Source organism: Rhizobium sp. CECT 9324 (assembly GCF_918741265.1).
GTDB lineage: Bacteria > Pseudomonadota > Alphaproteobacteria > Rhizobiales > Rhizobiaceae > Allorhizobium.
Genome location: NZ_CAKKMZ010000001.1, coordinates 2,916,853 through 2,974,301, shown reverse-complemented (window position 1 = coordinate 2,974,301; position 57,449 = coordinate 2,916,853). Strand labels below are relative to the sequence as shown.

Annotated in this window: 50 protein-coding genes, 1 tRNA gene and 1 other RNA gene (1 of these 52 running past the window's edge); 34 read left to right on the top strand and 18 right to left on the bottom strand. The window is 59.4% G+C overall.

Annotation, left to right across the window (positions count from 1 at the left end):
• The 4 genes from LQ231_RS14525 to LQ231_RS14510 form a co-directional block, all read left to right on the top strand.
• Positions 1-870, top strand: the 3' portion of a protein-coding gene (locus tag LQ231_RS14525; protein WP_230171848.1) for an efflux RND transporter periplasmic adaptor subunit. Its footprint begins 330 nt before the window's first position; the window shows 870 of its 1,200 coding nt (coding positions 331-1,200); its start codon lies off the left edge, out of view; the stop codon is at positions 868-870.
• The gene (locus LQ231_RS14520; protein WP_230171847.1) at positions 867-4,016 is read left to right on the top strand and encodes an efflux RND transporter permease subunit; all 3,150 of its coding nucleotides are present in this window, start codon (positions 867-869) and stop codon (positions 4,014-4,016) included. The genes LQ231_RS14525 and LQ231_RS14520 overlap by 4 nt, the downstream gene beginning before the upstream one ends.
• A gap of 141 nt (positions 4,017-4,157) precedes the next feature.
• Entirely contained in the window at positions 4,158-5,567 is a 1,410-nt protein-coding gene (locus tag LQ231_RS14515; RefSeq protein ID WP_230171846.1) for an FAD-linked oxidase C-terminal domain-containing protein, read from the top strand.
• Between the two features lie 74 nt (positions 5,568-5,641).
• Positions 5,642-9,400: an AsmA family protein gene (locus tag LQ231_RS14510; protein ID WP_230171845.1), complete on the top strand. Its 3,759-nt coding sequence runs from the start codon at positions 5,642-5,644 to the stop codon at positions 9,398-9,400.
• 31 nt (positions 9,401-9,431) lie between these two features.
• Here the strand turns inward: LQ231_RS14510 and LQ231_RS14505 are convergent, their stop codons facing one another.
• From LQ231_RS14505 to ssrA, 4 genes are all read right to left on the bottom strand, one after another.
• Positions 9,432-9,656, bottom strand: a complete 225-nt coding sequence (locus LQ231_RS14505; protein ID WP_113141699.1) for a ribbon-helix-helix domain-containing protein — start codon at positions 9,654-9,656, stop codon at positions 9,432-9,434.
• 88 nt (positions 9,657-9,744) lie between these two features.
• On the bottom strand, positions 9,745-9,936 hold the full coding sequence (locus LQ231_RS14500) for a DUF4169 family protein (RefSeq protein ID WP_113141698.1): 192 nt from the start codon (positions 9,934-9,936) through the stop codon (positions 9,745-9,747).
• A gap of 63 nt (positions 9,937-9,999) precedes the next feature.
• The gene (locus LQ231_RS14495) at positions 10,000-10,512 is read right to left on the bottom strand and encodes an SspB family protein (RefSeq protein WP_230171844.1); all 513 of its coding nucleotides are present in this window, start codon (positions 10,510-10,512) and stop codon (positions 10,000-10,002) included.
• Between the two features lie 137 nt (positions 10,513-10,649).
• Positions 10,650-11,027, bottom strand: a transfer-messenger RNA (tmRNA) gene (ssrA, locus tag LQ231_RS14490).
• Positions 11,028-11,168: 141 nt separating this feature from the next.
• Here ssrA and LQ231_RS14485 point away from each other — a divergent pair.
• From LQ231_RS14485 to LQ231_RS14460, 6 genes are all read left to right on the top strand, one after another.
• Positions 11,169-11,963, top strand: a complete 795-nt coding sequence (locus tag LQ231_RS14485) for a thymidylate synthase (RefSeq protein ID WP_230171843.1) — start codon at positions 11,169-11,171, stop codon at positions 11,961-11,963.
• 32 nt (positions 11,964-11,995) lie between these two features.
• Positions 11,996-12,517, top strand: coding sequence for a dihydrofolate reductase (locus tag LQ231_RS14480; RefSeq protein WP_230171842.1), 522 nt, complete (start codon positions 11,996-11,998; stop codon positions 12,515-12,517).
• A gap of 154 nt (positions 12,518-12,671) precedes the next feature.
• Positions 12,672-13,784: an FtsH protease activity modulator HflK gene (gene hflK / locus LQ231_RS14475; protein ID WP_230171841.1), complete on the top strand. Its 1,113-nt coding sequence runs from the start codon at positions 12,672-12,674 to the stop codon at positions 13,782-13,784.
• Position 13,785: 1 nt separating this feature from the next.
• Positions 13,786-14,712, top strand: coding sequence for a protease modulator HflC (locus tag LQ231_RS14470; protein WP_113141693.1), 927 nt, complete (start codon positions 13,786-13,788; stop codon positions 14,710-14,712).
• Between the two features lie 6 nt (positions 14,713-14,718).
• Entirely contained in the window at positions 14,719-14,904 is a 186-nt protein-coding gene (locus tag LQ231_RS14465; RefSeq protein WP_230171840.1) for a DUF2065 domain-containing protein, read from the top strand.
• Between the two features lie 112 nt (positions 14,905-15,016).
• Positions 15,017-16,624, top strand: coding sequence for a Do family serine endopeptidase (locus LQ231_RS14460; protein ID WP_230171839.1), 1,608 nt, complete (start codon positions 15,017-15,019; stop codon positions 16,622-16,624).
• 4 nt (positions 16,625-16,628) lie between these two features.
• On the opposite strand, the gene LQ231_RS14455 is transcribed toward LQ231_RS14460, so the two are convergent.
• From LQ231_RS14455 to serB, 3 genes are all read right to left on the bottom strand, one after another.
• Positions 16,629-19,013, bottom strand: a complete 2,385-nt coding sequence (locus LQ231_RS14455; RefSeq protein WP_230171838.1) for an EAL domain-containing protein — start codon at positions 19,011-19,013, stop codon at positions 16,629-16,631.
• A gap of 91 nt (positions 19,014-19,104) precedes the next feature.
• A complete protein-coding gene (locus LQ231_RS14450; protein ID WP_230171837.1) occupies positions 19,105-19,656 on the bottom strand; it encodes a GNAT family N-acetyltransferase in 552 nt (183 codons plus the stop codon).
• A 17-nt stretch (positions 19,657-19,673) separates the two neighbouring features.
• Positions 19,674-20,564 carry a phosphoserine phosphatase SerB gene (gene serB / locus LQ231_RS14445; RefSeq protein ID WP_230171836.1) on the bottom strand — a complete coding sequence of 297 codons (891 nt, stop codon included), beginning with the start codon at positions 20,562-20,564 and terminating at the stop codon, positions 19,674-19,676.
• On the opposite strand from serB, the gene miaA reads away from it, so the two are divergent.
• Complete coding sequence (miaA, locus tag LQ231_RS14440) at positions 20,563-21,477, top strand: tRNA (adenosine(37)-N6)-dimethylallyltransferase MiaA (RefSeq protein WP_230173367.1); 915 nt, start codon at positions 20,563-20,565, stop codon at positions 21,475-21,477. The two genes, serB and miaA, sit on opposite strands and share 2 nt — an antisense overlap.
• A gap of 40 nt (positions 21,478-21,517) precedes the next feature.
• Here miaA and LQ231_RS14435 read toward each other — a convergent pair whose 3' ends face one another.
• The gene (locus LQ231_RS14435; protein WP_230171835.1) at positions 21,518-23,620 is read right to left on the bottom strand and encodes an ATP-binding protein; all 2,103 of its coding nucleotides are present in this window, start codon (positions 23,618-23,620) and stop codon (positions 21,518-21,520) included.
• Positions 23,621-23,963: 343 nt separating this feature from the next.
• Between LQ231_RS14435 and LQ231_RS14430 the strand changes: the two genes are divergently transcribed.
• On the top strand, positions 23,964-25,742 hold the full coding sequence (locus LQ231_RS14430; RefSeq protein WP_230171834.1) for an acetolactate synthase 3 large subunit: 1,779 nt from the start codon (positions 23,964-23,966) through the stop codon (positions 25,740-25,742).
• 17 nt (positions 25,743-25,759) lie between these two features.
• The gene (gene ilvN, locus LQ231_RS14425) at positions 25,760-26,332 is read left to right on the top strand and encodes an acetolactate synthase small subunit (RefSeq protein ID WP_007598985.1); all 573 of its coding nucleotides are present in this window, start codon (positions 25,760-25,762) and stop codon (positions 26,330-26,332) included.
• A 75-nt stretch (positions 26,333-26,407) separates the two neighbouring features.
• Here ilvN and LQ231_RS14420 read toward each other — a convergent pair whose 3' ends face one another.
• Positions 26,408-27,076, bottom strand: coding sequence for a metalloregulator ArsR/SmtB family transcription factor (locus LQ231_RS14420; protein ID WP_230171833.1), 669 nt, complete (start codon positions 27,074-27,076; stop codon positions 26,408-26,410).
• Positions 27,027-27,872 carry an aldo/keto reductase gene (locus LQ231_RS14415; RefSeq protein ID WP_230171832.1) on the bottom strand — a complete coding sequence of 282 codons (846 nt, stop codon included), beginning with the start codon at positions 27,870-27,872 and terminating at the stop codon, positions 27,027-27,029. Before LQ231_RS14415 ends, LQ231_RS14420 begins: the two co-directional genes overlap by 50 nt.
• A 157-nt stretch (positions 27,873-28,029) precedes the next feature.
• Here LQ231_RS14415 and LQ231_RS14410 point away from each other — a divergent pair, with 157 nt between their 5' ends.
• The 5 genes from LQ231_RS14410 (at position 28,030) to LQ231_RS14390 (ending at position 31,593) form a co-directional block, all read left to right on the top strand.
• Positions 28,030-28,623, top strand: coding sequence for a LysE family translocator (locus LQ231_RS14410; protein WP_113141684.1), 594 nt, complete (start codon positions 28,030-28,032; stop codon positions 28,621-28,623).
• Positions 28,624-28,797: 174 nt separating this feature from the next.
• Positions 28,798-29,373, top strand: coding sequence for a nitrile hydratase subunit alpha (gene nthA, locus LQ231_RS14405; RefSeq protein WP_230173366.1), 576 nt, complete (start codon positions 28,798-28,800; stop codon positions 29,371-29,373).
• Positions 29,370-30,029: a nitrile hydratase subunit beta gene (nthB, locus tag LQ231_RS14400; RefSeq protein WP_230171831.1), complete on the top strand. Its 660-nt coding sequence runs from the start codon at positions 29,370-29,372 to the stop codon at positions 30,027-30,029. Before nthA ends, nthB begins: the two co-directional genes overlap by 4 nt.
• Positions 30,016-30,390, top strand: coding sequence for a nitrile hydratase accessory protein (locus tag LQ231_RS14395; protein ID WP_230171830.1), 375 nt, complete (start codon positions 30,016-30,018; stop codon positions 30,388-30,390). The genes nthB and LQ231_RS14395 overlap by 14 nt, the downstream gene beginning before the upstream one ends.
• Before the next feature lie 72 nt (positions 30,391-30,462).
• Positions 30,463-31,593 (top strand): ATP-dependent RecD-like DNA helicase, encoded by a 1,131-nt coding sequence (locus tag LQ231_RS14390; RefSeq protein ID WP_113141680.1) that lies wholly within the window; start codon positions 30,463-30,465, stop codon positions 31,591-31,593.
• A 29-nt stretch (positions 31,594-31,622) separates the two neighbouring features.
• Here LQ231_RS14390 and LQ231_RS14385 read toward each other — a convergent pair whose 3' ends face one another.
• Together LQ231_RS14385 and LQ231_RS14380 are read right to left on the bottom strand one after the other, a co-directional pair.
• The gene (locus tag LQ231_RS14385) at positions 31,623-32,315 is read right to left on the bottom strand and encodes a MerR family transcriptional regulator (RefSeq protein ID WP_113141679.1); all 693 of its coding nucleotides are present in this window, start codon (positions 32,313-32,315) and stop codon (positions 31,623-31,625) included.
• A 224-nt stretch (positions 32,316-32,539) separates the two neighbouring features.
• Positions 32,540-33,535, bottom strand: coding sequence for a hypothetical protein (locus tag LQ231_RS14380; RefSeq protein WP_113141678.1), 996 nt, complete (start codon positions 33,533-33,535; stop codon positions 32,540-32,542).
• Positions 33,536-33,810: 275 nt separating this feature from the next.
• Between LQ231_RS14380 and LQ231_RS14375 the strand changes: the two genes are divergently transcribed.
• Complete coding sequence (locus LQ231_RS14375; RefSeq protein WP_230171829.1) at positions 33,811-34,563, top strand: pyridoxine 5'-phosphate synthase; 753 nt, start codon at positions 33,811-33,813, stop codon at positions 34,561-34,563.
• Between the two features lie 132 nt (positions 34,564-34,695).
• Here the strand turns inward: LQ231_RS14375 and LQ231_RS14370 are convergent, their stop codons facing one another.
• The gene (locus tag LQ231_RS14370; protein ID WP_230171828.1) at positions 34,696-34,947 is read right to left on the bottom strand and encodes a hypothetical protein; all 252 of its coding nucleotides are present in this window, start codon (positions 34,945-34,947) and stop codon (positions 34,696-34,698) included.
• 88 nt (positions 34,948-35,035) lie between these two features.
• A complete protein-coding gene (locus LQ231_RS14365; RefSeq protein ID WP_113141675.1) occupies positions 35,036-35,278 on the bottom strand; it encodes a hypothetical protein in 243 nt (80 codons plus the stop codon).
• Between the two features lie 410 nt (positions 35,279-35,688).
• Between LQ231_RS14365 and LQ231_RS14360 the strand changes: the two genes are divergently transcribed.
• From LQ231_RS14360 to LQ231_RS14345, 4 genes are all read left to right on the top strand, one after another.
• Entirely contained in the window at positions 35,689-36,378 is a 690-nt protein-coding gene (locus tag LQ231_RS14360; RefSeq protein WP_113141674.1) for a TetR/AcrR family transcriptional regulator, read from the top strand.
• A 24-nt stretch (positions 36,379-36,402) separates the two neighbouring features.
• Positions 36,403-37,422: a ketol-acid reductoisomerase gene (gene ilvC, locus LQ231_RS14355; protein ID WP_113141673.1), complete on the top strand. Its 1,020-nt coding sequence runs from the start codon at positions 36,403-36,405 to the stop codon at positions 37,420-37,422.
• Positions 37,423-37,782: 360 nt separating this feature from the next.
• The gene (locus LQ231_RS14350) at positions 37,783-39,459 is read left to right on the top strand and encodes a PAS domain-containing methyl-accepting chemotaxis protein (protein WP_230171827.1); all 1,677 of its coding nucleotides are present in this window, start codon (positions 37,783-37,785) and stop codon (positions 39,457-39,459) included.
• Positions 39,460-39,710: 251 nt separating this feature from the next.
• Complete coding sequence (locus LQ231_RS14345; protein ID WP_230171826.1) at positions 39,711-40,934, top strand: PLP-dependent aminotransferase family protein; 1,224 nt, start codon at positions 39,711-39,713, stop codon at positions 40,932-40,934.
• A gap of 80 nt (positions 40,935-41,014) precedes the next feature.
• On the opposite strand, the gene LQ231_RS14340 is transcribed toward LQ231_RS14345, so the two are convergent.
• Positions 41,015-42,919, bottom strand: a complete 1,905-nt coding sequence (locus tag LQ231_RS14340) for a hypothetical protein (RefSeq protein ID WP_230171825.1) — start codon at positions 42,917-42,919, stop codon at positions 41,015-41,017.
• A 213-nt stretch (positions 42,920-43,132) separates the two neighbouring features.
• Between LQ231_RS14340 and LQ231_RS14335 the strand changes: the two genes are divergently transcribed.
• The 7 genes from LQ231_RS14335 to LQ231_RS14305 all read left to right on the top strand — a co-directional run bounded on the left by LQ231_RS14335 (position 43,133) and on the right by LQ231_RS14305 (position 50,014).
• A complete protein-coding gene (locus LQ231_RS14335; protein WP_230171824.1) occupies positions 43,133-44,113 on the top strand; it encodes an ABC transporter substrate-binding protein in 981 nt (326 codons plus the stop codon).
• 8 nt (positions 44,114-44,121) lie between these two features.
• Positions 44,122-45,816: an iron ABC transporter permease gene (locus LQ231_RS14330; RefSeq protein ID WP_230171823.1), complete on the top strand. Its 1,695-nt coding sequence runs from the start codon at positions 44,122-44,124 to the stop codon at positions 45,814-45,816.
• Positions 45,804-46,829 (top strand): ABC transporter ATP-binding protein, encoded by a 1,026-nt coding sequence (locus LQ231_RS14325; RefSeq protein WP_230171822.1) that lies wholly within the window; start codon positions 45,804-45,806, stop codon positions 46,827-46,829. The genes LQ231_RS14330 and LQ231_RS14325 overlap by 13 nt, the downstream gene beginning before the upstream one ends.
• Positions 46,830-46,973: 144 nt before the next feature.
• A complete protein-coding gene (locus LQ231_RS14320) occupies positions 46,974-48,083 on the top strand; it encodes an endonuclease/exonuclease/phosphatase family protein (protein ID WP_230171821.1) in 1,110 nt (369 codons plus the stop codon).
• Positions 48,084-48,098: 15 nt separating this feature from the next.
• Positions 48,099-48,821: an NUDIX hydrolase gene (locus LQ231_RS14315; RefSeq protein ID WP_230171820.1), complete on the top strand. Its 723-nt coding sequence runs from the start codon at positions 48,099-48,101 to the stop codon at positions 48,819-48,821.
• Between the two features lie 72 nt (positions 48,822-48,893).
• Complete coding sequence (locus LQ231_RS14310; RefSeq protein WP_113141667.1) at positions 48,894-49,811, top strand: PhzF family phenazine biosynthesis protein; 918 nt, start codon at positions 48,894-48,896, stop codon at positions 49,809-49,811.
• A 127-nt stretch (positions 49,812-49,938) separates the two neighbouring features.
• Positions 49,939-50,014, top strand: a tRNA-Lys gene (locus LQ231_RS14305).
• A 340-nt stretch (positions 50,015-50,354) separates the two neighbouring features.
• Here LQ231_RS14305 and LQ231_RS14300 read toward each other — a convergent pair.
• The 3 genes from LQ231_RS14300 to LQ231_RS14290 form a co-directional block, all read right to left on the bottom strand.
• Positions 50,355-51,146: a heme ABC transporter ATP-binding protein gene (locus LQ231_RS14300; protein WP_230171819.1), complete on the bottom strand. Its 792-nt coding sequence runs from the start codon at positions 51,144-51,146 to the stop codon at positions 50,355-50,357.
• A gap of 1 nt (position 51,147) precedes the next feature.
• Positions 51,148-52,167 carry an iron ABC transporter permease gene (locus LQ231_RS14295; protein WP_230173365.1) on the bottom strand — a complete coding sequence of 340 codons (1,020 nt, stop codon included), beginning with the start codon at positions 52,165-52,167 and terminating at the stop codon, positions 51,148-51,150.
• 65 nt (positions 52,168-52,232) lie between these two features.
• The gene (locus LQ231_RS14290) at positions 52,233-53,078 is read right to left on the bottom strand and encodes an ABC transporter substrate-binding protein (RefSeq protein ID WP_230171818.1); all 846 of its coding nucleotides are present in this window, start codon (positions 53,076-53,078) and stop codon (positions 52,233-52,235) included.
• A 274-nt stretch (positions 53,079-53,352) separates the two neighbouring features.
• On the opposite strand from LQ231_RS14290, the gene LQ231_RS14285 reads away from it, so the two are divergent.
• From LQ231_RS14285 to LQ231_RS14270, 4 genes are all read left to right on the top strand, one after another.
• Positions 53,353-53,694, top strand: coding sequence for an antibiotic biosynthesis monooxygenase (locus LQ231_RS14285; RefSeq protein WP_230171817.1), 342 nt, complete (start codon positions 53,353-53,355; stop codon positions 53,692-53,694).
• A 7-nt stretch (positions 53,695-53,701) separates the two neighbouring features.
• Entirely contained in the window at positions 53,702-54,223 is a 522-nt protein-coding gene (gene hutX, locus LQ231_RS14280; protein ID WP_230171816.1) for a heme utilization cystosolic carrier protein HutX, read from the top strand.
• Positions 54,224-54,352: 129 nt separating this feature from the next.
• A complete protein-coding gene (locus LQ231_RS14275; protein WP_230171815.1) occupies positions 54,353-56,965 on the top strand; it encodes a mechanosensitive ion channel family protein in 2,613 nt (870 codons plus the stop codon).
• A 123-nt stretch (positions 56,966-57,088) separates the two neighbouring features.
• Positions 57,089-57,364 carry a hypothetical protein gene (locus tag LQ231_RS14270; protein WP_113141660.1) on the top strand — a complete coding sequence of 92 codons (276 nt, stop codon included), beginning with the start codon at positions 57,089-57,091 and terminating at the stop codon, positions 57,362-57,364.
• The last annotated feature ends 85 nt before the right edge of the window (positions 57,365-57,449 follow it).

The following is a 57,449-nucleotide window of genomic DNA, read 5'->3' as shown; positions in this document are numbered from 1 at the left end:
GTGATGCCGCAAGCGAGCGGGACGATCAACGAGATCCTGGTATCCTCCGGAGAACGGGTCAAAAAGGGCCAGGTCATCGCCAAGCTCGATGACGACGAGCAGGTCATCTTGCGGGATCAAGCCAAGGTTGTTCTGCGCAGCGCGAGCGAAAAATCTGAATCCTACCGCAACCTCCAGAGCTTCTCGCGGCTCGAGGTCCTCGACGCCCAGATCGCGCTGGAGCAGGCGCAGCTGGCGCTGACAACGGCGGAACTGAACCTCAAGCGGCGTGATATCGTCGCGCCGATCGACGGCATTATCGGTATCGTCGGTGTGAGCATCGGTGACAACGTCACGACAGCGAGCAATGTCGTCACTCTGGATAACCGAACGGAATTGCTGGTCGATTTCTGGGCGCCCGAGCGTTTCGCGACGGCGGTGAAAGCCGGCATGGCGATCGAGGCGAATTCCGTGTCGCGGCCGGGCGAAGTCTTTGCCGGCAAGGTCGATGCGGTCGACAACCGAGTCGATCCGGCGAGCCGAACCATCCGTATCCGAGCCAGAATCGACAATACCGACGATCTCCTGCGGGCCGGCATGTCCTTCAACGTGACGATGCAATTTCCTGGCGACCAATATCCGGCGGTCAACCCGCTGGCGGTCCAGTGGGACGGGCAGGGCTCGTTCGTCTGGCAGATCAAGGATGACAAATCGATCAAGACGCGTGTCCGCATCATCCAGCGCAATTCGGACCAGGTCCTCGTCGATGCTGCCCTGAACGAGGGCGACGTCGTTGCGATCGAAGGTTTGCAGCGCGTGCGCGAAGGCGGATCGATCAAGATCGCCAATGCCGACACAGGTGCTTCGATCCCGGAGGTTGCCAGCCGATGAATTCCGTCGACAACAAGGCCTCTGAAAAATCGGGCAATTCCTTTACTGCCCTCTTTGTCCGCCGCCCGGTTCTGGCTGCGGTGCTGAATACGCTTCTGGTGGTGGCGGGACTTGCGGCCCTTGCCGGCATCGAAGTGCGCGAACTGCCGGATGTCGACCAGCCGGTGATTTCGGTAACCACGGAATATGAGGGTGCTTCGGCCCAGACCATGGACCAGGAGGTCACCAAGGTGGTCGAGGGTGCCGTTGCGCGCGTGAGCGGCGTTAAGTCGATCTCCTCACGCTCGCAGTTCGGCGAGAGCCGCACAACGCTCGAATTCAGCGATAGCGTCGACCTGGCAGTCGCGGCAAACGATGTTCGCGATGCGCTTGGCCGGGTGGCGAACCAGTTGCCGGAAGATGCTGACGAGCCGCGTATCGTCAAGGCTGACTCGGATTCGCAGGCCATCATGCGGCTTGCGGTCACATCGACGAAGCTCAGCATGGAAGACCTGACGCTTCTCGTCGACAACGAGATCTCCGACCGGCTTGCCGCTGTCGAGGGCGTGGCAGATGTCCAAGTCTATGGGGACCAGGAGAAGGTCTTTCGCGTCGACGTCAACCAGGCGGCCTTGGCCAGCCGCGGACTGAGCGTTGCCGACCTGTCGTCGGCGTTGCAGGGTTCGGCCATGGATGTGCCAGCCGGATCGCTGGAATCAATGACGCAGGACATCGTCGTGCGGGCGACAGCCAATCTCACGACGCCGGAAGATTTCGAAAATATCCTGATCGGCGATCGGGTCCGTTTGCGCGATGTGGCAACAGTCACGCTTGGTCCGGATGACGGCTCGACGTCCTTGCGCTCGAATGGCGTGCAGGGTGTCGGACTTGGCATCATTCGTCAGGCTCAGTCCAATACGCTGAACATCTCCGAGGGGGTGCATTCGGCTGTCGATGCCTTGTCGAAAACGCTGCCGGAAGGCACGCGGATCGCCATCACCAGCGATGACGCCGTTTTCATCGAGGGGGCTTTGCATGAAGTGGAACTGGCGCTGTCGCTTTCCGCGTTCATCGTCGTCGTCGTGCTTTATCTCTTCTTGCGCGATTGGCGGGCCACGCTCATACCGGCCCTCACCATGCCTGTGGCGCTGATCGGCACGTTGGTTGCCATTTACATGGTCGGTTTTTCGATCAATATCCTCACGCTTCTCGCCATCGTCCTTGCGACGGGGCTGGTGGTGGACGACGCCATCGTTGTCCTGGAGAATATTGTGCGTCGGCGGGCGGAAGGCATGGGGCCGCGCGCAGCAGCGGTTCTGGGCACACAGGAGGTGTTCTTCGCTGTTCTCGCCACAACCGCAACGCTGGCTGCCGTGTTCATTCCGCTCTCCTTCCTGCCCGGCCAGCTCGGCGGCCTGTTCCGCGAATTCGGTTTCGTGCTCGCCTTTGCTGTTCTTCTGTCTTCGGTGACGGCGTTGACGCTCTGCCCGATGCTGGCATCGCGCATGCTGGGCAAGGCCGAAGAAGAAGATCACGGATTTCTTGGTCGGTTCGGAGCCCTGTTTGCCAGGGTCTACAAGCGTACGCTGCATGCGAGCCTGAGCAACCCTTTGATCGTCGTGATTGTCGCGGTGCTGATCTCGGCTGCCGCCTATGGCACATTCGGACTGATCCAGAACGAACTGACGCCGCAGGAAGACCGCTCCATCGTCATGCTGCGCCTGTCGGCGCCACAGGGCGTCAGTCTTGCCTACACGCGAGATCAGGTTCAGCGGGTCGAGGAAAAGCTCCAGCCTCTGGTCGAAAGCGGCGAAATCCGCAATATCTTTTCGATTTCGGGGCAGGGTGCGACGAACAGCGCCTTCATGGTCTTGACGCTGGCTCCCTGGAGCGAGCGTGACAGAACCCAGAACCAGATCGTCCAGGATATCAATGCGGCCGCCGCAACAGTACCGGCCCTGCGCGGCAACGTCTTCCAGACCAACAGTCTGCGCATTCGTGGCGCGGGCAGCGGCCTGCAGATGGCGCTGGTCGGCAGTGACCACGAAAAGTTGACGGAAGCAGCGATCAAGGTTGTCGACCAGATGCGCAACTCCGATCTGTTCCAGACACCACGGCTGGATAACGAGCCGACACAGGCGCAGATCTCGGTGACGATCAATCGCGAACGGGCATCGGATCTTGGCGTCGACATCAACGCGATCGGTACGTCTGTGCAGGCCTTGCTGGAGGGGCGTTCGGTCACGGATGTGTTCGTCGACGGCGATGCCATTCCCGTTCGATTGATTTCCAGCACACAGCCGATCGACGATCCGACCGACCTGGAAAACATCTTCCTGACCACGTCCGACGGACGCGTCGTGCCGATGTCGACCATCGCGACCTTGCAGGAAAATGCCGTCTCGCCGCAGCTCAATCGCGAGCAGCAACTGGCGTCCGTGTCGTTTTCGTCCGGGCTCAACGACGGTGTCTCCCTCGGCAATGCTGTCGAGGCGATGAAGGCCATTGCCGAGCCGCTTCTGCCCGCCGGCGCGCGCCTGGTCCCATTGGCGGAAGCTGCCACGCTCGAGGAAAACGCATCCGGCATGGCGCTCACCTTCGGATTCGCCTTTGCGATCATCTTCCTGGTGCTTGCCGCGCAATTCGAGAGCGTGATTTCGGCTTTGATCATCATGTCGACCGTGCCGCTCGGCCTTGCCTGTGCGGTGTTTGCGCTGGTGATCACAGGCTCCAGCCTGAACGTCTACAGCCAGATCGGTCTCGTGCTGCTGGTGGGTGTCATGGCGAAGAACGGCATCCTGATCGTCGAATTTGCCAACCAACTGCGTGATCGGGGTGCGGGCGTTCGTGAAGCGATCGAAAGCGCCTGCTCGACGCGGTTGCGACCGGTGATGATGACGATGATCGCCACCGTGCTTGGCGGCTTGCCGCTGGTTCTTGCAAAAGGGGCGGGCGCCGAAGCACGTATCGCTCTCGGCTGGGTGATCGTCGGCGGTCTCGGCATGGCGACATTGGTGACACTCTACATCACGCCGGTCGCCTATCTGCTCCTGGCCCGCTTCTCCAAGCCGCATGCACATGAGGAAGAGCGGTTGAAGTCGGAACTTCAGGATGCCACCACGGCTGCAAACGATGCCGGTGAACCGTCCCGGATTGCCGCTGAATAGACATGTGCCGGGAAGGCGGCGGGTTCGGCCCGCCGCGCTCCGGCGGCGGCTGGACAAACGTCGGTGCCTATCCCATAGCAAATGCCAAGAGGCGCGGCGTTGCTTTGCCGCGACGGTCTAGCTGAAGTGAGGGTGATAGGCATGGCGTTGAAGGATGTGATCGACGGACGGCGCAACATTGACGGAATCGCAGCTGTCAGTGCCGTTCTGAAACAGCGTTTCGGCGATGCTTTTCAGGCTGGCCAGTCCTTCCGGGAACAGCACAGTCACACCACAACCTATCTTCCCTCACAATTGCCGGACGGCGTTGTGTTTGTCGAGAGCAGCGATGATGTGCGTGATGTCGTTCGTGCCTGCGCTGCCCACAAGGTCCCGGTCATCGCATTCGGTGTCGGCTCTTCGCTGGAGGGACAGGTCAACGCGCCGTATGGCGGCATCTCTGTCGACTTCACGCGGATGAACAGGATCTTGCGTGTGAATGCCGAAGATCTCGATTGTACGGTCGAGCCCGGCGTGACCCGCGAGGACCTGAATACCTATCTGCGCGATACCGGACTGTTCTTTCCGATCGATCCGGGGGCCAATGCCTCGCTCGGAGGAATGGCATCGACCCGTGCTTCAGGCACCAATGCCGTGCGCTACGGCACGATGAAAGACAATGTGCTGGCCTTGACCGTCGTGACTGCCGATGGCGAGGAGATCCTGACGGCGCAACGGGCTCGCAAATCGTCTGCGGGATACGACTTGACGCGGCTTTTCGTTGGTTCGGAGGGTACGCTGGGGCTGATCACGTCGATCACGCTGCGCCTGCAGGGGATTCCCGCCAAGATCAGCGGCGGCGTCTGCGCTTTTTCAACATTGGAAGACGCCTGCAACGCGGTCATCATGACGATCCAGATGGGGGTGCCGGTGGCCCGCATCGAGTTGCTCGACGAGATGCAGATCCGCGCCTGCAACGCCTATTCGAAGCTTGACTATGACGCGCGCCCCACCTTGTTCCTTGAGTTTCACGGCACAGACGAGACGGTGGCCTTGCAGTCGCAGCAGTTTGCCGAAATCGCGGCGGAGTTTGGCAGCGGCGAGTTTCAATACACGACCGACGCCGAAGAGCGCGCGCGACTGTGGAAGGCGCGGCACAATGCCTATTGGGCCAGCCGTGCGCTGGCGCCGGAGCTTGCTGCATTGTCGACTGACGTTTGCGTCCCGATTTCGATGCTGGCAGAATGCGTTGCACAAACGCAGGCGGATATCCGCGAAAACCGGTTCCTGGCGCCAATCGTCGGGCATGCCGGCGACGGCAATTTTCACGTGCTTCTTTTGTTCAACGACAAAAGCCCCGAGGACGTGCGCAAGGCTGAGGCTTTCATCGAGCGGCTCAACACCCGCGCGCTGTCGATGGATGGAACCTGCACCGGGGAGCATGGCATCGGTCAGGGCAAGATCAGCTATCTTGAGCAGGAATTGGGCAGTGCGCTGCCTGTTATGCGGACAATAAAAGCCAGTCTGGACCCGGACAACATATTCAATCCGGGCAAGATATTTAGGCTCTGATTACAAGACCTTGCAGCTTGCTCCAGCGGCGAATTGGGTTACGTTGCGGGCTGTGAACAAGGGAGTGGCATTTCGTGCTCGGACGCATTCTGGTAAGCCTCGGAGGTCTGCTTGTCGTCGCGCTTTTTTCGGCGCTGCTGGCTCCGCTCTTCGTGGACTGGACGAATTTCCGGCAGAATTTCGAGGATCGGGCCAGTCAGTTGCTCGGTAAAAAGGTTGTGGTGCATGGCTCGGTCAGCGCTCGCATCCTGCCATTTCCGTCCGTCACGATGGAAGACGTGACCATCGGGACGGATCTTGACGGCACGCCGCTTGTTCAGATCGCACGGTTCTCTCTGGATGCGGAGCTTGCACCCTTGTTGTCGGGCGAAGCGCGCATCTTCGACATGCGGATCGAGGAACCGAAAGCCCGCATTCGTCTCTTGCCGGATGGGTCGATGGACTGGTTGCGTGGCAGCAAGCCCAACATTCCGGCCCGCCTCGTGGTTTTGGAAAGCGTCTCCGTGATCGGTGGCGAAGTCGAGTTCATCGACCAGCAGTCCGGACGCAACCGCCTGCTGAAAGATCTGGATGCGGAAATTTCGGCGCGATCCCTCTCCGGCCCATGGACCGTCGACGGGCGGACATCGCTGGACGGCGAGGCGGCTCTGTTTTCGCTGACGACATCGCCGCCGCAGGACGGTGCGCTACCTTTGCGCCTGAAGCTTGATCCCGAAACACGTCCGTTTGATCTGGTTCTGGAAGGTGCATTGACGTTCGAGGCCGGCAAACCGGTCTACAAGGGCAAGTTCGAATCGATCTGGAAGGTGGCGGAAAACCCGCCGCAGCCCGGACAGGTGAAGCCGGTGCCGGGGCCGCGGGTCAAAGGCGACTTCGAGCTGACCAATGAACGGGTCGCGGTTCCCGGCTATCGGCTCGAACTCGGTGATCCTGCCGATCCTTACGTCGTCAACGGAGAAGCGAAACTGGACACCGGGACGCGGCCCGAGTTCCTGTTGACGGCGGAGGGACAACAGGTCGATGTGAACCGCCTCGCCGGTGACGGAACGAAAGCCAAGACCTCGCGGAGTGTTGCGACATCGGTTCGCCAGAGGTTGGCGCTTCTTCTGGCGACAGCTGCGGAAATTCCGATCCCCAGTGTTCCGGGGCGTGCAAACCTCAAATTGCCGGCGATCGTGGCCGGCGACACGGTGTTCCGGGATATTCAGCTCGATGTACGCCCCGGCGGCACCGGTTGGACGGTGGACCGAGCCGTTGCCGTCCTGCCAGGGCGCACGCAAGTGGAGGCCAAGGGCTGGCTGCGGCTGGCCGGCGCGCCATCGTTCGATGGTGAACTGCTCGTTGCCTCGACTCAGCCTTCGGGGCTTGCGACGTGGATTTCCGGCAAGGTTGATCCGGCTATCCGGCAGTTGAAGTCAGCCGGATTTTCCGCGTCCGTCAACCTGACGAGCGACTGGCAGCGGTTCGAGAACCTGGAACTGGCAATTGGCGCTGAACCGCTCAAGGGACGGGTCGAGCGTCAGTCGATCTCCGGCACGGCTGCCAGCCTTTCAGTCGACCTGACCGGCGACGTTCTGGACCTGGATGCTGCGCGGGCGATTGCGGTCCTGCTGGTGGGTGAGGAAGCGGAAGAACATCTGTTGGCCGAACGGATTGCTGCCCGGCTGAAAGTGGGGACGCTGTCTGCCTATGGCATCGAGGGACACGATGTTGATACGGTGTTTGCGTTCGACAACGGAAAATTCGCGGTTGATAGATTGAATGTCGGTGATGTTGCCGGCGCCGCGATCAAAGCCAATGGCGCACTCGGCGGCACTTTGCTCAAGCCGAGCGGGCAGGGACAGATTGCCTTCAGCGCGTCGGATCCGGGCCCTTTCCTCAACCTGCTGCGCCAACGCCTGCCGAATAATCCAGTGTTGCCCGGGCTTGCCTCCAGCGCGGTCTGGTATTCCGACAGCAATCTGACCGTCGATGTCACACTTGGCGAGCAAGTTGGCGGCGGTGTGGTGGCAAAGCTGTCTGGCAGCTCAAACAACAGCCGGGTCGAAGCGCAGTACAAGGCGAATGATCTGACTGCCCTGGCCGGCAATGTCGAGGCTGAGATCTCTGCCACGCTGGAAAACGACGAAGCGCAAATTCTGCTGGGCCAGGCTGGTCTCGACCCCTTGCCGGTGGAAGTCGGCGAAGGCGGCCTGTTGGGCGTCACCATCAAGTCGCAGTCGGCTGCCGCCGCCGATGTGGTCCTGACGTTTGCGACGGGCAGCACGAAGGTTCAGGCGCAAGGCGCCCTAACGGCCGCCAATACCGCGAAAGTCCTGGATGGCGACTGGACACTCAACCTGCAGAGTGAAGATCTCGGTCCTTATCTTCTGACTCTCGGTTCCATCCTGCCGGAAACGGGCACCGGACTTCCGGTCAAACTGGATGCGCAGATCGGCTTGGTGAATCGTCAGATTTCCGTCAAGTCGATCGCTGGCGACATCGATGGCAATGCGGTCAGTGCATCGGGTACAATCGACTTGCAGGGCGATCATCCCAAAGCCAGTGGCTCTCTATCGGTGGATCGGGCTGATCTCGAATGGCTGGCGCAGACGGTTCTGGGCCCGGTTCGCGATCCGGCCAAAGGGACCCTTGTGGCCGCGCCGTTGCCCAAGACGGTTGCGCCGGCCGAGTTCGCCGTCGACTTTTCTGCCAAGCGCTTCACCCCGGGCATTGCCGGGGAGATGACCGACTTCAGTGCCAAGCTCAGCCGAAAATCCGGCGAAATGATTGTGGATGATGTTGCCGGCCAATGGCTGGGCGGCCAGGCAAAGGGTCGCTTGTCGCTGGCCAATGGCGAAGGGGCGGGTTTTCTACAGGCGAGGCTCGATCTGACTGGTATCGATCTTGCTCAGACCTTGAGCACGTTGCGTGCCGAGCGGGGGATCGAGGACGCTGGCGCCGTATCGGGTTCCTTCGATGCAACCTTTGTGGCTGAGGGCAGCGGCCAATCGGTCGCCGAACTGGCCAGCCAGAGCAGCGGTTCTGGTGAATTCAAGCTTTCCAAACTGGATGTGTCCGGCTTCAGGCTCGATATCATGGCGGATCTTCTGCGCGAAGCCGACGCCATCGGCACGGCGATCAACGAGGACAAGGTGCGGGAGATTGCTGACAGGCTGATAAATTCCGGACCGATGCAGGTTGCTGGCCTGTCGCTGCCCTTTGCCGTGACGGACGGTGTCGTACGAATTCAGAATGCCACAGTCGAGACACCGGAGGCACAGCTCGGCGGTGATGCCCGGCTTTCTTTGACCGATGGCGCGTTGGACGCGGCCATTCAGGTTATCCTTGACGCCGGAGAGGCCGCATCGCCCGGCACCGATTCCAGCTACCGCATGGTGCTTAGCGGCGATGCGTTGTCGCCGACACGTTCGCTGGATGTGACGGGGCTAACTAATTTCCTGTCCCTGCGCGCCTTCGAACTCGAGCGGCGGCGGGTTGAGACGTTGCAGTCGAATGTGCTGGAAAAACAGAGACTGCGGCGGGAGGCGGCGCTGGCACGTTTCCGGCAGAGTGAACGTGACAAGGCGGAAGTGGAACGATTGAGGCTTGAGCAGGAGGCGCGCATGAAGGCGGAGGCCGAAGCGGCAGAACGCCTTGCCGAGGAGCAGCTCAAACTGATATTGCCGCCTGATCCGATCAATTCACGGCCCGTTGATCCGGGCCCATCACCTTTGACAACCGAAACGGTGCCGTCCGATCCCTCCTTGCCTGTGGCGCCGCAGGAGAAGGTGACGCGGCAGCCACTGCCGCCGGTTCCCCTGACGTTCGAAAGCCTTCCCGGGGTAAACTGACTTTTGCGGGCTAGTCCTATAGTGCCGGCCGCTAGTTATCGCGTCGTTTCGTGGATTTCAGCCATTCAAGGACCCGAAGCCGGAGCGCGGAGGACAGATTGGCCCCGGTCGGGCGGGTCTCGTCAATTTCCGCTATCAAGGCTGCCAGCGGTAAGGAACGCTCTGTCGCCATCGCTTTCAGTTCATCAAGGAAGGCGTCCTCGACCGAGAAACTCGTGCGATGGCCATGGAGCGTGATGGAGCGCTTACGGATCAACTGAGGCCTGCATCATTGTTACACTCGTTCGCAAACCGATTCCGAAGATCGGTGCAAGTCTATGATTGCGCGCGCTTTCCCAGGCTGGTCATTCGCCTTTGGTGTCTTCGAGGCGGCCCTGCTCGTGGGTTTGGATCGCTTTCTCGTTCAGCCTGTGAGTGAGGCTCTTTTCTGCCTTGGTGCGGCCGAACGAAATGCGATTCTGTTCGGCGGTCGCTTCTTTTTCGGTTCGCGCCTTGGCTTTGCGGAACTGGCGGAGGTTGACGATGTCAGCGGCCATAATCGAACATCCCTTGGAATCAATCGGCCGGGACATGTCCCGGCCGATTGTGATGAACCTGCTTTACTGCTTCTTGCGGAAGGCATCGAGCGAAACGACTGAGCCTTCCTTTTTCTCTTCGCCGTCCTTCGGCTCGCCGGTTTCCTCAGGTCGTGCAACGGCATCGACCGGGTAGGCGGTGATCTCGGCGCTTTCGCCGTCTTCTTCCTCATCGGCCAGCGGTACGTCGAATTCGAGTTCGAAATTCACCGATGGATCGTAGAAGCCTCGGATGGCGTTGAAAGGAATGACCAATTTTTCAGGGGTGTCGGAGAAGGACAGGCCGATCTCGAACAGGCTGTCGGTCACCTTGAGTTCCCAGAACTGATGCTGGATGACGATTGTCATCTGCTCGGCATACTTCGTCTTCAGGTGCTGCGAAATGCGTACGCCCGGAGCGCCGGTCAGGAAGGTGATGAAGAAATGATGGTCACCCGGAAGGCGTCCTGTAGCCGCGACCTCGGTCAAAACCTTGCGGATAACACTGCGCAATGCGTCCTGGGCCAGAATGTCGTAGCGAATGTGGTCTTGCCCCATGAGATCCTGTCTTTCCTTATCATGCCGTTTCAATCGGCTGTATGCCACGGCGAGTGATTGCAGAAAAGCCCCGACGCGCGAGTCTTATTCGATGAGAATACATCATTTTAGAAAGATGGGGTAGCCGGGAGAGGTAAGGTGAAGGCTTCTGTTGCCAGGTGCCTTCGGACCCCGCCTCAAGGGGCTAACCTAGAGGACTTAGTTCGGATTTCCCGCACCGCCATTAGGCAGCGAGAGCATAACCCTTAGCGTTGTTGTCATTTGCAACTACACTTGTGACCCGATAACGGCGGTATCATGCCGAGCAAAAGTTCGATCTTTACGCCCTTGTCGATCCTATTTCGCCCCCATCAAAAGCCGGTCATGCCCAGCGTGGGAGACCGACCGGTTTTTGGTGGAGGCGCCGGGTACCGCCCCCGGGTCCAATAGGTTTATTACACCGACCGTTTATTGCCATAGATGGCCCGAAAGCCAACGACGTTGATATAGGTCTTTCGGAGGCCAATGAAAAGGGGTGTCATCACGTCTGTCATAAAAGACTTTGACGGCCCATGCCGTGCAAGGTTGTTGATGGCCCTGCAGTTGCGCGCCCGACGTCTTGGTTTGAACGCCGGGCGGCCTTAGAATGGAATGCAACAGAATCGGCGGCCCAACCCATGAAACAGTATCACGACCTCCTACGCCATGTCCTTGAGACCGGGACCGACCGCGGTGACCGCACGGGAACGGGCACGCGATCGATTTTCGGCTATCAGATGCGCTACGACCTGTCTGACGGGTTTCCGGTCACGACGACGAAGAAACTGCATCTCCGGTCGATCATCCATGAATTGCTGTGGTTCCTCAAAGGCGAAACCAATATCGGCTATCTGCGCGAGAACGGCGTGACGATCTGGGACGAATGGGCCGATGAGGACGGCAATCTCGGCCCGGTCTATGGAGCTCAGTGGCGGTCGTGGCCGGATGGTAAGGGTGGACATATCGACCAGATCGAAAAACTGGTCGAAAGCATCAAGACAAATCCGAATTCGCGCCGCCATATCGTCTCGGCCTGGAATCCGGCGGAAGTGGACGAAATGGCTTTGCCACCCTGTCACTGCCTGTTCCAGTTCTACGTGGCGGATGGCAAGCTTTCCTGCCAGCTCTATCAGCGTTCGGCCGATATCTTTCTCGGCGTGCCGTTCAATATTGCTTCCTATGCCCTGTTGACGATGATGGTGGCGCAGGTCACCGGCTTGAAGCCTGGCGATTTCATCCACACGCTCGGTGATGCGCATCTTTATGCGAACCATTTCGAGCAGGCCAATCTGCAACTGGCGCGCACGCCGAAAGCGCTGCCGGTCATGCAGATCAATCCGGATGTGACGGATCTGTTTTCCTTCAGATTTGAAGACTTTACGCTGGTCGGCTACGAAGCCGATTCAAGCATCAAGGCGCCGATTGCCGTGTAGGCCTCGCAAAGCACTTCGAGGAGGGACTGGCGATGGCCAAGATCGATATTGTGATCATCGTGGCTGCGGCGCGCAACGGCGTGATCGGTCGCGACGGCGACATGCCGTGGAAACTGTCCACGGATCTCAAGCGGTTCAAGGCGCTCAGCATGGGCAAGCCGCTCATCATGGGACGCAAGACGTTCGAGTCGGTCGGCTCCAAGCCTTTGCCGGGGCGCCCGCATGTGATCGTCAGCCGCAACAGCAAGATCGAAATGCCGGGTGTCGAGACGGTCAGAAGTCTGGAAGACGCTCTTTCCAGAGGACGGGCGTTGGCCAAGTCTGCAGGCGTAGACGAAGTCTGCGTTGTCGGTGGTGGCGAAATCTATCGGCAGGCGCTGCCGCTGGCCGATGTGCTGCATGTGACGCATGTCGAGACCGAGATCGAAGGCGATACGCATTTTCCCGCGATTGACCCGGCGGTGTTCGAACTGGTCGAGGAAACCCGGGTTCCGGCAGGCGAAAAGGACAATTATGCCACCTGCTACGCGGTATACCGTCGCATACCGGCCTGATAACGGAATATTTCCCCTGTCTTTGAAAGAAGTTGCCCGCTTTGCGTTGAAAGGCGGTGGGCTGATACCTATAACCATGTCAGTCATTTGCGTGCTTGCCTTGCGGTATGTCTGCGAGGGGCTTGGGAGCGATTTTACAAACAAAGAGGTATGAATGCCCTGGAGTAATCAAAACGGCGGCGGCGGCGGTCCATGGGGTGGCGGCGGCGGCGGCGGCGGAAACAATCAGGGCCCCTGGGGGCAGGGGCCGAACCGGCCACGCGGTGGCGGTGGCGGCGGAAACACGCCCCCCGACCTTGAGGACCTGATCCGTCGCGGACAGGACCGGCTGAAGAATGTGGTCCCGGGTGGGTTCAACGGCGGCGTGGTGGCAATCCTTGCTCTCGTCCTGGTGGCCTTCTGGTTGATCCAGGCCGTCTACACCGTCCAGCCGGACGAGCGCGGCGTCGAACTGCGCTTCGGCAAGCCGACGGAAGACGTGTCGATGCCAGGTCTGCATTTCCATTTCTGGCCATTTGAAACGGTCGAAATCGTCAAGGTCACCGAGCAGCAGCAGAATATCGGTGGTCGGGCCAATTCCAGCAATGCCAGCGCTGGCCTGATGCTCACCGGCGACCAGAACATCGTCAACGTTCAGTTCTCGGTTTTGTTCACGGTGTCCGATCCGAAGTCATTCCTTTTCAATCTGGAAAATCCGACCCAGACCCTGCAGCAGGTTGCTGAAAGCGCGATGCGTGAGGTTGTCGGCCGCCGTCCAGCCCAGGACATTTTCCGTGATGCACGTCAGGACATCGCCGCCGGCGTGAAGGCGATCATCCAGGGTACGATGGACGCTTATGGTGCGGGCATCTCGATCAACGCAGTGGCGATCGAAGACGCGGCTCCTCCACGCGAAGTTGCTGATGCTTTTGACGAAGTGCAGCGCGCCGAGCAGGACGAAGACCGTTTCGTTGAAGAAGCCAACAAGTATTCCAATACCCAGCTCGGCCAGGCTCGCGGCCAGGCAGCGCAGATCCGCGAAGAGGCCGCAGCCTACAAGGACCGTGTCGTCAAGGAAGCCGACGGTGAGGCCAAGCGCTTCGTCTCGATCTATGACGAATACAGCAAGGCGCCTGACGTCACGCGCCAGCGCATCTATCTGGAAACCATGGAGCAGGTTCTGAAGAATTCGAACAAGGTGATCATCGACGAGAAGCAGGGTGTCGTTCCCTATCTGCCGCTGAACGAAATCGTTCGGCCGACGCAGCAGACGCAGGGAGGCAACTAACATGTCCAATCGTTTGGCTGCTATCCTGATCGGACTGGCCGTATTGCTAATCCTGATCTATTCGTCCGTCTTCGTCGTCAATGAACGCCAGCAGGCCGTGGTGGTCCGTTTCGGTCAGATCCAGGCGGTTCACACCGAACCGGGCCTGTACTTCAAGCTGCCGTTTGCCTTCGCTGATGCTGACCGCGTTCAGTATGTCGAAGACCAGGCGCTGCGCTTCGACCTCGACAATATTCGTGTCCAGGTTTCGGGCGGCAAGTTCTATGAGGTCGATGCATTCGTGGTCTACAACATCACGGATCCGCGCCGCTTCCGCGAAACCGTTTCCGGTGACCGGGAATCAGCCGAAGCGCGTCTTCGGACCCGCCTTGATGCGTCGCTGCGCCGCGTCTACGGCCAGCGCAGCTTCGAAGCTGCCCTGTCTGAAGAACGTTCGTCGATGATGCAGGAAATCCGCAGCGACCTGAAGGCCGATGCGGAAACGCTGGGCATCACGATTTCCGACGTCCGCATCCGTCGCACGGATCTGACGCAGGAAGTGTCGCAGCAGACCTTCGACCGCATGAAGGCCGAGCGTCTTGCCGAAGCGGAACTGATCCGTGCCCGTGGTAATGAAGAAGGCCAGCGCCGCCGCGCCATCGCCGATCGCCAGGTGGTCGAATTGCAGGCGGAAGCGCAGCGTGATTCGGAAATCCTTCGCGGTGAAGGCGATGCCGAGCGCAACAGGCTGTTTGCCGATGCCTTCTCGCGTGACCCGGCCTTCTTCGAGTTCTATCGGTCGATGCGTGCCTACACGGCTTCGCTGAGCGACAAGAGCACGACGATGGTTCTGTCGCCGGATTCGGACTTCTTCCGGTTCTTCAACAATGGCGTTGGTACCGGTCAGTCGCCGAGTACAGCACCGGCTCCGGCTCCCGCCGGAAACTAATGCGCCATGGCAGACCTGCTGACAGGTATTGCCTTGTTTCTGATCATCGAGGGGCTGGTCTACGCACTGGCCCCTCGTTTTATTGTGCGCATGGCCAAAATTCTGCCCTCCGTTCCTGAGGAACACCTCAGGCTTACCGGGCTTGCGGCCGTTGTTCTCGGGGTCGTCCTGGTTTGGTTTTTGCGCGGATGACAAGATCTCGACGCAACTCTGCGCTAGGGGATTTCCGGCAAATGTGATTTCCCCTTTTGCCAATCCGCCTTATGTTTCGATAGCAGGCCTGAAACCGACAATGAGGAAGCCAATGACCACGAACGCCCGCGCCATGCGAACGATCCTGCCGGCCTTCCTGATTGGCAGTGCTGTGGCGTTTGGCACCGTCGGTGCGCCGCATCAGAGTTTTGCGCAAGGGCCGGAGTCGGTCGCCGATCTCGCCAGCGGGTTGCTCGGCGCCGTGGTCAATATCTCGACTTCCCAGAGCGTCAAGGAAGAGGGCAATGGGCCGCTTCCGCAGGTGCCGGAAGGCTCTCCGTTCCAGGAACTGTTCGAGGATTTCTACAAAAACCGCGAGGGTGGAGACAGCAACAGCAAAGTCAACTCGCTGGGTTCGGGCTTCGTTATCGATCCGACCGGCTTTATCGTCACCAACAACCATGTCATCGAGAACGCCGATGATATCGAGGTGATCTTTTCCGACGGATCCAAGCTCAAGGCCAAGTTGATCGGCACCGACACCAAGACCGATCTGTCGCTGCTCAAGGTCGAGCCGCCAGAGCCGCTGACCTCGGTCAAGTTCGGCGATTCGCGCAAGATGCGCATCGGTGACTGGGTTATGGCGATCGGCAATCCGTTCGGTCTTGGTGGATCGGTCACCGTCGGCATCATCTCGGCGAGCGGCCGTAATATCAATGCGGGTCCCTACGACAATTTCATTCAGACCGATGCGGCGATCAACAAGGGCAATTCCGGCGGACCGCTGTTCAACATGAGCGGTGAAGTGATCGGCATCAACACGGCGATCATCTCGCCCAGCGGCGGTTCGATCGGGATCGGATTTGCGGTGCCGACGGAACTTGCCGCCAACATCGTCAGTCAGTTGAAGGAATTCGGCGAGACCCGACGTGGTTGGCTCGGTGTCCGTATCCAGCCGGTTTCGGACGAAGTGGCGGAAAGTCTCAAGATCGGACGTGCCCGCGGCGCCCTGATCAGCGGGATCGTTGAAGGTGGCCCGGTCGAGAAGGGGCCGATCGCGGTCGGTGACATCATCGTCAAGTTTGATGGCAAGGCGATCAGCGAGACGCGGGACCTGACCCGCATCGTCGCCGAGAGTGCCATCGGTACGCCGCTCGACGTGGTCATTCTCCGGGATGGCAAGGAGCAGAACGTCAAGGTGACGCTCGGTCGGCTGGAAGATGACGAAGTCGCCAGCAATGAGACCGAAGACGGCCAGCAGAGTGTCGAACCGGAGGATGAAGGCCAAGCACCGGATGGCGATGCGCCGGATCTCCAGACTCCGGACGGCCAGTCTCCTGATGCTCCGGCGCCAGACGACGGCCAGTCCGACGACCAGAACCAGACGGCGCCAGCCGAGCAAAAAGCTGCAGCCCCGGTGACCGAGGGACTGATCGGTGTCGAGATCGCTGTGCTGGATGACGCAGCACGCAAGTCTTACGGCATCGCCGAGAGCGTTGAAGGTGTGGTGATCACGCGCATCCTGCCGGGCTCCAAGGCGGAGGACAAGGGCCTGAAGGCTGGTGATGTCATTGTCGAGGTGGCGCAGGAGTTCATGAAGACCCCACAGCAGGTGGCTGAGAAGCTGACCAGCATCAAGGGTGAGGGGCGTCGCAGTGGCTATCTGATGATTGCCGACAAGGAAGGTAATCTTCGCCTCGTTGCTGTTCCGCTCGAATAGCGGCTCAGGCCGAGAGCCGGATATCGACGCCGCTTTCGGCGGCGAGATAGGCTTCGAACTGATCGATGGGCATCGGGCGACCGACGAGATAGCCCTGTATTTCCGTACAGCGTAATTGTTTCAACAGTTCGAACTGCCCCGGTGTTTCAATGCCTTCGGCCGCTACGGACATGTGCAGTTCCTTGGCCAGATTGATGACGGAACTGACGATGGCGCGGCTGTCGACGTTGGTTTCCAAATCCGAAATGAAAGACTGGTCGATCTTCAGCTTGTCGAAGCGATAGTGTCTGAGATAACTCAGCGAGGAAAATCCTGTGCCAAAATCGTCCAGGGCGATGCGCAGGCCGAGGTCGCGCAGTGCTTTCAGGGTTTCTTCCACGCCCGGCGCGGAATTCATCAGCAGACTTTCAGTCATTTCCAGCTCGAGGCGTTTCGGCGCCATGGAATTCTGTCGCAGGGAGTTTTCGATCATCGGCAGGAGGCCGGCGCTGAGAAACTGGCGCGGCGATAGGTTGACGGCCACCCGGACATCTTCTGGCCAATCAGTTGCAAGCTTGCAGGCCTGGTTCACCACCCAGGCGCCGATGCCGGTGATCAATCCCGTCTCTTCGGCAATCGGGATGAATTCCGCGGGGCTGATCGGGCCGAGTGTCGTGTGGTTCCACCGCAGCAGCGCCTCGGCGCAGACAATCTTTCCGCTCTCCGCGCTGACGAGAGGCTGGAAGTTCAATGTCAGTGTGTCGTTTGTCAGCGCCAGCCGGAGCTCGTGCTCGATCTGATTGCGTCTGCGCGCAGAAGCGTCGAGCGAGGTGTCGAAGAAATGGAAGCGGTTGCGGCCGTCGGACTTTGCCCGGTAGAGCGCCAGGTCGGCGTTGCGAAGCAATTGATCGCCGCCCGTACCGTCGATCGGCGCACAGGCGATCCCGATGCTGACGCCGATCTGGACCGTGCCGGATGCCAGGGTGAACGGCCTTTGCAAGCGCTCGATGATGCGCGCTGCCAGATGCCCGGAGCTTTGCGGTCCTTCCGTTGACATGTGCAGGATGGCGAACTCGTCGCCACCGAGGCGCGCAAGGGTATCGGTTTCATCGCAAAGCGTATTGAGCATGCGTGCGACTTCACGGAGCAACTCATCGCCGCCGCCATGACCATGCGTGTCGTTGACCTGCTTGAAGCGATCGAGATCGAGCAGCAGAACGGAAAAGGGGTCGCCGAATCGTTCGTGACGGGCGATTGCGCGGGTGAGATCCTCGCCGAGCAGAACACGGTTGCCGGCGTCGGTCAAAGGATCATGGCGCGCCAGATGCTCTATGCGCAGACGCGCTTCGCGGCTTGCCGTTACATCACGTCCAACACCGCGATAGCCGGTGAAGGCGCCGGACGGTTCGAAGACTGCCTTGGCGGTGAGCGACCAGATGGCCAGTTCGCCTGCCTGTTCGACGCAGATATCCATGTCACGAAAGGATTGCTTCAGGCACAGGCGGCGTTGGAGATCCTCCCGGGTTTCCGTGCCGTCAATTGATTTGTTGCCAATCTTTGCAAAGGGAAGGGCATCAAATATTGGCTTGCCTAAAACCAGGGTATCTGGAACCTGCAATTGTTCGCAAAAGCGCGGTGAGGCGTGTTCAATCCGCATGTCGGCGTCGGTTCCCCAGAGCCAGTCGGCGGCGTTTTCCTCGAAATCGTTGAGCAGCAGGTTGATCACGTCGCGCTGCTCGAGCGCCGCCATCTTCGCCCGGACGCGCTCGGTCAGACTTTTGCAGAGAGCCAGAGACGCACGGATAATGATCGCGGAATAGATGACGAAAAGGCCGAAAAGGTAGAGGCCGATCATGTCAGGCGTGAGCATCAGTGAAATCGCCGCGCCGAGTCCCATCATGAAGCAGAATGCAATGGCAGCGGCGGGTATCGTGGCCAGAGCAAAGCCACCTCCCGCTGTCATGCCAACGGTCAATGCGATCACGACCTGTTTCTGGCTGGCGGTGGCATCGGCAAAGCTGACAATGTCGATCATGGCCCAGAGGCCGCTCAACAGGGCGGCATATATTGTTGCATTACGCGTACCGCGAATGCTGGCATTTAGGCGAACGGGGTTTTCGCGCCCACGCCACCAGCTAAGGCTTGTGTGAAAGGCAATCGCGATCAGCAGGCCGCAAATGACGTTGATGATCAAACTGGCCGGGTGGGCCGAGAAGACGATGATCGTCAGGATGGCATTGCCGAGATTGGCGGCCATCATCCATGGTGTATTGTTCCAGACCGTTGCCAGTCGAACGGCCCGTATTCTGCTGATTTCCTGCTCGTCTTTCCCCTGTTCTCCAAGGCGCAGGAACGCATTGATCAGATTCGGGCTTTGCGCAACTGTACTGAATCTGCGGAGTTTGATCATGCTTTCTGATATATGCGAAAGAACTTAATCTTGAATAAATCGCAAATGTCAGATTGTCAGCTTTGATAGTTTTTTTGCGGCAGGGTCTGGTTCAGGTGACGGGACTGGCGGTCAGCTGGTACAATACGTGGCGCTTCAGCTCGGGATGGCTGTCTGGCACGCGAGGATGATCGAAAGCTCCGTCTTCGACGGCTGTCATGCCGATGCGGCGCATGACGGCGATGGAGCGGGCATTGCCTTCAACCGCGAAGGAAAAGATCTCGGCCAAGCCTCTGTTGTGGAATCCATAATGGGCAAGCGCCCTGGCGGCTTCGGTTACGTATCCGTTGCCCCAGAACCGGGTTGCGAGCCGCCAGCCGATTTCGACGGCGTCATCCGGCAGAATGCCGGGGAGGCCTGCAGGCGACAGGCCGCAAAATCCCATGGCGTCGTCGGTTGCCTTATCAGCCATGGCGTAGAAGCCGAAGCCCGTCTCGGCAATCATCGAAGCGACCTTGTCCATCAATGCGTCGGCCTCTTCGCGGCTGCGCCGAAACGGGAAGTATTCCATCACCTTGGGGTCACGGTTGATCTCGCGAAACAGGTCGCGGTCCGTGTCGCGCCAGTTGCGCAGATAAAGCCTCGTGGTTTCCAGGACGATCATCTCAATCCTCGCGGCCGTCAGGCTGTGACGAAATCCGTCTTCCTGTAACCCTGAATATAGAGAAGGGCGGTCAGGTCAGCGTGGTCGACGCGGATCTTTGCCTGGGCCGCCACGGTGGGTTTGGCATGCAAGGCAACACCGGAACCGGCGATGCCAAGCATGCCAAGATCGTTGGCCCCGTCGCCGACAGCGATCGTGTCTTCTGGACGAATCCCGAGCCTCTTAGCGATCTCCAGCAGCGAATCGACCTTCGCCTGCTTGCCGAGGATTGGCTCCGCCACCTCTCCGGTGAGCTTTCCTCCGGTTTCCAGCAGGATATTGGCGCGGTTTTCATCAAACCCCAGCGTAGCGGCGATCTTCGATGTAAACACGGTAAAGCCGCCGGAGACCAAGGCCGTGTAGTAGCCTCTGGCTTTCATCGTCGCGATCAGTTCCGGTCCGCCAGGTGTCAGTGTGATGCGCTTGGCGATCACCTCGTCGACAACCGAAATCGGCAGGCCCTTGAGCAGGGCGACGCGTTCGCGCAGTGCCGGTTCGAATGCGATCTCGCCATTCATCGCACGCGCGGTAATCTCGGACACCTTGTCTTTCAGGCCGACTTCCGCTGCCAGTTCGTCGATGCATTCCTGGCCGATCATGGTCGAGTCCATGTCAGCGATCAAAAACCGCTTACGCCGCGTGTCGGCGTTCTGGACGATGACATCGATCGGCAATCCGGCGACAGCGTCACGCAACTGGCTTTCGGCAACCGAGGCGTCGGTGCCGTCCTTCAGGGCGATATCGCAGGCGACGCCGTCGGCGAGCCAGTAGAGCCCGGACGCCGAAACAGCGGCGGCGGCCTTTTCTCCGAGTGCGGGAACGAGAACGGGGTTTGACGGATTGGCAACAAGCGTGGCAACCAAGGCCATGATGGAATATCCTAGACAAGACATCGACGCGATCCTGATAACCGGGCCGACCGCCAGCGGCAAGTCCGCGCTGGCACTTGAACTGGCGCGTCGCCATGACGGTGTCGTGATCAATGCCGACAGCATGCAGGTCTACGATACCTTGCGTGTGGTGACTGCGCGGCCGAGCGAGGCGGAAATGGGGGGCGTGCCGCACAGGCTCTATGGTCATGTGCCGGCGTCAGCCCGCTATTCGACCGGAGACTGGTTGCGGGAAATCGAGATCGTCGTTCAAGACCTGAAAGCTATTGGTCGTATGCCGGTGATCATCGGCGGCACAGGGCTTTATTTCAAAGCTCTGACCGGCGGACTTTCGGATATGCCGACTATTCCGGCGGGCATTCGGGACGCCCTGCGCCAGCGGGCGATCGATGAGGGTGCAGAGGCGCTGCACGCCGAACTGTCCGGCCGCGATCCGGCTGTGGCGGAAAAACTTAAGCCACAGGACGGACAGCGTATCGTCAGGGCGCTTGAAGTGCTGGAAGCGACAGGCCAATCGATCGCAAGTTTTCAGGGCAGGGCCGGTCCGATGATCGTCGATCCGGCGCGGGCGGAGAAATTCGTCGTCCTGCCCGAGCGCGCCACCCTGCATGAGCGGATCAATCGGCGTTTTTCGATGATGATGGATCAGGGGGCGGTCGACGAGGTGCAGGCTCTGCTCGCGCAAGATCTGTCACCGGAGATGCCGGCGATGAAGGCGATCGGTGTCAGCCAGATCGCCGATATGCTGGCGGGCAAGATCAGCCGGGACGCAGTTGTCGAACTCGCCTCTGCTTCCACCCGCCAATATGCCAAACGGCAAATGACCTGGTTCCGCAACCAGATGGACGATCGTTGGCTCAGGATCGATCCGAAGCAGCAACACCCGGCCTGATCCGTGAGTGGTACCCATCCGCCCCCAATCCCCCCAGGCTTCAATCCTTCTTGTAAAGACTGGAGAGCGGTCTTTTCAGGATGCTTTCTCGAAGTGATGGGCCACCCTCACGTCGCAAGGTAGAAGTGCCGAAGCCTGGAGCCACTGCTGCCGGCTCTCTGGTGAAGGCTGGCGGAGGGGCCAGAGGTTCAGGTCGGTAGCGGCTGGGATCCTCGCCCGCCGGATTGCGTGGCAGCATGTCGGGTCGGTAGGGCTCGATGGTGGGTGTTTCGGCTGCCGGCAGGGCATGACGGAATGGCGAGGGTTCGTAGGATGTCGTCGTGTTCGATGGCGGCCGATCGCTGCCGGCAAAACCCGGTGCGGAATAGTCGTCATCGCCATAGTCGTCGAGCTCTTCATCGTCGTAAATGCCCGTCGGATCGCCAGTACGGCTGCCAAGCATGGTGGCGTCGAAGCTCTGCTGGAATGCCGAGATATCCGGTGCAGCGATGGCGCGCATGCGGCCGACAATCGAGCGTAGATCGACGGTATCGGGTGATTCTTCCGAACTCTTGGCCGTTGCGCCATTGGCCTTCGGTAGATGGCTGGTATCGACGCGCGAAAAACGCATGCGCATTGGCACGGCAATGGCTTCCCCAAAAGCGATGGCTTCGCCATTGCCGATCGAGGAAATGAAGCTTGTCGTTGAGATCGAGCTGTCCGGAATCGCCGATCGAATGATCTCCTGGTCACGATCGTTGGAGAGCCGCATGGCAAACAGCGTCGAACACTGCGACAGAATGGTCTGGTCCAGTTCACCGGGGCGCTGGGTGATGATGCCGAGCGAGACGCCGTATTTCCGGCCTTCCTTGGCGATGCGGGCAATGGCCTGGCGGGTTGGAATGAAGCCGAGGCTCTGGTCCGCCGGCACATAACGATGGGCCTCTTCGCAGACGACCAGCATATGGATCGCGCCATTCGACCAGAGTGCGAGCTCGAACGCCATGCGGCAGAGAACCGAGGCGACCGAGTTGACCACCTCAGACGGGATGCCGGCGAGCTGGAAGGTCGAGATCGGGCGGTCGTCGCCGGGAATGCGGAAGATATGGGCGATGGTCTCCATGATCGTGTCGCTGATCGTGTTGCTGGAGAACATGAAATGGTATCGCGGATCGTTGATCGCCGACATGATGCGCATCTTGAGCGCCCTTAGGAATGGCTTTTCGCCCCGTCCTTCGAGGCGGCCGATGCGTTCGTCGATCAAGGCCATCAGGTCAGCGATGCGGTAGGGCACCGGCGTGTCGGCTGTCATCGAGCTTTTGTCCGATGCACGACGCATCAGGGCGGACTCGTTGCCGCGGAAGGCGCGCTTGGCCTCCGGCATCAGGTCACGCAGGATATCGAGTTCTTCTGGAACCGGCGGCCGGCCACGGAACAGGACCTCGGCAAACTCTTCCAGCCGCATCAACCAGAAAGGCAAGTCCAGGGTGTCGGTGTCGATGACCACGGCATGATCGGGGAACGCCGCAGCAAACTCGTTGTGCGGGTCGAGGATCAACACCCGCAGCTTCGGGTCGCTTTCGATCGCCTTGCGCAGGAGAAGCGAAACGGCAGTCGATTTGCCCACCCCCGTCGAGCCGACAACCGCAAAGTGTTTCGACAGCATGGACGGAATATGGATGGCGGCGTCGATCGTCTCATCCTGGGTGAGCTTGCCGATGACGCAAGTGTCACCCTGACGGGTGTCGTAGATGCGCAAAAGGTCGGCTGCACGGATGCGATGCGCGATGGCGCCGAGATAGGGATAACGCGAGATGCCGGTCGAGAAAACCTCGGATCCATCGTCGCCGACATGGACCTCGCCGAGAAGTTCTACTTCGATGAGGAAATAGTTGTCCTCGCCTTCGCCCCAATTCTTCGAGCCGGTCTGCATCGAATAGGCGAGCGCCACGACGCGGTTCTTGCCGACGGTGATCGAAATCAATCGACCGACGGACCAGAGTTCGGTCAGGTCAGTTCCGCCGTCTTCTGCGACGGCTGCAATGGTCGCGCGTGCGCCGTTGCAGGCGACGACGCGCCCGAGCATCCGGTTGCCAGGCCGCATGACATCGCGGCGGTCTTGTTCTGCGGCAGCGCCAGACTTGTGAAGATCATCGTTCAACAAGAAAATACTCCCAGTTGGGCGGGAGCCTATCCGCGAACGGCTTAAGACTTCGTATAGGGCTGGTCCTGTTGGCCTTGCCGGATCACCTGCGCAATAAAAGTGCGCCAAAGGGCGTAAATATTGATCAATGATGCGTTGACGCTTAGATCGTTTGTAGCTAACACTTCGGCCATGAAAAACGCAAACGTACTTATCGTGGTGGGACGGCGCATGGGCAGGATGGTGTAACCATCCGGCGATAGCCACCCATGCGCTAGATGACAGGCTCCTCAAGGGGCCTTTTTTTATGCCCAAAACCGGGGTATCAGCCCTAGAAAATCCAGAAGGCAGATGGAAACACAGCATGACGGGTAAAGACAATCAGATGACCGGCGCCGAAATCGTTCTGCGCGCGCTGAAAGACAATGGTGTCGAACATATCTTCGGTTATCCCGGCGGCGCCGTGCTTCCGATCTATGACGAGATCTTCCAGCAGGACGACATCCAGCACATTCTCGTGCGGCATGAGCAGGGTGCCGGCCATGCGGCGGAAGGCTATGCGCGTTCGACCGGCAAGGTCGGTGTGTTGCTGGTCACGTCCGGCCCGGGCGCCACCAATGCCGTGACGCCGCTGCAGGATGCCCTGATGGACAGCGTTCCGCTCGTCTGCATTTCCGGCCAGGTTCCGACTGCGCTGATCGGCTCGGACGCCTTCCAGGAATGCGACACCGTCGGCATCACCCGCCCGTGCACCAAGCACAACTGGCTGGTCAAGGACGTCAACCAGCTCGCCGGCATCATCCATGAAGCCTTCCGGATTGCCCAGTCCGGCCGGCCGGGTCCGGTTCTGGTCGATGTTCCGAAGGACATCCAGTTTGCCACCGGCACCTATACGCCGCCGGAAGCGCACAAGCCGGCCAGCAGCTATCAGCCGAAACTGCAGGGCGACCAGCGCGCTATCCATGCCGCCGTCGAACTGATGGCCAATGCCCGTCGTCCGATCATCTATTCGGGCGGTGGTGTGGTCAATTCCGGGCCGGAAGCCACCAAGCTGCTGCGGGAACTGGTCGGTCTCACCGATTTCCCGATCACTTCGACGCTGATGGGTCTGGGCTGCTATCCGGCATCGGGCAAGAACTGGCTCGGCATGCTCGGCATGCATGGTTCCTATGAAGCGAACATGGCGATGCATGACTGCGATGTCATGGTCTGCATCGGCGCCCGCTTTGACGACCGGATCACCGGCCGCTTGAATGCGTTTTCGCCGAACTCGAAGAAGATCCATATCGACATCGATCCGTCCTCGATCAACAAGAATGTCCGCGTCGACGTGCCGATCACCGGCGATGTCGGCAGCGTTCTGGAAGACATGGTTCGCGCCTGGCGCGCCCTGCCGAAGAAGCCTGATACGGCGCAGACGGGCGAGTGGAAGGAAAGCATCACCAAGTGGCGGGCGCGTAATTCCTTCGCCTATACGCCGTCCAAGGACGTCATCATGCCGCAATATGCGCTGCAGCGGCTCTATGAGCTGACCAAGCATCGCGACACCTACATCACGACCGAAGTCGGTCAGCACCAGATGTGGGCGGCACAGTATATCGGCTTCGAACAGCCGAACCGCTGGATGACGTCGGGTGGTCTCGGCACCATGGGCTACGGCCTGCCGGCCGCCATCGGCGTCCAGGTCGCACATCGCGACGCGCTGGTCATCGATGTTGCCGGCGACGCCTCGATCCAGATGTGCATCCAGGAAATGTCCTGCGCCATCCAGCATGAACTGCCGGTCAAGGTGTTCATCCTGAACAACCAGTACATGGGCATGGTGCGCCAGTGGCAGCAGCTGCTGCATGGCAATCGCCTGTCGAATTCCTACACGGAGGCGATGCCGGACTTCGTCAAGCTGGCGGAAGCCTATGGCGCTGTTGGGCTGCGTTGCGAAAAGCCGGATGAACTGGATGACAAGATCAACGAAATGATTTCGGTCAACAAGCCGGTGATCTTCGACTGCCGTGTGGCCAATCTCGCCAATTGCTTCCCGATGATCCCGTCGGGCAAGGCGCATAACGAGATGTTGCTGCCGGACGAGGCGACCGATGAAGCTGTCGCCAACGCGATCGATGCCAAGGGCCGCCAGCTCGTTTAACCGAAGGATTGAAGACCATGAGTGCACAGCTTCAGCCGACCGGTTCGGCCTATTTCATCTCCAAGGAAACCGCAGCGGTCGAGAGCCATACGCTCTCGGTTCTGGTCGACAACGAGCCGGGCGTGCTTGCCCGGGTCATCGGCCTGTTTTCCGGCCGCGGCTACAACATCGAAAGCCTGACGGTTTCGGAAACCGAGCATGAGGCACATCTGTCGCGGATCACCATTGTGACGCGCGGCACGCCGAGCGTGCTCGAGCAGATCAAGGCGCAGCTTGAGCGTATCGTGCCGGTGCACCGGGTTCTCGACCTGACGGTGCGGGCGCGCGAGCTTGGCCAGGAACGGCCGATCGAGCGTGAAGTGGCGCTGGTCAAGGTGGTGTCTTCCGGCGAAATGCGGGCAGAAACCCTGCGCTTGGCCGATGCTTTCCATGCGAAAGTGGTTGATGCGACGGTTGAACATTTCATCTTCGAAATCACCGGCAAATCGTCGAAGATCGATCAGTTTGTCGCGATCATGAAGCCGCTTGGCCTGAACGAGATCTGCCGCACCGGGATTGCCGCGATGAACCGTGGGTCGCAGGGTATGTAGGCCTGCCGATCTAATGTAATGTAGTCTAAAGCGGGCGGCCTCTGGTCGCCCGTTTTTCGTTTGACCGGTTTTGGCTCAGTCGAGAGATGCGAACAGGTCGAGAAGGCCCATCTGTTGTGAGGCCGCCTTTTCTTGCTTGCCCGGCTTCTTCTCCTTCGCCTCGATCGATGCTTTCTTCTCCTGTTTCTTCGCTTTTTTCTCAGCGGAGGTGGTTGGCTTTTTGTCTGCTGCTTTTGTTGTCTCTGGCTTTTCGAGGTGCGTCACTGGGCTCACATGCTCGACAAAGCTCAGGATGCTCTTGCGCAGCTGTTCTGGTACGAGGCTGTAGTGGATGAACTGACCACGCTTGTCGCCCTCGATCAGGCCGGCATTCTCGAGAATTGCCAAATGCTGGGAGATCGAGGGTTTTGCCATGTCGAAGCGGGACGAGATCTCGCCGGCCGTCAGGCTCGAGCCCGCCAGATGGACGAGGATCATCCGGCGCGGTTCCGACGCCAGCGCATTGAAAATACGCTGGGAGGCCCGATCCATGATGTCGACTGCGACATCTTTCTTCTGCTTCTTGCTCATCATCGACACTGCTTCCGCCCGGCTCAGAAAAATAAAATTAGGGAATGTCCTAATTTTCTTTTTGTCTTCCGTAAAGATGTAGGCATTGCTGGCGATACGGCGATCTTCGGCAAGCCAGTGTTGATCACAGCATTTCGAGCGGCACCTTGCGAGACGGCGGCGGGAAGGCTGCATCCAGTCGGTCGAGATCTTCGTCGGTGATGTCCAGATCGACGGCATCGCGATTTTCCCGCAGACGGTTCAGGTTGACGGTCTTCGGGATCGGGATGACGTTGTCGCGTTCCAAGAGAAAGGCAAGGGCAACCTGCGCCGGCGTGGCCTGATAGGCCTTGGCGATATGAATGAGCTCGGGATGTTCAAGCAGTCGGCCCTGTTCGATCGGAGAATAGGCCATGATCGGGATATGGCGCTCCTGGCACCAGGGCAGGAGGTCATATTCGATGCCACGGCGGGACAGATTGTAGAGTACCTGATTGACTGCACAGTTCTTGCCATCAGGCACACTGAAGAGTTCCTCCATGTCTTCGGTATCGAAGTTGGAAACGCCCCATGACCTGATTTTACCGCTTGCCTTCAGCGTTTCGAGGGCCGCGACCGTATCGGCCAGTGGATGTTCACCGCGCCAGTGCAACAAGTAGAGATCAAGATAGTCGGTGCCGAGGCGTTGAAGGCTGCGGTCGCAGGCTGCGATCGTGCCGTCGAGGCTGGCATTCCACGGCAGAACCTTGGAGACGACAAACGCCTCTCCGCGGCGATCCTTCAGCGCTTTGCCGACAACCGTTTCGGAGGCGCCATCGGCATACATTTCGGCGGTGTCGATGAGGGTCATGCCGAGGTCGAGAGCATGGCGAACAGCATCGATTTCCGCCGGCATGTGGCGCTTGTGCTCGCCCATCATCCAGGTGCCGAGACCGATTGTCGGAACGTGCAGTCCACCCGGTAACGTGATTGTCGCGATAGAGTCGTGCATGGGACAGCTCCTCGATTTGCAGATCAGGATAGCAGTGATATCAAGGCTGGCAAGGATAGGGCCACCGGCCACTGATCGTGTCACGGAGACAAGTGACCGGCTGACGCCAGGCGTTTGGACAGGTATGCTGACCTAAAAAATGACCGGGAGGATATCCATGTCTGTCGACACGCTGCTGGCGTTGATCCTGTTTGCCTTTTCGACATCGATCACGCCAGGTCCCAACAATATGATGCTGTTTGCGTCTGGCGTGAATTTCGGCTTTCGTCGCACCATACCGCATATGTTCGGGATCGGTGCCGGTTTCCTGTCTCTGCTGCTTGGTGTGGGGCTGGGTTTGGGCGCTGTGCTTGCGACTGTGCCACTCGCCTATACCGGCCTGAAAATCGCCGGCGGTGTCTATCTGGTCTGGATCGCCTGGAAGATCGGGACCTCCCGTTCACTGGGGCAGGGCGAGGTAAAGGCGAGCCCGATGACCTTCTTTGGAGCTGCCGCCTTCCAATGGGTCAATCCGAAGGCCTGGGTCATGGCCGTCACGGCCATGGCGGTCTATCCCGATCCGCAAAATTATGCCCTGACGGTGGCGATTGTCGCGCTGGTCTTTGCCGCGGTTAATGTGCCGAGCGTTTCTACCTGGGCAGGCTTCGGCTCGGCGCTACGCGAGTGGCTGTCCGTCCCCGTGCGGCTCAAGTGGTTCAATATTACCATGGCCATCTTGCTGGTTCTCAGTCTCTGGCCCATGTTGAAATGACGATGGAATGCCGTCGCCGCCTTTTGATGGTGGCAGGAGACCGCAGCTTAAAACTGTTTGCAGAATTGCCTGGGGGGCACGCTCTTGGTTCATGATCACAACCATACCCACGACCGTGGTGCGCATGGCGATCCTCACGCGCATGATCATCACCATGACAATCAGTATTCGGACATGCAGGCGCGGGTAAAGGCGCTGGAGACCTTGCTAACGGACAAGGGATTGATTGATCCCGCCGCGATCGACGCGATTGTCGATACGTATGAAACGAAGGTCGGGCCACGCAACGGCGCCAAGGTCGTGGCGAAAGCGTGGAGCGATCCGGCCTTTGCAGCGTGGCTGAAATCCGATGCGACCGCGGCCATCGCCAGTCTGGGTTTCGCCGGTCGGCAAGGCGAGCACATGCGCGCCGTGTTCAATACACTAGAGACCCACAACATGGTCGTCTGCACGCTGTGCTCCTGCTATCCGTGGGCGGTGCTTGGACTTCCGCCGGTGTGGTACAAGGCGCCGGCCTATCGGTCGCGCGCGGTGATCGATCCTCGCGGCGTGTTGGAAGAGTTCGGAGTCGCCCTGCCGGAGGGCATCAAAATTCGTGTCTGGGATTCGACAGCGGAACTGCGATACCTGGTGGTGCCCTTGCGGCCGGTCGGCACGGAGGGCTTCAGCGAAGAGCAACTGGCTGATCTCGTCACCCGCGATGCAATGATCGGAACAGGTCTTGCGCTTGCGCCGGAGGATATCCGATGAACGGTCCGCATGATCTCGGCGGCCAGATGGGGTTCGGCCCGATCGCGCCTGAGCGAGACGAACCTTATTTTCACGCCGAATGGGAAAAGCGCGCACTTGGCATCACGCTGTCCTGCGGTGCCTTCGGTGCATGGACCATCGATGAAAGCCGGCATGCGCGGGAAAGCATCCCTCCAGCCGAATATCTCGCCGCAAGCTATTACGAAATCTGGATCCGGGGTGTCGACACACTGCTGGAGCGGCATGGGTTTGCCAGTCGGGAGGAGTTGGCGTCGGGGCAGCATATCGCGCAGGGCGCCCGGCCAAAACGCGTGCTGAAGGCGGATATGGTCGAAAGCGTGCTGGCCAAGGGTGGACCATGCGACCGTCCGGTTCAGAAGGCCGCGAGGTTTGCCGTTGGGGATCAGGTCAGGACGAAGAATTTCCATCCGCTCGGCCACACGCGCTTGCCGCGCTATGCCCGCGCCAAGCGCGGCGTTGTCGAAGCCGTGCAGGGCGGATTCGTTTTCCCGGACGACAACGCGCATGGCAACGGCGAAAATCCGCAATGGGTCTACACGGTCGTCTTTACCGGTGACGAGATCTGGGGTGAGGGGGCAGATCCTTCCCTGACGATTTCCATCGATGCGTGGGAGAGCTATCTTGAGCGCATGTAAAACCCCGTCGCCTGTGGCGCAATCTCCGGGTCTGCCGAAATCGGCCGAAGGCGATCCGGTCTTTGGCGAACCGTGGCACGCGCAGGCATTCGCGCTGACCGTGCACCTGCATGAGCGCGGACTTTTCGAATGGAGCGAATGGGCGCAGAGCCTTTCGCGCGAGGTGCACAAACCGGGGCGGGTGGCGGACGGTTCCGATTATTTCGACGCGTGGGTTGCTGCATTGACGACGCTGTTGGTCGAAAAGGGCGTTGCCGATGGCGACAGGGTTCTGGCGCTACAGAAGAGTTGGCAGCGCGCTGCGGAAGCGACACCGCATGGCAGCCCGATCCAGTTGGCAAACGACCCGCTGGCCGTCTGATGTCCACTCTTTGTTCTGGTTAGCCGGCCTTTTGGCTTGCAATCAAGGCTCGAATCCGCGCATGCCTAGGCCATGCAATTTGCCCCGCAACAAGATGAAGCCCTGAAGGCCGTTTCCAAATGGCTGAAAGAGGGCAAGTCGCCGGTCTTCCGGCTCTTCGGCTATGCCGGGACCGGCAAGACGACGCTTGCGAAACATTTCGCAGAGCATGTCGACGGCGATGTGCTGTTCGCCGCCTTTACCGGCAAGGCGGCGCAGGTGTTGCGGTCGCGCGGCGCATCCAATGCCCGGACCATCCATTCGTTGATCTATCGGCCGCGCGGCGAAGAGGCTGTCGAGGACGAGGAGACCGGCAAGACTTCGATCGCGCCGATGTTCTCGATCAACCGGCAGAGCCCGCTCGCCAAGGCGGCAATGATCGTCATCGACGAATGCTCCATGGTCGATGAGCAGCTCGGTCGCGACCTGATGAGCTTCGGCACGCCTATTCTCGTGCTTGGCGATCCCGGACAGTTGCCGCCCGTATCCGGTGGGGGGTACTTCACCGAACAGGAGCCAGACTATCTACTGACGGATATCCACCGCCAGGCGCGCGACAATCCGATCATTCAGCTTGCCATGCATATCCGCGAAGGCAAGGAGATCATGTACGGCGACTACGGCTCGACTGCGCGGGTCATCTCGAAGAACGAAGTCAACCAGGAACTGGTGCTGGAGGCGGACCAGGTTCTGGTCGGGACCAACAAGACACGCCGCCGCTACAACAAGCGCCTGCGCGAGTTGAAGGGCTTCACCGTCGAACATCCGCAAGCCGGCGACAAGCTGGTCTGCCTGCGCAATGATCAGGTCAAGGGGCTGCTCAACGGTTCGCTCTGGCAGGTGATGACCTCGTCTCGGGAAACGGTCAAACCGGGCATCAATCTCCTGGTCAAGCCGGAAGACGACGACATGGATCGCGGGGCGGCCAAGATCAAGCTGCTGAAGGCGGCCTTCGAGGACATCGAGACCGAGGTGCCTTGGGCGACGCGCAAACGGTACGACGAATTCGATTACGGTTATGCACTGACGGTGCATAAGGCCCAGGGTTCGCAGTGGAACAATGTCGTGCTGTTCGATGAGAGCTGGGCGTTTCGAGACACGCGCGAACGCTGGCTCTATACTGCGGTGACCCGTGCCGCAGAGACGCTCACCATCGTTCGATAGGTGATGTCCCCGTTGTCGTCTCGTTACGGTCAGCTGGCGATCATTCCAAGCAGAACGGCCTTGGCGATTGCCTGAAAGCGATTGTGGGCGCCGATTTTTTCGATCAGCCCATTTTCAATTGCGGTTACCTCGTCAATCTTCAATTCGAAAGTTTTGGCGATCCGGCTTGTCGTATAGCCTTCGGCCATCAATTGCAGGCAACGATGCTCAACATCAGACAGGTCTGCATTCTGGCGTTTTAGGGTACTTCGTCCCGAGAGCGCTGTGTCCTCATTGGCCAAGAGCGCGTTCACCTGCTGCATCTGCCGGTGAATGGTCGAGAGGCTGGCGGTCAATTCGCGACGCCGCGTCATCAGCGCTTCCTCCAGCAACCCATTCGCCTCCGCTTTTGACTGGGCGGTCGTCAAATGCTCGAACAGATCCTGAATGACCGAGATTGGCATGCCGACTTCGCGGCACGTGTTGATAACGGCCATACGGGCAACATCGGTTTGTCCGTAGACCCGCATCAGGCCGATCCGGCTGGCACCGATCAGGCCCTTTTCTTCGTAAAAATGAAGCGTTCGATGGGTGATGCCGAAAAGCTCGGCCATGTCGGCGATTGCCACGAGCTCTGATGGCGTCTCGGGTGGCAATACAATATCGGGCAGGACGATGCGATCATCCTGTATTCGAGTGGTCGATTTTTCGATTTTATGCAGATGTTTCGGACCGTTCGCCATGACTCCTCCCGCCCCCAGCGTGTCACTCGTCTGCTATCCTTGAATGGTTTCCTGCAGCTTGGTTTGCCTCCCACCGGGTTCTTCGTGACCTCTGTTCGTCATGCTGACGCTATATTTATATTACTTTTCGTCGAAATAAATAAGTCTCTGCCTTTGTAACGCTTGGTGAAGCAGGCCTGCACGCGTTTCGCGCACCAGCGATGCGGCTTGTGGGGCCGAACCGGTCAGCCATGAAACGCGGCGAGCGCCAGCAGCTTTGGAATTTCCGTCACGATGTCATGCTCTGTATTGAGCCCAGCCCAACGTTGCTGATGGCTCTTGGCGAGGCGATAGGCATCGTCCGTGCGCTGCAGGGCGTAGCGATAGGTTGCATCAAGGCATTGCATGATCGGGCTTGAGAGATCATTCGCGTGGCAAAATTGGTAAAGATGTCCAGGAATTGTCAGGGTTGCGCCAGTGTACTGGTTGGCCAGCGTGCCGAGCTGTAGGATAGTGGCGGATGCGGCACAGGAATGGGCTTCCTCGGCGAACGTTCGACCGGAGGCGAGGTGCCGCAGGCTGATCTGGAGCGTATCCTGCTGGTTTGCCTTGACCGCCAGAGCGAAACAGAGGTCCGCCGAATGGCCTGACAGATTGTCCGGCGTGTCAGCAATGGACGCCAGCGAGACGCCCCAGAGCCGATCCGCCCACAAGCGCACGGCATTGCAGAAAATGTCGCCGCGCCTGTCGCTGCAAGGCGCGACTTCAAAGAACAGGCGGGGCATATCACGGGCGACATACAGCTTCACACCGGATTGCAGGGCATGCGCATGCATGCTCGGCAGTGTCGTCTGATCTGGGGTGTTGTTTGCGTCATCGGCATGGCGGCGGATAGGTGGAGCGCGCTCGTAGATCGGCACATAGCCCCCGATCGGAATCCGGATGCGGACCTGCTGGTTGCGTCCTTCATCGGCATAGAACTGATTGAGCAGGCGCCTGAGCTTGCCAGCCTGGACGCGAACCAAGGGATCCGTTCCCGGATCGAACGCTTCGTCGCGGCTGAAGACATCGATGCCGATCGTATACCCCTTCAGCTGGTGCCCACGGCCAAGCTGTTCCATTTCGACGACAAACTTCAAGAAAGACCGCAACCGTTCAGAGCGGGAGAATGTCTGGCTGGCGAGAATTGTCCGCAAGGCCTGACTGATCTCGTCACGGTCGGTCCGTTGCTCGACGGTCATTGTTTCCCCATGGATGGTTTGACCATTCTCTGACAAGCCGGATGCTGCGCGAATGGATAGTGCGTTGGGCAGACAGTTTGTGCGTTTCGTCACACGCTTTAATCTGACTAATCTATAATGGCATTGCGTCAATACCCCAAAGTCTGTGGTGCTCGCGAAACGCGTGCGGCACATCCATCAATTGGTTCGATCGGTTCATCTGCGATTCTCGTTGGTTTTCCTGTCGATGTTGGCCTATGGATGCGACTACGTTTCAGACCTTTGGAAAAGATCGAATGCCGACCAAGCTTTCCGTCAATCTCAACGCCATCGCCATGCTTCGCAACCGCCGGGATTTACCTTGGCCGAGCGTTGTGGATCTGGGGCGTATCGCCCTACAAGCGGGGGCGAGTGGACTGACGGTGCATCCGCGACCGGATCAAAGGCACATTCGGTTCACCGACCTGCCATCGCTGCGCGCCTTGATCGATGACGAGTTCCATGGGTCGGAGTTCAATATCGAAGGCTACCCGACCGAGGATTTCCTCGCGCTTTGCGAAGCCATCCAGCCGGAACAGGTTACCCTTGTGCCGGATGATCCAACACAGGCGACGTCTGACCACGGCTGGGATCTCGTCGCTCATGGCGACGACCTGAAGAGAATTGTTGCGCGGCTTCGTGCCAAAGGAATGCGGGTCTCGCTGTTCGTCGACGGTGATGGGCAGAGCGATACAATGGCTCTGGCCAAGGCGACGGGCGCCGAACGCGTGGAGCTTTATACAGGTCCCTACGGTGGCTGTTTTGACAATCCTGAAGCCGCGCAGCGCCAAATCGCATTGCTCGGGGCAACGGCCGATGCAGCCATCGCTGTCGGTCTTGCCGTCAATGCCGGGCACGACCTCACGGTTGCGAACTTGCCGGCACTGGTCAAGCGCATTCCGGCGCTGGCCGAGGTCTCGATCGGCCATGGCCTGACGGCAGATGCGCTGGAATATGGAATGGCAGAAACCGTCCGCCGTTTCTGTCGCGCCTGCGGCCAGAAGATCTGACCTTTGTTGTGTCAGGCGGCGCCAACCGAGAATGTCGGTTCGGCGAACCCGGTCATGGTTGCGCGTCAGCTGGCGTCATAAAGCCCCGGAGCTTTCACTTCGGGGCTTTATGGCGAGGACAGGCATCTGAGATCAGTGCGAGCCTGAGGTGGCGCGAGACACAAGCGTCGCCGATCTGTCGGCGTTCACCTTGTACACTTCGCGAACGTAGCGGCCATTCGGGCCGATGAAGGTGTGGAAGAAGGTACTGCCTACCGGCGCTTTTTCCAGATGAACGGTCTTGCCATTGTACGTGATCGAACCTTCGATCGGCTGGACGTCGGCCCGTGCGGCGGTGCCGGACAGGGAGGCAAGCAGAAGGGTGGCCAAAATGGTGGTCTTCATATGCAATCCTTTGATGGTGTCGCCGTCATTAATGCATCCATGGATTGCGTCAATGGCCAGCGAAACCCGCTGATGGGGCGGCGGTCGATCAGTCGTTGATGATGCCGCGCTGGACCAAAGTTACGGTGTGGTCAGCGTTGACCTTGTAGACTTCGCGAATCTTGTCGCCTTTGAAATTGAAATTGTGGAACAGGGTCGATCCTGCAGGCGCCTTGACGATGTTGGCTTGCTTGCCGGCGTAGGTGATTGAGCCAGGGATAGGTTCCAGCGCGAAGGCTGCAGATGCGCCTGCGAGTGTGGCAATGAGTGCTGTTGCAACGATAGTTTTCATAGTCTTGCTCCTGATTTATTCGGATCGACGTGTCTCGTTCGATACGCCTGATGTGGCGTTGCCGCTTGCGAAAATCAATACCGTGTTGCGCGCAATCGAACCTATCGGTTCGGCTAAATCCGAAAAAATTGCTGCGGACAAAATTAATAAATGCAATAAAAACAGATATATATAGATTATAAGCAAGCGAAATTAATTATAAAATATAATTGTTATTTGTGCGTCATTCACCCATTTGTGACCATGATGGAGGTCACGGTGGGGTGCCTTTCGGCCCGATCGTCTGAATGCACAAAACGTTTGCAGAAGCTGCCGCGGATGCTCATAAAAATATCATGACGGGCCTTGACCGGGAACGAACGCCGGTTCATAAAGCTGAAGAACCGTACCGTACGGTACTCGGAGGCCCCATGTCGAGCGACACAAGTCAAAACACCGAATTCACTCCCCGCCAGAACGCCGTTTTGGCAGAGGCGCTGCGTTTGTTGGTGGAAGGTGGCGACAAGGCCGTCACGACGGCCGGGCTGGCCCGCGCTGCCAATTGCTCGAAGGAAAGCCTGTACAAATGGTTTGGCGACCGCGACGGCCTGCTGTCGGCGATGATTTCGTACCAGGCCAGCAAGGTTCGCACATTTGAGCGGCCGGGCGAGCGCCTGACCGCTGCCAGTCTCACGGATCATCTCGAAATCTTCGCCAAGGATCTGCTGGAAGTGCTGGCAGGCGATGTGTCACTGGCGCTCAATCGTCTTGCCATCGGCCAGTCGAGCCGTGATGGATCCAAGTTCGGCACGCTTCTCCTGGAACGTGGCCGGCGGCAGATCGATCGTCGGGCGCGGGCGTTGATTGAGGCCGGGCAGCGCGACGGGTTGCTGCGCTTCAACGATGGCGAGGAAGCCTATCGCACGCTTTACGGTCTTATCGTCAGCGATCTGCACGTTCGCATGCTGCTCGGCGATATGCCGCAGACGACAAGTTTCGGGTCGAGGGCTTCTAAGGCGGTTCACGCCTTTCTGATGCTCTATGGCACGGACAGGGTTTTGGCGGGTCTGGACGGGGCATCCCGGCCCGGCGCGCCGATCAATAACATTCACCACAACTGAAAAGCATAGGGAAGGATTACGAATATGCGCGTCTATTACGATCGTGATGCAGACTTGAACCTCATCAAGGCGAAGAAGGTTGCCATCATCGGTTACGGTTCGCAGGGTCGCGCGCATGCGCTGAACCTGAAGGATTCGGGTGCCCAGAACCTGGTCATCGCCCTCAAGGCAGGCTCGAAGACCATCAAAAAGGCAGAGGCCGACGGCTTCAAGGTCATGACGGTCGCTGAAGCTGCCGCATGGGCCGATCTAATGATGATGGCGACCCCGGACGAACTGCAGGCCGATATCTACAAGGACGACATCGCCGGCAATATCCGTGACGGCGCGGCTATCGCATTTGCCCATGGTCTGAACGTGCATTTCGGCCTGATCGAGCCCAAGGATTCGGTCGATGTCGTCATGATCGCGCCGAAGGGCCCGGGCCATACGGTTCGCGGCGAATACCAGAAGGGCGGCGGCGTTCCTTGCCTCGTGGCCATTCATCAGAACGCTTCGGGCAACGCGCTTGAACTCGCGCTTTCCTACGCCTGTGGCGTTGGCGGCGGCCGTTCGGGCATCATCGAAACCTCGTTCAAGGAAGAGTGCGAAACCGATCTGTTCGGCGAGCAGGTCGTTCTGTGCGGCGGTCTCGTCGAGCTGATCCGCGCCGGCTTCGAAACGCTGGTCGAAGGTGGATATGCGCCGGAAATGGCCTATTTCGAATGCCTGCACGAAGTGAAGCTGATCGTCGACCTGATCTATGAAGGCGGCATCGCCAACATGAACTACTCGATCTCCAACACGGCGGAATGGGGCGAATACGTCACCGGCCCGCGCATCATCACGGCTGAAACCAAGGCTGAAATGAAGCGCGTCCTGACCGACATCCAGACCGGCAAGTTCACCTCGGACTGGATGCAGGAATATCGTGCAGGCGCTGCCCGCTTCAAGGGTATCCGCCGCATGAACGACAGCCACCAGATCGAGGAAGTCGGAACCAAGTTGCGTGCGATGATGCCGTGGATCGCCAAGAACCAGCTGGTTGACAAGGCCAAGAACTAATCGGCGCGTTTCCGGCGGACTGTGTTCGCCGGTCTTGCTCCTAAAAACAGCCGGGGGCCTCAAGGCTCCCGGTTTTTTTATTGGTCACGGTCCAACTTTGTGCCCGCACAATTGACGTTGCGCAAAAAAAACATCAGGCCCAAGGCTCATAAGTCGGTTTGTTCCTCGAACATTATTCCGGCTGCATGGCGATGTTAGCGCTTACTTTTGCGTGATTTAGCGCTCCCTAAAGTAATTGTTCCAATTTGTGTCGTTTTCAAGAATATTAGTGCTTTGTAAACCAACCGTTTCTACACTTTATCGGTGTGCGGATCGTGGTGTTTCGCCATTTGCGTCGGTTGGACGCGAGGGGGATGTTGCATGCCGATACTGGGAAACATGAGGGACTCTCTTGCAGAATCTGAAGCGTTGAGGCGTTCACAGGCGGTGATCGAGTTCGATCTGGATGGTATGATCCTGACTGCCAACGAAAATTTCTGCGTGGCGATGGGCTACGCTCTTTCCGAGATCAAGGGACAGCATCACCGGATGTTCGTCGATCCGATTGATGCAGCCTCGCCAGACTATTCGTCTTTCTGGCAGCAGTTGCGCAGTGGCAAGTTCGATCGCCGGCAGTATCGCCGCATCGCAAAGGGCGGGCGCGAGGTATGGATCGAGGCGTCGTACAACCCGTTGATGAGGGGTGGAAAACCCTACAAGGTTGTCAAATACGCCACCGACATCACCGCGGCAAAAATTCGTTCTCTGGAGGACGATGCAAAGCTTAAGGCATTGTCGGCGTCACAGGCAGTCATCGAGTTTCTGCCAGACGGCACAATCCTGACGGCGAACGAGAACTTCTGCAAAGGCCTCGGCTACATCCTTTCGGAGATTGTCGGTCGACATCATAAGATGTTCTGCGACCCGTCCTATGTGAAATCCAAGGACTACCAGGTGTTCTGGAGCCGGTTGGCGAGCGGCGAGATCTTTTCCGACGAGTTTCGCCGCGTCGCCAAGGACGGCCGTGATGTGTGGATCCAAGCTAGCTATAACCCGGTGTTCGATTCGTCCGGCAAGGTCTACAAGGTCATCAAGTTCGCCACCGACGTCTCGGCACGCATGGACGCGATCGCACAGCTTGCTGGCTCGCTGAGTGGTCTGGCAGATGGTGATCTGACCTGCAGCCTGGGCAAGCCTTTCGTTCCGACCATGGAAAAGGTCCGGAACGACTTCAACGAGGCGCTGACGCGGCTGAAGCAAACGATCTGTACCGTGACAACGAATGCGCGGTCGATCGCATCGAGCACCGGAGAAATTTCAGACGCTGCCAATCAACTCGCGCGCCGAACCGAGGTGCAGGCTGCATCCGTGGAGGAGTCGGCCGCGGCGCTCGAAGAAATCACCACAACCATGGTTGAATCCACCAAACGTGCCACAAATGTTGGAAAGCTGGTCGAGCAAACCCGAGCCAATGCAGAAAAGTCCAGCGCCGTGGTCCGCGATGCCGTTGGAGCAATGGGTGAAATCGAGCAATCGTCGAAACAGATTTCCAGCATTCTCGGCGTGATCGACGAAATTGCCTTCCAGACCAATCTTCTGGCGCTGAATGCCGGGGTTGAAGCGGCGCGAGCGGGCGAGGCGGGCAAGGGCTTTGCGGTCGTTGCACAGGAGGTGCGTGAACTGGCGCAACGCTCGGGCAGTGCCGCCAAGGAGATCCGCCAGTTGATCAGTACATCGGCGGCGCAGGTCAGCCGTGGCGTCGACCTCGTCGGGCAGACGGGACTGTCTCTCGAGCAGATCGCCGGTCAGGTCGAGGACATTACCGTCAACATCCGGGCGATCATCGAGGCGTCCGAAGAGCAATCCGGATCGCTGAAGGACATCAACAGTTCGGTGAACCAGATCGATCAGTCGACGCAGCAGAACGCCGCCATGGTGGAAGAAACATCGGCTGCTGCCCATTCGCTATCGCGGGATGTCAACGGGCTTTTCCAACTGGTACAGCAGTTCAAGACGGGAACGGTTGCGCAGACACAAAGAGAAATGTACGCGGCTTGAAGGCATAGATGCCGGTCGTCTTTTGGCGAATATTGTTGTGCAGATCCCGGGATCACCGACGTGGCTTCCGGGATCTGCGTTTTAGCGTTTCGAATGGGGCGAAACAGGCCGAAAATCCATCAGATTTAATCCCGTAAATTCATTTATTTCAATTGCTTGTAACTGTTTTTCGCGAATAGGTCAGCATTGTTGACATATTTCGGTTTTCGTGGTCTCGTGGGGTGTCAAAGAAGAACATCCGAGGAAACGCCGTGCTCAATTGGGATCATATTTTCGCTACGCGCTCATCGCGTATGCGCGCATCGGAAATCCGTGAACTGCTGAAGCTGCTCGACCGGCCGGAGATCATATCGTTTGCCGGCGGCATTCCGGATCCCGCGCTGTTTCCGGACGAGGCGTTCAGCGAAGCTTATGCCGACATTTTCAACGGCGGACAGGCGAGCGTTGCCCTGCAATATTCGGTTTCGGAAGGTTATAGGCCGCTGCGCGAATGGTTGAAGGCGGATATGGCCCGGCAGGGGATCGATTGCGGCATCGCCAATATCTTTATCACATCCGGCTCGCAGCAGGCACTGGACTATCTCGGCAAGCTGTTCCTGTCGCCGGGCGATACGGCCCTGGTCAACTGGCCAACTTATCTGGGCGCCCTGCAGGCGTTCAACGCCTATGAACCGACTTACGATCAGCTGAGCCTTGGTAACCGCACGCCAGCGAGCTACGCGGCAGCTGCGAACGGCAATGGTGGAGCGGTCAAGTTTGCCTATCTCTCTGCCGATTTCTCCAATCCAACCGGGGAGACGGTGACGCTTGAGGAGCGCAAGCGCCTGCTGGCTCTGGCCGATGAACTCGATATTGCCGTCATCGAGGACGCTGCCTACCAGCATCTGCGGTATGACGGGGAGGCTGTGACACCGATCCTGGCTCTCGACATCGAACGCAGCGGCTTGATCGAGAACACCCGCACGATCTATTGCGGCAGCTTCTCCAAGACGCTGGCGCCGGGATTGCGCGTCGGTTTCGTGGTGGCGTCGACGACGGTCATTCGCAAGCTGGTGCTGATGAAGCAGGCGGCCGATCTGCATTCGTCCTCGATCAACCAGATCGTCATCGCCCATGTCGCCGAACGCCATTTCGATGCGCAGGTCGCCAAGATCAGAAAAGCCTATGGCGCAAGGCGCGATGCCATGCTGTCCGCCCTCGACAGATATATGCCGGCCGGCACCAGCTGGACCCGACCTGAAGGCGGCATGTTCATCTGGCTGACCTTGCCGGAGGGACTAGATGGCGCCGAATTGCTGGCACTTTCGGTCGAGACGGAAAAGGTTGCCTTTGTTCCCGGGCAGGCGTTCTTTGCCGACCGCTCGGGCGCCAACACGCTGCGTCTGTCTTTCTCCTGCGCCAACGAGCAGATGATTGACGAGGGCATCAAGCGGCTCGGTCGCCTTGTCGGCGGAATGCTGGCCAAGGCCGCCTGATCATCCGGTTTGTCTGTTCAGAAGGCCCGGAGCCGTTGTTTCTGCATCCGGGCCTTCTGACATCGGCTGTTCGACTTTGGTCATTCTGCGGCCAGCACGATGACCATGTCTTCCGGTTTGAACTGCATCATCAGCGCCTTGGGTGGATTGACCACCACGCCGCCGAGGCGGCGCAGATCGGCATCTGCGTCATTCTGCTTGCGGTAGCCGATCGCTACCTCGCCACGGCGCAGGGCCGAAAGCGTGACGGTGTAGAAGTTCACTGGCTTGTCGATCGCAACATAATCCGACATCGGACGCATGTAGATCTCCGAGCCGGCCTCATCCAGCAGTTCGCCGAAGATCGCGGCCATATAGGCATTCTCAGAGGCCTGCGCGAGCATCAGGCTGACCAGCTTGTTGCTGACGACGAAGTCGTCGGCCCGTGTGACCTCCGCCAATTGGCGGTTCCGGATGTCGATCATTTCGCTGACGACGCTGATATGCTTGCCGGCGCGCTCGGCGATCTGGCGCAGTTGCAGCAGGGTGATCAGCGTGTGGGTGTCGGCGGTCTGGGCCGCCATCGTGTCGCTGTAACCGAGCACCAGGACGTGATCGTAAGACGGGATGTCGAGGTCGTTCAACGTGCCGCGATGGCTTGTGTCGATGGACCTGGCCTCGACCGTCATGACGCTGCGGTCGATCGCCAGTGCCGAGACTTCGTTTTCGAAATTCGGCGTTTGAGCCGCAATCGTCAGGCGCGAACCGGGCGCAACATAACGGGAAAGCTCGGTCGCGATGATCGGACCACGGCGGTTCCAGCCGAGGATCAATGTGCGCTCCGCCTGCTTTTCGTGGATTACGGGTGCAAGGATCATGTTCTGCGCCACAGTCGTCTTGCCAGCATCCAGTTTGATCGAGGCGTCGTCCTCGGAAATGATGATGGCCTTTTCCCCGGCCTCGAATACGCGGTTCGGCGGCGGATTGAGGTGCACCGCGCCATTGTTGTCGCAGATGCCGATTAGCGTGCTCGCCTGATAGCTCATGACGGCCGTGCCGAAAGGCTTACCGGTCAGGTCCGGCTGTTCGAGGGTGTAGATTTCGCAGCCGTCGAAATCGAGCAGTTCGGAATAGACGGCGGACAGGCCCGACTGGCGGCTCGTATGGACCACGATCCTTGAGATCAGGTCGTCGGCGAGGATGAGCTGCATTTCGCTGCCGCCGACGATCCGGGCGACTTCGGCATTGGCCGCATTGCGGATTTCGGCTGCGATCATATAGGGCTCGGCCCGGCGCTTCGGATCGTTGACCAGGGCAAGGACGGACTTGATGACGCGGGAATCGGCATCTTCATCTTCCGGTGACAGCACGATGATCGAACGGGATGTCTGGGCGTTGACGATGTCGAGGTCATAGAGATCGGTCGGGTCGCCGCTGCGGCAGATGATCTTGGTGTTCTTCAGATCATCGACCTTGGTGGCGATTTCATCCTCCATCTCCACCTTGTCCTTGCCCGCCATGATGACGATGCGCGGATTGCGGCGGCTCTGGTTGGCGATCACCAGTTCACTGATGATGTCGAAGATCGACGGCGACCAGTTGAGGATGATGGTGTGATCGGCTTCCAGCACCCGCGAGCGGCCCTTGCGCAACTCGTCCAGCTTGTTTTCAAGACCCGAGCTGATGACGCCGATCAGGGCGGAGAAGACGAAGATGCCGGCGATGGTCACGGCAAGCGAGACCATGCGGAACGACCAGCCGACATCGCCGCCCATGGTACCCGCGTCCATGGTGCGCATCAGGGATTCCCACGCTGCTTCGATGAAGCTGACCGGCTCGCCGCCTTCCGGCGCGATGCCCGTCAAGGCGAGAAAGACGCCGGCAAGCACGATGACGATCAGCGATATCAGCGCCAGCCAACCCATGAGCGCGATTGCGCCGGCTGCCATGCTCTTGTCGAACTCATACCGCAAGCGTGCGCGCCAATGGCTGCCAGTCTTCATCATGCTGATTTTCCCGTGAAATTTCGTTTTCAGATCGCAGTATTTTGCGTCCGCCGCAATGCTTGGATGGACCGCTTTGCGACAGCCCACCCAACAATAGTTCATCGGCGGTGCAGGCACGGCTGCGCGATATCCAGTGGGAACCGGTGCAGGTGTCATCCACCTGTCAAAGGGAGCCCCTAAGGAGCTGTAGCTTCTTAAAACGAGGATACCCCGATGAAAAAGCTCCTTTGCGCCTTTACCGCGCTTGTTTCGCTCAGCTTGACGGCCGTGTCGGCAAATGCCGCCAATCTTGTCCTCTATACCAGCCAGCCGAACGAAGACGCACAGGCGACCGTTGACGGCTTCATGGCGGCTCATCCGGACGTCAAGGTCGACTGGGTTCGTGATGGCACGCCGAAGATCATGGCGAAGCTGATGGCCGAGATCGAAGCCGGCAATCCGGTCGCCGACGTGCTGTTGATCGCCGACACCGTGACGCTCGAGCGCATGAAGCAGGCCGGACAGCTGCTCGCCTACAAGTCTTCGGAAGCGGCCAATTACGATGCCAGCCTCTATGACGCAGACGGCGCCTATTACTCGACCAAGCTGATAACCACCGGCATTATGTACAATACGGCTGCCGGCATGAAGCCCACCTCGTGGAGCGATCTGGCAAAGCCGGAGGCCAAGGGCCTCGTCACCATGCCGAGCCCGCTGACTTCGGGTGCAGCTCTCATCCATGCCCAGACCCTGGTCGGTGTGGATGGCCTCGGCTGGGACTATTACAAGGCCCTGCAGGCCAATGGCGCGACCGCATCGGGCGGCAATGGTGCGGTGCTGAAGTCGGTTGCGACTGGTGAAAAGGCTTACGGCGTGGTCGTCGACTACATGCCGCTGCGCGAAAAGGCCAAGGGTGCGCCTGTCGAATTCGTCTTCCCGGCAGAGGGCGTGTCTGCCGTGACAGAGCCGGTCGCGATCCTGTCGACCAGCAAGAATGCCGATGCAGCAAAGCTTTTCGTGGACTACGTGCTTTCCGAGAAGGGCCAGGAAGGTTTCCTCAAGCTCGGTTATATCCCGGCGCGTAACGGCATGGCTGTGCCGGAAGGCTTCCCGGCGCGTGACACCATCAAGGTCCTGCCGATCAATGCCAGCGAAGCGCTGAAGGCCAGCGAAGAGGATCTCAAGACCTTCTCCGGTATCTTCGGCACCAATTGATCCCCGCAATGCCACTTCCTTTACAGCAGACGAACAGCCAGCCTCGCTGGCTGTTCCCCTTTGTCGGCCTGCTCGTCTTCAGCATTTGCGCCGTGCCGCTGTTGCGTCTCGTCGCGGCCGGATTTCGCTCGATCTGGAGCGGCAAGGCATTGGAGCTGCTGCGCGAACCGGCTGTCTGGCAGGCGACCCTCAATACGCTCACGACCTCCTTCCTCGGGATGATTGTCGCCCTGATCATCGGCGCGTCGTTTGCGCTGGCCCTGGCCCTGACCAATGTGCGGGCGAGGGGCGTGCTGGGCTTCCTGTTCATGCTGCCGACGATGATCCCGCCGCAGGTGACGGCGTTGTCCTGGGTCGGGCTGTCCGGGCCGTCCAGTCCGCTGCTCAAGGCAATCGGGCTTGCCCCGCCGCTCGGTAGCCCGCAACCGCTCTATTCGATCTATGGCATTGCCCTGCTGTTTGGCGTGCAGCATGCGCCGCTGGTGTTTCTCTCCCTCAGAGCCGGCCTGCTGGCGCTGCCGCAGGAGGGCATCGATGCGGCCAAACTCTCGGGCGCCTCGTCGCGGCAGGTGCTGCGCGATATCGTGTTGCCGCTCGCCATGCCCGGGCTCATTGCCGGTGCGGCGATTGCATTTGTCTCGGGCGTCGGAAATTTCGGCATTCCTGCCATTCTTGGCATGCCTGCCGCCATCTACACTTTGCCGACATTGATCTATGCGCGCTTTGCCAGTTTCGGTCCGAGTACATTCGGCGACATCGCGCTGCTGTCGGCTATGATCGCGATCCTTGCCATCGCTGGCCTTGGTCTGCAGGAACGGGTGCTGCGCAGCCGGGAATACCGCACCGTCGGCGGCGCGGGTCTGACCGCGAGTTTCAATCTCGGCCTCTGGCGGCTGCCCGTCGAGCTGGCACTGTGGTTCTTGCTTTCCGCAATGCTGGTGCTTCCGTTTCTGGCGCTTGTGGCGGGATCCCTGGTCTCGACCTATGGTGTCGTGTTTTCGTGGAAGACCATTTCTCTCTCGGCCTATGAAGAGATCCTCTTCCGCCAGGCCGTGACCCAGACGGCTTTCGTCAATTCATTGTTTCTCGCCGGTCTGACCGCCTTCGGGCTTCTGGTTTTCGGTGTGCTCACCGCCTACGCCCTGACGCACACAAAAAGCCGCTGGACGGGACTGATCGCGGCGATGATCGAAATCCCTTATGCTCTGCCGGGAATCGTCATTGCCGTTGCTTTCATTCTGATCTTTGCCGCGCCGATTCCGCTTGTCGGCGTCAGCTTGTACGGGACGCTGTGGATCATCCTGCTTGCCTATCTGTCCAGCTTTTTTGCCGTCGGCCTGAAGCCGATTATCAGCGCCTTCCGGCAGCTCGATCCGGCACTGGAAGAGGCAGCCCGGTTGTCGGGCGCCGGGTTCTGGCGCCGTCTTGCCGAAATATTGGTGCCGTTGATCGCGCCTGCTGCCGGCGCATCGGTGATTCTCGTTTTCCTCGTTGCCTGCAATGAGCTGACCGTGTCTGCGCTGTTGTGGTCAGCGGGTACGCAGACGCTGGGTGTCGCGATCTACAATCTGGACGACAGCGGTTCCTTCGACCTTGCGGCCGCCCTTTCCGTGTTGGTGGTGGTGATGATCGTTATCCTGATGTTGCTTCTCGAGTGGATGGCGGCCTGGCTGCCGAAAGGTGTCGTGCCGTGGCGAAACTGATTTTGCATCAACTGACGAAGGATTTCGGCACCGGCCGACCGGCTGTCGACGCCGTGTCGATGGAAATCCGCGACGGTGGCTTTCTGGCGCTGCTCGGCCCGTCCGGCTGCGGCAAGACGACGGTGTTGCGCATGCTCGCGGGTTTCGAGGCGCCGACGGGTGGGATGATCCAGCTTGGCGACCGGGTGATGTCGGATGCGGCACAAATTGTGGCGCCTGAACGGCGCAACATGGCCATGGTCTTCCAGTCCTACGCGCTCTGGCCGCACATGACCGTTGCCGAGAATGTCGGTTACCCGTTGAAAGTGCGTGGCGTCAGCGGCGAACGGTATCGGGAAAAAGTGTTGGAAGCGCTGCGATCGGTGCGGCTTGAGGCCTATGCGGACCGGCGACCGGCCGCACTGTCCGGTGGCCAGCGTCAGCGGGTGGCGCTCGCCCGTTGCCTTGTAACATCTCCCGATGTCGTGCTGCTGGACGAGCCGCTGGCCAATCTAGACCGCCATCTGAGAGGCGAGATGGAGGATGCTTTCCGCGAGTTTCACGCCCGTTCGGGCGCCACGATGATCTATGTGACGCACGATCAGGCCGAGGCCATGGCGCTGGCGACCGATGTCGCCGTGATGGCGGAGGGCAGGCTGCTGCAGATGGCATCGCCTGCCGAGCTTTATGCGCGACCGGAGGGGCGCCGGGTGGGAGAGCTGGTCGGACGCGGTGCCATCTTGTCCGTCCGCGCCGGTGCAACAGCAACCCGCGATCTTGACTGGAAGGCGGTCCAGCTGGCGCTAACCACGCTGGACAATGGACCTTCGGTGGATGTTTTGGTTCGCCCTCAGGATGTTCATATCGGTGAGGGTGGTTTGCCGGCTGTGGTGGAAAATGTCGTCTTCGAAGGCGAGCGGTACTCGATGACCCTGCGCCTCGGCGACGGCCAATCCCTTCGGGCGCACTGGCGAGAACGATTGCAGGTGGGGGCGGTGGTGCCCGTGGTCATCGGTTGTGGTTGGCGGCTTTGAAGAAGGCTGGTCGCAAGGTGGAGCGGATTGGAAAAACATACCTGATGCAGCCTGTCTTGTCGCGCGACGCGCAAATCAATGCCATAACGGTGTCCGGTCGTTTTAGTGAATGCTCCGCTGCCGTTCGAAAGGTTGCAATCCGAGATGTCGCTGCGTATCGCAACCTTCAATATTGAAAACCTCATCACCCGATTTGATTTTACCGGTTTTCGCAATCAATTGCGCGCCGATCGTGTGCTGAAACTCTTCGAGATCAAGACCGAGCTTGGCTACCAGCAGTTGGAGGCCGCGCGGGTGGTGGCGACGACCGACGACACCCGGCAGTTATCAGCGCTCGCGATCGCAGACGCAGATGCGGATATCCTCTGCCTGCAGGAGGTGGACAATATGGAGGCGCTTCAGGCGTTCGAGTATGGCTATCTCTTCCGCATGGTGGGCGCCGGTTACAGGCAAAAATACATCATCGAGGGCAACGACAGCCGTGGCATCGATGTGGCCGTGCTGATGCGCGAGCAGACCCGCGACGGCGAGCGGATCGAGCTTGTCGATATCAAGAGCCATGCGGCGCTGACCTATCGCACCCTGTCGCTCTACCACACCGGCCTCGGGCCAAACCTGCAGCCGGATGACAAGATCTTCAAACGGGACTGTCTGGAGCTTGATCTGCGCATTGGTGGACGCCCGCTGACGCTTTATGTGCTGCATCTGAAATCGATGACCAACGGTCGCGATGGTGTGGATGGCCGTGAAATGACAAGGCCCGTCCGCGAAGCCGAGTTGAAGGCGGTTCGTCACATCATCGAAAACCGGTTCGGCAAGGAACATGTGGCCGGGATGAATTTCATCATCTGCGGCGACCTGAATGACTATCAGGAGCGTGTCGATGTCATCGGCGAGCGCCGCCGCGGCTATCGTTTTGAGCCGGTTGGGGGGCTGAACAGCGCACTTGATGTTTTGTCAGGGGACGGCTTTGTCGAAAACGTCATGTTGCGACGCGATGTGCTCGATCGCTGGACGCTTTACCACGCGAGGGGACCGCAAGAGCAGCATCTCTGCCAACTGGATTATATCTGGCTGTCACCGGCACTGGCACGCGCCAATCCGACGGTCGTGCCCGACATCATCCGCAATGGCCAGCCGTTCAGAACGCCGTTTCCCCCGGGTCAGGACATTGAGCGCTATCCGCGCGTTGGTTGGGACCGGCCCAAGGCGTCGGATCACTGCCCCGTCGCGATCTCACTGCATATCCCGTGAAAGGTGATCATTGTGATGGACGAGACCGGCCTGCCGATTGATGGCACCGTGGTGCCGATCAGATCCTATCGTCTGTCCGTACTGCCAGGCCGTCATCCGCTGGAAGAGACGATGCGTGAGGCTGTTGCCGAAAACTGGGCGGTCGAACATGCGGCGAATCCAATGCTGTTTGACGGTCGGATGGTCCTGCAGCACCGGATTCGGTTGAGAGGGGAAACAATCGAGGCCGATGGCTATCTTGCATCATTTTCGACCTTTCTCTGGTGGCGCAAGCAGGAGGACAGATCCGGCGCCTGCCACCTGTTTGGCTATCCGGTGATCGTGTCGTCGGATGGAGCACTGATCGCTGTGGAAATGGCGCCGCATACCGCCAATGCCGGTCAGGTCTATTTCGCTGCCGGCTCGCTGGATCATTCCGATGTGGTCGAAGGCGTCTGTGATCTCGCCGGCAACATGCACCGTGAGGTGCTGGAAGAGACGGGGCTTGACCTCCTTCAGGCCGAGACTGATGGCCTTGTCTATGCGAGCTATCGCTCACGCCGGTTGACGTTTTTCCAGATCTTTCAATTCGACGCTGCGGCAGATGAATTGGTTGAGGCGATCAATCGTTTTGCCCGCGACGCCGAGGAACAGGAAATTTCCGGTGCGGTTGCCATCCGCAACGCAGACCACACGGCGCACCGGTACAATGTCGCAATGCTTCCCATACTCGACTGGTACTTCGCTTCCCGGTCGTGACGCCCGTTGCTTGCCTTGAGCGTTGTGCTGGGGCAGTGTGACGAGCCAAATGCGACCGACCGGAGATTGCCCGTGGCACGAAGCTATTCCATCTATGACGTTTTCACCGATCGCAAACTTGCCGGCAATCCGCTGGCGGTCGTTTTTGACGGCGACGACCTCTCGGATCGGGCCATGCAGTCGATCGCCGCAGAATTCAATCTTTCGGAAACCGTCTTTGTTCAGAGAGCCGGCAACTCCACCCATGCCACACGGGTCCGTATCTTCACGCCAGCGCGTGAATTGCCGTTTGCCGGCCATCCGACGGTCGGCACCGCAATCGCGCTTGCAGAGCAAGCCTATGGCGATCAGGACGGCGGTCTCGATCTGGTGTCGGTGCTGGAGGAAAATGTCGGCCCGGTTCGTTGTGCCGTGAGGTTGAGGCCCGGCGAGGCAAGTTTTGCCGAATTCGATCTGCCGCGTACATCCAGCCGCTATGACCTGCCACTCGACCGTCAGGGCATCGCTGACGCGCTGTCGCTGAAAGTGACGGCGATTGGCTTTGAGAACCACGTCCCGGCCATCTGGGGCGCTGGAGTGCCGTTTCTGCTGGTTCCGGTCCATGACCTCGCCGCTGTCGAGAGCCTGGAATTCGATCCGCAACTGTGGGAGCGCACGGCGCCTTTATGTGAGGGACGGCTTACGCCTGCCTATGTCTATTGCCGCGGCGGGGTCCATCATGCGGCGAGGTTCCATGCACGGATGTTTTCGCCGGACATGGGCATTACGGAGGATCCGGCCACCGGTTCCGCTGTTGCGGCGCTGTCCGGCGCCATCTGGCATTTCGACGGATTGCCGGATGGCCATCACCCGCTGATGGTGGAGCAGGGCGTGGAGATGGGCAGGCCGTCCCACATTCATCTGCATATCGACGTTAAAGACGGCGCGATTTCTCGGGCGCGAATTGGCGGTCAGGCCGTGCGTATTGCAACGGGAAGCCTGGATCTCTGAAAAATAAGGGAAATTTCGGATTTCTGAAATTTTTTTGACCAAACAGCCAAGAATTTTCGTCTCGGCGCTAGACAAGGTTCGATATCCTGTTTATACGCCCGGTCACGCCTCCAGAACGGGGCGCGGCGGGTGATTAGCTCAGTTGGTAGAGCAGCTGACTCTTAATCAGCGGGTCGTAGGTTCGAACCCTACATCACCCACCATTTCTCAATCTTACCAATCATTTGGATAAAAAAGACCGTTATGGTCTCCATTCGTCTCGGTACTTCTCCTGTCGCATATTTGTGATTTTGCGGCGCGCGGCGCTACCGGTTCGCGGGGTGTGCGTCGTGACGAAACTGGCTGTGAATTCGGCGAAACAATATCGCCAGCCGGCTAATATCTTTCTTGACCGACGCTGGTGCGTTCCGCTCGGGTGTTCGTCTGATATATTCCCTTTATGTTCTCGTCTTTTGTCGGTGGCGTTCGCTATTCGTTGCCATTTTCGGGCGTGAATATGTTTGCTAGCCCTGTGGATAACTGTGGATAACCTGCGTAGCCGGCTCAGCGTTGAGCCGACTGTCTCGACTGCGGCAAGACATAAGGAATGTGGTCCGCAGGCAAGCGGCCGACCGTGCCACTGATGCCATAGACCTCGCAGATGATACTGTCGTTGATCGTGTCGCCAGGGCGACCTTCACTGACCAGCTTGCCTTTGTGCAGGATGGCCAGGTGGTCGGCAAACTCAGCGGCAAGGTTGAGATCATGGAGGATGGCGAGAACCACACCGCCGGCGCGGGCGAAATCGCGGGCGAGTTCGAGCACGGAAATCTGATGTCCGATATCCAGGCTTGCCGTTGGTTCATCAAGAAAGATCGCGCGAGGCTTACCGTTCGAGACGGGCAGGGGCATTTGTGCCAGGACGCGCGCCAACTGTACACGCTGCTGCTCGCCGCCGGAGAGCGCGTTGTAGCTTCGTGCCTCAAAACCACCCAGGCCGACACGGGCAAGCGCCTGGCGCGCCGCAAGGCCTGGTTCCCGGCTGCCGTGGGCGACTGCCCCCATGCGAACGACTTCAAGCGCGGTAAAGGGAAACGACAGGGCCGTCGATTGTGGCAGGACACCGCGCTCTGCGGCCAGTTCGATCGGCGACAACGACTGCAGGCGGCGGTCGTGATAGAAAATATCGCCGTGGTCAGGACGCAATTCGCCCGACATGGCCTTGAGAAGCGTTGACTTGCCAGCGCCGTTCGGGCCGATCACGACCGTGAAGCGGCCCGGCTGAAGATTGAGACTGACACGGTCAACAAGCGCACGTCCGCTGCGAATGATGCTGACTTCCTTTGCGCGGATCATGTCAAATTCCCTCCATGTTTGAACGGCTGTTGCGTCCGAGCAGGAGCATCAGGAAGACGGGTGCACCCAGGATCGCGGTGATGATGCCGATCGGCAGTTCCGCCGGTGCGACGATCGTGCGCGCGATGCTGTCGGCAAAAAGCAGCAGCGCAGCGCCGCCGAGTGCCGATGTTGGCAACAGGAAGCGGTGGGAGGGGCCGATTGCCAGCCTGAGCAGATGCGGAACGATGATTCCGACAAATCCGATCGAACCGGCAACGGCCACCGTGGCGCCGCAGGCGGCCGCGACGGCCAGAATGGTCAGCCGCTTCAGGCGCTGAACCGGCACGCCCATGTGAAATGCGGCGGCATCGCCAAGGACCAGCGCATCAAGCCCCTTCGCGACGAAGGGGATGATCAGCATGACGAAGCCGACGAACGGCAGGATCGCCACAATCTTGGCGGTACTTGCGCCGCTGAGCGAGCCCAGCGACCAAAATGTAATGTCGCGCAGGGCGCGGTCGTCGGCCATGAAGATCAGCAACCCGGTGGCTGCCCCTGTCATGGCGGCTATCGCAATGCCCGACAGGATCAGCGCCGTTGTCGAGGTCTGGCCGTGGCGGGTCGCGATGGCATAAAGCAGGAATGTGTTCGCCAGTCCGCCGAGAAAGGCCATGATCGGCAGGAACTGTTCGCCGAGCAGGGACTGCAGCGGAAATAGCAGCGTTGGACCGAGGACAATCGCCGTTACCGCAGCTAGCGCTGCGCCGGACGTGACGCCGACAATGCCAGGATCAGCCAGCGGATTGCGGAACAAGCCCTGCATCATGGCGCCGGAAACACCCAGTGCCGCACCGATCAGCAAGCCGATGGCGGTCCGAGGCAGGCGCACAGCCTCGAGGATCAGCAGGTTCTGGCTGTCGAGAGCGCTCGCATTGCCGCTGACATAGTCGAGGAGATGGGGCAGGCCGACGCCTGTCGGACCGACGACGATCGAGGTGAATATGGCCAGCACCAGAAGAAGGAGCAGTGCCACCACCATCAGCAGGCCAAGTGCGGAACGGTCGCCGCCGACTGTGCTGCGACCGGCGAAAAGCGCCAATGTGTTCACGGCTTTGTCGCCTCCGGGTAAAGCTTGCCGTGCAGTTCGGCGGCGGCGTCTGCGGCGCGAGGGCCGAGCCCGAGCAGATAGAGGCCATCCATCGTGACGAAAGCCTTGTTCTTGGCGGCTGGGCTCGACGCCAGCGCAGGCAGGGCGAAGGCCTGTTCGGCAGTCATGTGTGTGGCGCCGCCGCTCATGACCAATACAACGTCGGGGGCTGCCGCGATGATGGCCTCATCGGTGAGAGGTTTGTAGCCGGACACTGTGCTGACGGCGTTCTCACCACCGGCAAGCCGGATGATCGCATCGGCCGAGCTCTGCGAGCCGCCTGCCATAACGCGACCATTGGCCAGCGAAAGTGCAAAGAGCACCTTCTTCTTCGTCGCTGTGGAGGTGGTCTTGTCTGCTGTGGCCTTCAGTGTCGCCTCGACCTTGAGCGCGAGTTCCTCGGCCTTGTTCTTGCGGCCGATTGCTTCGCCAACGGCTCGGATCTTGTCGGGAATGGCGGCGGTGTCGGGTGGGCTTGGAATGCTGATCAATGTCAGGCCGCTTGCTTTCAGGATGTTCATTGCGTCGACCGGGCCGGCCCCGGATTCGGCAACGATCAGATCGGGTTTCTGCGACAGCACGCCTTCGGCCGAAACCTGGCGGACGTAGCCGATGTTCGGCTTTTGCGTGGCTTCCGGCGGATAGCTGCTGGTGGTGTCGACGGCCACGATCCGATCGCCTTCACCCAGGGCATAGATGATTTCCGTCACCGTGCCACCGATCGCGACAATGCGCTTGGCATCGGCCGATTGGGCAAGGGCTGCCTGTGGGGCAATCACCAATGCGCAAACAAGAGAAAGCATGAGACGGCGGGGCGAAGGAACGGAATGCATGATATCGTTAAACCTGTGGGGCAAGGTGCGTGACAGGCCGTTTGGCTGACGTCGCCTCGCTTGTTTCGGGGTGTGATGGCGCCGGCAATTCAGCGACATTTAACTTGACTTAGTTACACAAGTTTATCTAGGAAGGCAACAGATTGCAGGCATGGGGCTGCGTTGGTGAGATCCGAAAAGAACTCCCGATTGCGATTTTGCTTCGATCATCCGCAGTTCGTTTTTGATTGAGAGGATCAGACAGATGTACATTGCCATGAACCGTTTTCGCGTCGTGCCGGGCTTCGAAGAAGCCTTTGAAAATCAGTGGCGTTCGCGACAGGCGCGTCTTGCCGAAGTGCCGGGTTATGTCGAATTTCATATGCTGAAGGGCAACAAGGCAGACGATCATACGCTCTACGCATCGCATACGGTTTGGGAGACGCACGCGCATTTTGTTGCCTGGACCCAGTCGGAACAGTTCCGCGCTGCCCATGCCCGCGCCGGCGAAAGCAAGGTGCAGTATCTCTCGGGGCCACATTTCGAAGGTTTCGACGTGATCATCCACGAAGACAATACCGGCAAGCGCGCCGAAATTGCTGCGTGAGCGTCTGATGGATACGCTCACTCATTCAAACACGGAGCGCGCCGATCGCGCCCGCGCCGCTCTTGCAGAAAAGCCGGATGGCGTCATCGAGCAGATTGCGGTTCAGGCCGATGTCACGCCGGCCGACGTGCTCGCCAGTCTGCCGGAAGGTGCTGCTGTGCTGGTGCCGGCAGACCGCTGGGATGCGGTCTGGAAGGACATGACCGGTTGGGGGGAAATCCTGCTGATCGTACATACCGATGACATCGTGCTCGAAGTGAATGGCGCGCTTGTCGATGGCAGCGAAGGCCATGGCTGGTTCAACATCCATGGTGACAGCCCGATCGGCGGGCACATTCGCAAGGATCGTTGCGTCAACATTGCATTCGTCGATCGTGGCTTTCATGGACGCCGATCCTGTTCGGTCTGGTTCATGAATGGCGATGGCAAGGCCATGTTCAAGGTCTTCGTCCGCCGTGACAAGGAACGGGCGTTGATCGAAGATCAGGTTCAGCGTTTCGAGGCCCTTCGGATGGCCGCTGCTGCCTGACGTCCGCACATGCATTCACGGCCGGCGGAGGGTTTTCTCCGCCGGCCGTTGTTGTTTAAGCGGTTCTTTCTTTTGCCTATAACTGGTTCTATGGTCCCGCCGATTTCTCATTCAGGCTAGGGATTTGCATTGATCCGACTTCGATACGGCTTTCTTTCCATTGCGATGGCGCTCGCAGCGGCCGCTTTGCCAGCGTCCGATTTCCAATCAATGGCGGCCCTGGCGCAGACGCAAGATCTGGTGAAACCGACTGCGCAGGCTCCGGCAGCCAGCGCCGATAGCCCGGTGTCGACACCCGCCGCGTCCACGACGACGCCGGCAGCCGCGGCAGCCCCAGCCCCGGCTGCACCGGCGCAGCCCGTTCGGGATGAAAAACTGACGGCGGCCGACACGCAAATTGATCAGGCGCGCAAGCGTATGGAAAGCCTCAACAAACAGGTTGAGCAGAGCAAGGAGGACGATCGGGTCCTGGCAGACCTCAAGGTTCAAGCCGATGTGCTGGTCCGGGATCTGCTAGCGCTTTCCGTCGAACTCCGGCCGCGACTGAACGATATCCAGACCCGACTGACCGAACTGGGCGAGCCGCCTGCCGAAGGTCAGCCGCCGGAAGCGGCAGACGTCACTGAAGAACGCAACCGGCAGAACGCCGCGCGCTCGCAGATCAATGCGCTGACCGGACAGGCCGAAGATCTGTCGATTGAGGGAAAGTCGCTTGCCGATCGAATCACGGCTATCCGGCGTGCGATCTTCACCGATCAGCTTTTCGAACACACGGAAATCAATACAGAGGTGGCAGCCGAGGCCGCCGAGTCGTTTTCCGCGGATGTCGGGCGCGTCCATCGCAGTATCGTCAGCTGGATCGTCTTCGTGCTGAAGTTCAAGACGGTACCGTTTGCGATCACGGTTTTTCTATCGGTGGTCCTGGCATCGGCCATGCTGTTCATCGAATATCGTTTGTTCGGTTCGCTGATCCGCCGGGACCCGATGGTGGAGAACCCGAACTATATGAGCCGCTTGTCGGTCGCCTTCTGGTCGACGATCCTGCCTTCGCTCGCGTTCGGCTTCTTCCTGGCCAATACTTATTTCCTGCTCGACACTTTCAATATCCTGCGACCGGACATCGCTCCGATTGTGAGTTCGATTTTCGGATTTATCGGACTGGTCTTTTTCGTGTCGATGATCTCGAGAGCCGCGCTTGCCCCGCGCGCGCCCAACTGGCGTCTCGTCAAACTGTCCAATGTTGGTGCACGGGACCTGACAATCGCCATTTTTCTGATGGCCCTGGTGAATGGGCTCGATTATGTCCTGGCGGTCATCAGCGAGGCGTTCAGCTCTCCCGTGGTCTTGACGGTGATGAAGAGCCTGATTTCGTCGCTGACCGTTGGCCTGTTGTTGTTCATCGTTTCGTTCCTGCGCCCGGTGCTTGCCGAGAGCGGTGACCCGTATGACAAGGGTCGAGCCTGGCCGCGCAGTGTTTCCATCACTTTCCGGCTTGTCGGTATCCTGCTGATTTTTGCAAGCAGCATCGGCTATGTCGGCTTCGCCCGCTTCCTGGCGACCCAGATCGTTCTGGCCGGCGCGGTGTTGGCGACGATGTATATCGGCATCCTCTCGGGCAAGGCGATTTCCGCGCCGAACCAATTCGGCGACACGCGGATCGGCCAATATGTGGCGAAGCGTTTTCGCCTTGGTCCTGTCGGACTGGATCAGAGTGGCATCGTCGCCGGGCTGCTGATCTATGCCTTCGCATTGATCCTGGGTGTGCCCCTGATCCTGATGTCCTGGGGCTTCCAGCCGCGCGATATACAGTTGTGGCTCTATAACCTCTTCACCGAGGTCAATGTTGGCACGATCCGCATTTCCATTTTCGGCATTCTGGGTGGTGTGCTGCTGTTTGCGCTTGGTCTGGTGGTCACGCGGTGGCTGCAGAAGTGGCTCGACGGCAATGTAATGGCACGATCGCATGTCGACCCGGGCGTGCGCAATTCGGTGAAGACCGGTATTGGCTATCTCGGCACGGCAGTGGCAGGGATCGTCGGGATATCGGCGGCCGGCATCGACCTGTCGAGTCTGGCGCTTGTTGCCGGTGCCCTGTCTCTCGGTATCGGTTTCGGTCTGCAGAACATCGTATCGAACTTCGTCTCCGGTCTCATTCTTCTGGTCGAGCGACCCTTCAAGGTTGGCGACCATGTCTTGACCGGCACGACGGAAGGCATCGTCAAGCGCATCTCCGTTCGGGCCACCGAAATCGAAACCTTTCGCAAGCAGTCGATCATCGTGCCGAATTCCGAATTGATCAATGCGCCGGTCGGCAACTGGACGCATCGCAACCGGATGCAGCGTTCCGAGATCCCTGTCAGCGTCGGCTATGAGGCCGACCCCCAGGAGGTCATCGATCTGTTGCTGGAGATCATCAATACGGTTCCGCAGGTTTTGCGCAATCCGGAACCGCATGTCGAATTTCTTCGTTTCGGGGCGTCGTCGCTCGACTTCGAGCTCCGGTTTCATCTTGCCGACATGAATGACGGCCTGACCATCCGCAATGATGTGCGGATGGAAATCCTGCGAAGGTTCCGCGCCGAAGGGATCATGATGCCCTATCCGCATCAGGATGTGATGCTGCATCTCAGTGACAGCGATCGCAGTGCTCTGCTGCGACGCAATCGCGGCAAGGCCACTGAGCGAAAGCTTGCGGCGGATGATTTGCATGACGGCGCGGATGATGACAAACTCCTGCCATGAATGCCTCATTCAGGCGCCATTCAGGGGGAATGCGTCAGAAGAGGGGTAAGGCCGAGGGGAAAGAAACTTCCTGTCGACGGTCATGCACAACAGAGGGGTGGGGCCGCGAGCCCCACGACCGAAATGATCAGATTTCTGGTAGTGGGTGGTATATTTCTCTCTTTGGCCCCGGCTCTGGGCGGCGGTGCCTTGGCTGCCTCGATCAGCAATTCGGGATCATCCTCGATCGTGCTGATCGTGGTGGAGAATGGCAATCGTGTCGAGGTTTCGCTCGACGCCGGAGGTTCGGATTCCATTTGCCCTGCAGGTTGTTTCGTGACACTGCCAAACGGCGACCGGCTTGGTCTTGCGGGCAGTGAATCCATCGACATCAAGGATGGTATCGCGACGATTAAGTGAACTCGCTGATTGATGCATCCGCCGGCGTGGCACGCACTCAGGCGTCAGATGCTCGGTCCACGTGCTCTTTCGGCGATCCCCACAA

What these genes read in the sequence shown, in the direction of transcription:
- LQ231_RS14520 (WP_230171847.1), top strand. Translation starts at nt 867, where the DNA reads ATGAATTCCGTCGACAACAAGGCCTCTGAAAAATCGGGCAATTCCTTT.
- LQ231_RS14515 (WP_230171846.1), top strand. Translation starts at nt 4,158, where the DNA reads ATGGCGTTGAAGGATGTGATCGACGGACGGCGCAACATTGACGGAATC.
- LQ231_RS14500 (WP_113141698.1), bottom strand. Translation starts at nt 9,936, where the DNA reads ATGGCCGCTGACATCGTCAACCTCCGCCAGTTCCGCAAAGCCAAGGCG.
- LQ231_RS14495 (WP_230171844.1), bottom strand. Translation starts at nt 10,512, where the DNA reads ATGGGGCAAGACCACATTCGCTACGACATTCTGGCCCAGGACGCATTG.
- LQ231_RS14485 (WP_230171843.1), top strand. Translation starts at nt 11,169, where the DNA reads ATGAAACAGTATCACGACCTCCTACGCCATGTCCTTGAGACCGGGACC.
- LQ231_RS14480 (WP_230171842.1), top strand. Translation starts at nt 11,996, where the DNA reads ATGGCCAAGATCGATATTGTGATCATCGTGGCTGCGGCGCGCAACGGC.
- hflK (WP_230171841.1), top strand. Translation starts at nt 12,672, where the DNA reads ATGCCCTGGAGTAATCAAAACGGCGGCGGCGGCGGTCCATGGGGTGGC.
- LQ231_RS14470 (WP_113141693.1), top strand. Translation starts at nt 13,786, where the DNA reads ATGTCCAATCGTTTGGCTGCTATCCTGATCGGACTGGCCGTATTGCTA.
- LQ231_RS14465 (WP_230171840.1), top strand. Translation starts at nt 14,719, where the DNA reads ATGGCAGACCTGCTGACAGGTATTGCCTTGTTTCTGATCATCGAGGGG.
- LQ231_RS14460 (WP_230171839.1), top strand. Translation starts at nt 15,017, where the DNA reads ATGACCACGAACGCCCGCGCCATGCGAACGATCCTGCCGGCCTTCCTG.
- LQ231_RS14455 (WP_230171838.1), bottom strand. Translation starts at nt 19,013, where the DNA reads ATGATCAAACTCCGCAGATTCAGTACAGTTGCGCAAAGCCCGAATCTG.
- LQ231_RS14450 (WP_230171837.1), bottom strand. Translation starts at nt 19,656, where the DNA reads ATGATCGTCCTGGAAACCACGAGGCTTTATCTGCGCAACTGGCGCGAC.
- miaA (WP_230173367.1), top strand. Translation starts at nt 20,563, where the DNA reads ATGATGGAATATCCTAGACAAGACATCGACGCGATCCTGATAACCGGG.
- serB (WP_230171836.1), bottom strand. Translation starts at nt 20,564, where the DNA reads ATGGCCTTGGTTGCCACGCTTGTTGCCAATCCGTCAAACCCCGTTCTC.
- LQ231_RS14430 (WP_230171834.1), top strand. Translation starts at nt 23,964, where the DNA reads ATGACGGGTAAAGACAATCAGATGACCGGCGCCGAAATCGTTCTGCGC.
- ilvN (WP_007598985.1), top strand. Translation starts at nt 25,760, where the DNA reads ATGAGTGCACAGCTTCAGCCGACCGGTTCGGCCTATTTCATCTCCAAG.
- LQ231_RS14420 (WP_230171833.1), bottom strand. Translation starts at nt 27,076, where the DNA reads ATGCAGCCTTCCCGCCGCCGTCTCGCAAGGTGCCGCTCGAAATGCTGT.
- LQ231_RS14415 (WP_230171832.1), bottom strand. Translation starts at nt 27,872, where the DNA reads ATGCACGACTCTATCGCGACAATCACGTTACCGGGTGGACTGCACGTT.
- LQ231_RS14410 (WP_113141684.1), top strand. Translation starts at nt 28,030, where the DNA reads ATGTCTGTCGACACGCTGCTGGCGTTGATCCTGTTTGCCTTTTCGACA.
- nthA (WP_230173366.1), top strand. Translation starts at nt 28,798, where the DNA reads ATGCAGGCGCGGGTAAAGGCGCTGGAGACCTTGCTAACGGACAAGGGA.
- nthB (WP_230171831.1), top strand. Translation starts at nt 29,370, where the DNA reads ATGAACGGTCCGCATGATCTCGGCGGCCAGATGGGGTTCGGCCCGATC.
- LQ231_RS14390 (WP_113141680.1), top strand. Translation starts at nt 30,463, where the DNA reads ATGCAATTTGCCCCGCAACAAGATGAAGCCCTGAAGGCCGTTTCCAAA.
- LQ231_RS14385 (WP_113141679.1), bottom strand. Translation starts at nt 32,315, where the DNA reads ATGGCGAACGGTCCGAAACATCTGCATAAAATCGAAAAATCGACCACT.
- LQ231_RS14380 (WP_113141678.1), bottom strand. Translation starts at nt 33,535, where the DNA reads ATGACCGTCGAGCAACGGACCGACCGTGACGAGATCAGTCAGGCCTTG.
- LQ231_RS14375 (WP_230171829.1), top strand. Translation starts at nt 33,811, where the DNA reads ATGCCGACCAAGCTTTCCGTCAATCTCAACGCCATCGCCATGCTTCGC.
- LQ231_RS14370 (WP_230171828.1), bottom strand. Translation starts at nt 34,947, where the DNA reads ATGAAGACCACCATTTTGGCCACCCTTCTGCTTGCCTCCCTGTCCGGC.
- LQ231_RS14365 (WP_113141675.1), bottom strand. Translation starts at nt 35,278, where the DNA reads ATGAAAACTATCGTTGCAACAGCACTCATTGCCACACTCGCAGGCGCA.
- LQ231_RS14360 (WP_113141674.1), top strand. Translation starts at nt 35,689, where the DNA reads ATGTCGAGCGACACAAGTCAAAACACCGAATTCACTCCCCGCCAGAAC.
- ilvC (WP_113141673.1), top strand. Translation starts at nt 36,403, where the DNA reads ATGCGCGTCTATTACGATCGTGATGCAGACTTGAACCTCATCAAGGCG.
- LQ231_RS14350 (WP_230171827.1), top strand. Translation starts at nt 37,783, where the DNA reads ATGCCGATACTGGGAAACATGAGGGACTCTCTTGCAGAATCTGAAGCG.
- LQ231_RS14340 (WP_230171825.1), bottom strand. Translation starts at nt 42,919, where the DNA reads ATGATGAAGACTGGCAGCCATTGGCGCGCACGCTTGCGGTATGAGTTC.
- LQ231_RS14335 (WP_230171824.1), top strand. Translation starts at nt 43,133, where the DNA reads ATGAAAAAGCTCCTTTGCGCCTTTACCGCGCTTGTTTCGCTCAGCTTG.
- LQ231_RS14330 (WP_230171823.1), top strand. Translation starts at nt 44,122, where the DNA reads ATGCCACTTCCTTTACAGCAGACGAACAGCCAGCCTCGCTGGCTGTTC.
- LQ231_RS14320 (WP_230171821.1), top strand. Translation starts at nt 46,974, where the DNA reads ATGTCGCTGCGTATCGCAACCTTCAATATTGAAAACCTCATCACCCGA.
- LQ231_RS14315 (WP_230171820.1), top strand. Translation starts at nt 48,099, where the DNA reads ATGGACGAGACCGGCCTGCCGATTGATGGCACCGTGGTGCCGATCAGA.
- LQ231_RS14300 (WP_230171819.1), bottom strand. Translation starts at nt 51,146, where the DNA reads ATGATCCGCGCAAAGGAAGTCAGCATCATTCGCAGCGGACGTGCGCTT.
- LQ231_RS14295 (WP_230173365.1), bottom strand. Translation starts at nt 52,167, where the DNA reads ATGGTGGTGGCACTGCTCCTTCTTCTGGTGCTGGCCATATTCACCTCG.
- LQ231_RS14290 (WP_230171818.1), bottom strand. Translation starts at nt 53,078, where the DNA reads ATGCTTTCTCTTGTTTGCGCATTGGTGATTGCCCCACAGGCAGCCCTT.
- LQ231_RS14285 (WP_230171817.1), top strand. Translation starts at nt 53,353, where the DNA reads ATGTACATTGCCATGAACCGTTTTCGCGTCGTGCCGGGCTTCGAAGAA.
- hutX (WP_230171816.1), top strand. Translation starts at nt 53,702, where the DNA reads ATGGATACGCTCACTCATTCAAACACGGAGCGCGCCGATCGCGCCCGC.
- LQ231_RS14270 (WP_113141660.1), top strand. Translation starts at nt 57,089, where the DNA reads ATGATCAGATTTCTGGTAGTGGGTGGTATATTTCTCTCTTTGGCCCCG.